The organism is Mycobacterium sp. NPDC051804 (assembly GCF_044452905.1).
Classification (GTDB): domain Bacteria; phylum Actinomycetota; class Actinomycetes; order Mycobacteriales; family Mycobacteriaceae; genus Mycobacterium.
In genome coordinates this window covers 115344-170464 of record NZ_JBITCD010000006.1, presented here as the reverse complement: position 1 = coordinate 170464, position 55121 = coordinate 115344, and the positions used below count along the sequence as shown (strand labels likewise).

The 55121-nt window shown below is 65.9% G+C and carries 62 protein-coding genes, 1 tRNA gene and 2 pseudogenes (2 of these 65 cut by a window edge); 31 read left to right on the top strand and 34 right to left on the bottom strand.

Annotation, left to right across the window (positions count from 1 at the left end; all coding sequences use genetic code 11):
- Positions 1–426, bottom strand: partial view of a hypothetical protein gene (locus ACIA48_RS23690; protein WP_396737284.1) — the 5' portion only. 423 nt of this gene lie to the left of the window's left edge; 426 of the gene's 849 nt are visible here — the first part of the coding sequence; the start codon lies at positions 424–426; its stop codon lies off the left edge, out of view.
- A gap of 112 nt (positions 427–538) precedes the next feature.
- On the opposite strand from ACIA48_RS23690, the gene ACIA48_RS23685 reads away from it, so the two are divergent.
- The 3 genes from ACIA48_RS23685 (at position 539) to pth (ending at position 2822) form a co-directional block, all read left to right on the top strand.
- Positions 539–1420 (top strand): oxidoreductase, encoded by an 882-nt coding sequence (locus ACIA48_RS23685; RefSeq protein WP_396737282.1) that lies wholly within the window; start codon positions 539–541, stop codon positions 1418–1420.
- Between the two features lie 133 nt (positions 1421–1553).
- Positions 1554–2237 carry a 50S ribosomal protein L25/general stress protein Ctc gene (locus ACIA48_RS23680; protein WP_396737280.1) on the top strand — a complete coding sequence of 228 codons (684 nt, stop codon included), beginning with the start codon at positions 1554–1556 and terminating at the stop codon, positions 2235–2237.
- A gap of 6 nt (positions 2238–2243) precedes the next feature.
- Positions 2244–2822, top strand: a complete 579-nt coding sequence (pth, locus tag ACIA48_RS23675) for an aminoacyl-tRNA hydrolase (RefSeq protein WP_396737277.1) — start codon at positions 2244–2246, stop codon at positions 2820–2822.
- A 4-nt stretch (positions 2823–2826) separates the two neighbouring features.
- Here pth and ACIA48_RS23670 read toward each other — a convergent pair whose 3' ends face one another.
- The 4 genes from ACIA48_RS23670 to ACIA48_RS23655 form a co-directional block, all read right to left on the bottom strand.
- Entirely contained in the window at positions 2827–3549 is a 723-nt protein-coding gene (locus tag ACIA48_RS23670; RefSeq protein ID WP_396737274.1) for a cutinase family protein, read from the bottom strand.
- 47 nt (positions 3550–3596) lie between these two features.
- A complete protein-coding gene (locus ACIA48_RS23665; protein WP_396737272.1) occupies positions 3597–4628 on the bottom strand; it encodes an epoxyqueuosine reductase in 1032 nt (343 codons plus the stop codon).
- Between the two features lie 64 nt (positions 4629–4692).
- Positions 4693–5856 carry a hypothetical protein gene (locus ACIA48_RS23660; RefSeq protein WP_396737269.1) on the bottom strand — a complete coding sequence of 388 codons (1164 nt, stop codon included), beginning with the start codon at positions 5854–5856 and terminating at the stop codon, positions 4693–4695.
- 12 nt (positions 5857–5868) lie between these two features.
- Positions 5869–6786, bottom strand: coding sequence for a metal-dependent hydrolase (locus ACIA48_RS23655; RefSeq protein WP_396737267.1), 918 nt, complete (start codon positions 6784–6786; stop codon positions 5869–5871).
- A 127-nt stretch (positions 6787–6913) separates the two neighbouring features.
- On the opposite strand from ACIA48_RS23655, the gene ACIA48_RS23650 reads away from it, so the two are divergent.
- Entirely contained in the window at positions 6914–7477 is a 564-nt protein-coding gene (locus tag ACIA48_RS23650) for a TetR/AcrR family transcriptional regulator (protein ID WP_396737264.1), read from the top strand.
- On the opposite strand, the gene ACIA48_RS23645 is transcribed toward ACIA48_RS23650, so the two are convergent.
- Entirely contained in the window at positions 7474–8307 is an 834-nt protein-coding gene (locus ACIA48_RS23645; protein ID WP_396737261.1) for an alpha/beta fold hydrolase, read from the bottom strand. The two genes, ACIA48_RS23650 and ACIA48_RS23645, sit on opposite strands and share 4 nt — an antisense overlap.
- Before the next feature lie 83 nt (positions 8308–8390).
- Here ACIA48_RS23645 and ACIA48_RS23640 point away from each other — a divergent pair, with 83 nt between their 5' ends.
- Complete coding sequence (locus ACIA48_RS23640; protein ID WP_396737258.1) at positions 8391–9440, top strand: phosphotransferase family protein; 1050 nt, start codon at positions 8391–8393, stop codon at positions 9438–9440.
- 23 nt (positions 9441–9463) lie between these two features.
- Here the strand turns inward: ACIA48_RS23640 and ACIA48_RS23635 are convergent, their stop codons facing one another.
- The 4 genes from ACIA48_RS23635 to ACIA48_RS23620 all read right to left on the bottom strand — a co-directional run bounded on the left by ACIA48_RS23635 (position 9464) and on the right by ACIA48_RS23620 (position 14325).
- A complete protein-coding gene (locus ACIA48_RS23635; RefSeq protein ID WP_396737255.1) occupies positions 9464–10312 on the bottom strand; it encodes an ABC transporter permease in 849 nt (282 codons plus the stop codon).
- Positions 10309–11328: an ATP-binding cassette domain-containing protein gene (locus tag ACIA48_RS23630; RefSeq protein ID WP_396737253.1), complete on the bottom strand. Its 1020-nt coding sequence runs from the start codon at positions 11326–11328 to the stop codon at positions 10309–10311. Before ACIA48_RS23630 ends, ACIA48_RS23635 begins: the two co-directional genes overlap by 4 nt.
- A gap of 113 nt (positions 11329–11441) precedes the next feature.
- A complete protein-coding gene (locus ACIA48_RS23625) occupies positions 11442–13076 on the bottom strand; it encodes a fatty acyl-AMP ligase (protein ID WP_396737250.1) in 1635 nt (544 codons plus the stop codon).
- A gap of 289 nt (positions 13077–13365) precedes the next feature.
- Positions 13366–14325: a 4-(cytidine 5'-diphospho)-2-C-methyl-D-erythritol kinase gene (locus tag ACIA48_RS23620; RefSeq protein WP_396737247.1), complete on the bottom strand. Its 960-nt coding sequence runs from the start codon at positions 14323–14325 to the stop codon at positions 13366–13368.
- Positions 14326–14409: 84 nt separating this feature from the next.
- On the opposite strand from ACIA48_RS23620, the gene ACIA48_RS23615 reads away from it, so the two are divergent.
- Positions 14410–15192: a serine/threonine-protein kinase gene (locus ACIA48_RS23615; RefSeq protein ID WP_396737243.1), complete on the top strand. Its 783-nt coding sequence runs from the start codon at positions 14410–14412 to the stop codon at positions 15190–15192.
- 9 nt (positions 15193–15201) lie between these two features.
- Here ACIA48_RS23615 and rsmA read toward each other — a convergent pair whose 3' ends face one another.
- The 3 genes from rsmA to ACIA48_RS23600 all read right to left on the bottom strand — a co-directional run bounded on the left by rsmA (position 15202) and on the right by ACIA48_RS23600 (position 18187).
- Positions 15202–16137 (bottom strand): 16S rRNA (adenine(1518)-N(6)/adenine(1519)-N(6))-dimethyltransferase RsmA, encoded by a 936-nt coding sequence (gene rsmA, locus ACIA48_RS23610; RefSeq protein ID WP_396738444.1) that lies wholly within the window; start codon positions 16135–16137, stop codon positions 15202–15204.
- On the bottom strand, positions 16134–17261 hold the full coding sequence (locus ACIA48_RS23605) for a transglycosylase family protein (RefSeq protein ID WP_396737241.1): 1128 nt from the start codon (positions 17259–17261) through the stop codon (positions 16134–16136). The genes rsmA and ACIA48_RS23605 overlap by 4 nt, the downstream gene beginning before the upstream one ends.
- Before the next feature lie 83 nt (positions 17262–17344).
- The gene (locus ACIA48_RS23600) at positions 17345–18187 is read right to left on the bottom strand and encodes a TatD family hydrolase (protein WP_396737238.1); all 843 of its coding nucleotides are present in this window, start codon (positions 18185–18187) and stop codon (positions 17345–17347) included.
- A 25-nt stretch (positions 18188–18212) separates the two neighbouring features.
- Here ACIA48_RS23600 and metG point away from each other — a divergent pair, with 25 nt between their 5' ends.
- The 6 genes from metG (at position 18213) to ACIA48_RS23570 (ending at position 25304) form a co-directional block, all read left to right on the top strand.
- Entirely contained in the window at positions 18213–19748 is a 1536-nt protein-coding gene (gene metG, locus ACIA48_RS23595; RefSeq protein ID WP_396737236.1) for a methionine--tRNA ligase, read from the top strand.
- A 49-nt stretch (positions 19749–19797) separates the two neighbouring features.
- Positions 19798–20979, top strand: a complete 1182-nt coding sequence (locus ACIA48_RS23590) for an NAD(P)/FAD-dependent oxidoreductase (protein WP_396737233.1) — start codon at positions 19798–19800, stop codon at positions 20977–20979.
- A complete protein-coding gene (gene sigJ / locus ACIA48_RS23585) occupies positions 20976–21875 on the top strand; it encodes an RNA polymerase sigma factor SigJ (protein ID WP_396737230.1) in 900 nt (299 codons plus the stop codon). Before ACIA48_RS23590 ends, sigJ begins: the two co-directional genes overlap by 4 nt.
- Positions 21876–21979: 104 nt before the next feature.
- Positions 21980–23158 carry an NAD(P)/FAD-dependent oxidoreductase gene (locus tag ACIA48_RS23580; RefSeq protein WP_396737227.1) on the top strand — a complete coding sequence of 393 codons (1179 nt, stop codon included), beginning with the start codon at positions 21980–21982 and terminating at the stop codon, positions 23156–23158.
- Positions 23155–24042 carry an RNA polymerase sigma-70 factor gene (locus tag ACIA48_RS23575; RefSeq protein ID WP_396737224.1) on the top strand — a complete coding sequence of 296 codons (888 nt, stop codon included), beginning with the start codon at positions 23155–23157 and terminating at the stop codon, positions 24040–24042. The genes ACIA48_RS23580 and ACIA48_RS23575 overlap by 4 nt, the downstream gene beginning before the upstream one ends.
- Before the next feature lie 20 nt (positions 24043–24062).
- Complete coding sequence (locus tag ACIA48_RS23570; RefSeq protein WP_396737221.1) at positions 24063–25304, top strand: aminodeoxychorismate synthase component I; 1242 nt, start codon at positions 24063–24065, stop codon at positions 25302–25304.
- Here ACIA48_RS23570 and ACIA48_RS23565 read toward each other — a convergent pair.
- Genes ACIA48_RS23565 through rsmI form a run of 4 tightly spaced genes read right to left on the bottom strand, consistent with a single transcriptional unit; the run spans position 25277 to position 27749 of the window.
- Entirely contained in the window at positions 25277–26254 is a 978-nt protein-coding gene (locus tag ACIA48_RS23565) for an amidohydrolase family protein (RefSeq protein ID WP_396737218.1), read from the bottom strand. The genes ACIA48_RS23570 and ACIA48_RS23565 overlap by 28 nt on opposite strands.
- A 49-nt stretch (positions 26255–26303) precedes the next feature.
- Positions 26304–26441, bottom strand: coding sequence for a hypothetical protein (locus ACIA48_RS23560; RefSeq protein WP_396737215.1), 138 nt, complete (start codon positions 26439–26441; stop codon positions 26304–26306).
- A complete protein-coding gene (locus tag ACIA48_RS23555; protein ID WP_396737213.1) occupies positions 26438–26899 on the bottom strand; it encodes a hypothetical protein in 462 nt (153 codons plus the stop codon). The genes ACIA48_RS23560 and ACIA48_RS23555 overlap by 4 nt, the downstream gene beginning before the upstream one ends.
- Positions 26900–26912: 13 nt before the next feature.
- The gene (gene rsmI / locus ACIA48_RS23550; RefSeq protein WP_396737211.1) at positions 26913–27749 is read right to left on the bottom strand and encodes a 16S rRNA (cytidine(1402)-2'-O)-methyltransferase; all 837 of its coding nucleotides are present in this window, start codon (positions 27747–27749) and stop codon (positions 26913–26915) included.
- A 24-nt stretch (positions 27750–27773) separates the two neighbouring features.
- Between rsmI and ACIA48_RS23545 the strand changes: the two genes are divergently transcribed.
- A complete protein-coding gene (locus tag ACIA48_RS23545) occupies positions 27774–29315 on the top strand; it encodes a dolichyl-phosphate-mannose--protein mannosyltransferase (RefSeq protein WP_396737209.1) in 1542 nt (513 codons plus the stop codon).
- 123 nt (positions 29316–29438) lie between these two features.
- Positions 29439–30305 (top strand): hypothetical protein, encoded by an 867-nt coding sequence (locus tag ACIA48_RS23540; protein ID WP_396737207.1) that lies wholly within the window; start codon positions 29439–29441, stop codon positions 30303–30305.
- 43 nt (positions 30306–30348) lie between these two features.
- Here ACIA48_RS23540 and arcA read toward each other — a convergent pair whose 3' ends face one another.
- The gene (gene arcA, locus ACIA48_RS23535) at positions 30349–31611 is read right to left on the bottom strand and encodes an arginine deiminase (protein WP_396737204.1); all 1263 of its coding nucleotides are present in this window, start codon (positions 31609–31611) and stop codon (positions 30349–30351) included.
- On the opposite strand from arcA, the gene soxR reads away from it, so the two are divergent.
- Together soxR and ACIA48_RS23525 are read left to right on the top strand one after the other, a co-directional pair.
- Positions 31610–32044, top strand: coding sequence for a redox-sensitive transcriptional activator SoxR (soxR, locus tag ACIA48_RS23530; protein ID WP_396737201.1), 435 nt, complete (start codon positions 31610–31612; stop codon positions 32042–32044). The genes arcA and soxR overlap by 2 nt on opposite strands.
- Before the next feature lie 34 nt (positions 32045–32078).
- Positions 32079–32675: an alpha-ketoglutarate-dependent dioxygenase AlkB family protein gene (locus tag ACIA48_RS23525; RefSeq protein WP_396737198.1), complete on the top strand. Its 597-nt coding sequence runs from the start codon at positions 32079–32081 to the stop codon at positions 32673–32675.
- Here ACIA48_RS23525 and ACIA48_RS23520 read toward each other — a convergent pair.
- Both ACIA48_RS23520 and ACIA48_RS23515 read right to left on the bottom strand, forming a co-directional pair.
- Positions 32672–33346 carry a DUF5642 family protein gene (locus ACIA48_RS23520; protein WP_396737195.1) on the bottom strand — a complete coding sequence of 225 codons (675 nt, stop codon included), beginning with the start codon at positions 33344–33346 and terminating at the stop codon, positions 32672–32674. The genes ACIA48_RS23525 and ACIA48_RS23520 overlap by 4 nt on opposite strands.
- Positions 33347–33374: 28 nt before the next feature.
- Positions 33375–34064, bottom strand: coding sequence for a DUF5642 family protein (locus ACIA48_RS23515; RefSeq protein ID WP_396737192.1), 690 nt, complete (start codon positions 34062–34064; stop codon positions 33375–33377).
- Between the two features lie 63 nt (positions 34065–34127).
- Here ACIA48_RS23515 and ACIA48_RS23510 point away from each other — a divergent pair, with 63 nt between their 5' ends.
- Complete coding sequence (locus ACIA48_RS23510; protein ID WP_396737189.1) at positions 34128–34439, top strand: hypothetical protein; 312 nt, start codon at positions 34128–34130, stop codon at positions 34437–34439.
- Between the two features lie 8 nt (positions 34440–34447).
- On the opposite strand, the gene ACIA48_RS23505 is transcribed toward ACIA48_RS23510, so the two are convergent.
- Positions 34448–36097, bottom strand: coding sequence for a PE-PPE domain-containing protein (locus ACIA48_RS23505; RefSeq protein WP_396737186.1), 1650 nt, complete (start codon positions 36095–36097; stop codon positions 34448–34450).
- A gap of 172 nt (positions 36098–36269) precedes the next feature.
- Here ACIA48_RS23505 and ACIA48_RS23500 point away from each other — a divergent pair, with 172 nt between their 5' ends.
- Both ACIA48_RS23500 and ACIA48_RS23495 read left to right on the top strand, forming a co-directional pair.
- A complete protein-coding gene (locus ACIA48_RS23500) occupies positions 36270–36977 on the top strand; it encodes an LpqN/LpqT family lipoprotein (RefSeq protein ID WP_396737183.1) in 708 nt (235 codons plus the stop codon).
- Positions 36978–36998: 21 nt separating this feature from the next.
- The gene (locus tag ACIA48_RS23495) at positions 36999–37328 is read left to right on the top strand and encodes a hypothetical protein (RefSeq protein ID WP_396737181.1); all 330 of its coding nucleotides are present in this window, start codon (positions 36999–37001) and stop codon (positions 37326–37328) included.
- 5 nt (positions 37329–37333) lie between these two features.
- On the opposite strand, the gene ACIA48_RS23490 is transcribed toward ACIA48_RS23495, so the two are convergent.
- Both ACIA48_RS23490 and ACIA48_RS23485 read right to left on the bottom strand, forming a co-directional pair.
- Positions 37334–38164 (bottom strand): shikimate 5-dehydrogenase, encoded by an 831-nt coding sequence (locus tag ACIA48_RS23490; RefSeq protein WP_396737178.1) that lies wholly within the window; start codon positions 38162–38164, stop codon positions 37334–37336.
- On the bottom strand, positions 38164–39162 hold the full coding sequence (locus tag ACIA48_RS23485; RefSeq protein WP_396737175.1) for a GNAT family N-acetyltransferase: 999 nt from the start codon (positions 39160–39162) through the stop codon (positions 38164–38166). Before ACIA48_RS23485 ends, ACIA48_RS23490 begins: the two co-directional genes overlap by 1 nt.
- A 73-nt stretch (positions 39163–39235) precedes the next feature.
- Between ACIA48_RS23485 and ACIA48_RS23480 the strand changes: the two genes are divergently transcribed.
- The 4 genes from ACIA48_RS23480 (at position 39236) to ACIA48_RS23465 (ending at position 42892) form a co-directional block, all read left to right on the top strand.
- Positions 39236–40036, top strand: a complete 801-nt coding sequence (locus ACIA48_RS23480; protein ID WP_396737172.1) for an SDR family oxidoreductase — start codon at positions 39236–39238, stop codon at positions 40034–40036.
- Position 40037: 1 nt separating this feature from the next.
- Positions 40038–41006 (top strand): DNA polymerase domain-containing protein, encoded by a 969-nt coding sequence (locus ACIA48_RS23475; protein ID WP_396737169.1) that lies wholly within the window; start codon positions 40038–40040, stop codon positions 41004–41006.
- On the top strand, positions 41003–42064 hold the full coding sequence (locus ACIA48_RS23470; protein WP_396737166.1) for a phosphotransferase: 1062 nt from the start codon (positions 41003–41005) through the stop codon (positions 42062–42064). The genes ACIA48_RS23475 and ACIA48_RS23470 overlap by 4 nt, the downstream gene beginning before the upstream one ends.
- A gap of 90 nt (positions 42065–42154) precedes the next feature.
- Positions 42155–42892 (top strand): alpha/beta fold hydrolase, encoded by a 738-nt coding sequence (locus ACIA48_RS23465; RefSeq protein ID WP_396737163.1) that lies wholly within the window; start codon positions 42155–42157, stop codon positions 42890–42892.
- Here the strand turns inward: ACIA48_RS23465 and ACIA48_RS23460 are convergent.
- Both ACIA48_RS23460 and ACIA48_RS23455 read right to left on the bottom strand, forming a co-directional pair.
- Positions 42889–43695: a crotonase/enoyl-CoA hydratase family protein gene (locus ACIA48_RS23460; protein ID WP_396737160.1), complete on the bottom strand. Its 807-nt coding sequence runs from the start codon at positions 43693–43695 to the stop codon at positions 42889–42891. The genes ACIA48_RS23465 and ACIA48_RS23460 overlap by 4 nt on opposite strands.
- A gap of 140 nt (positions 43696–43835) precedes the next feature.
- Positions 43836–44033, bottom strand: a pseudogene (locus tag ACIA48_RS23455) (IS110 family transposase); the annotation flags it as partial.
- 329 nt (positions 44034–44362) lie between these two features.
- On the opposite strand from ACIA48_RS23455, the pseudogene ACIA48_RS23450 reads away from it, so the two are divergent.
- Together ACIA48_RS23450 and ACIA48_RS23445 are read left to right on the top strand one after the other, a co-directional pair.
- Positions 44363–44884, top strand: a pseudogene (locus ACIA48_RS23450) (peroxiredoxin); the annotation flags it as partial.
- 72 nt (positions 44885–44956) lie between these two features.
- Complete coding sequence (locus tag ACIA48_RS23445; RefSeq protein WP_396738442.1) at positions 44957–45355, top strand: DUF742 domain-containing protein; 399 nt, start codon at positions 44957–44959, stop codon at positions 45353–45355.
- Here the strand turns inward: ACIA48_RS23445 and ACIA48_RS23440 are convergent.
- Positions 45352–45777 carry a YkvA family protein gene (locus tag ACIA48_RS23440; protein WP_396737157.1) on the bottom strand — a complete coding sequence of 142 codons (426 nt, stop codon included), beginning with the start codon at positions 45775–45777 and terminating at the stop codon, positions 45352–45354. The genes ACIA48_RS23445 and ACIA48_RS23440 overlap by 4 nt on opposite strands.
- Positions 45778–45842: 65 nt before the next feature.
- Entirely contained in the window at positions 45843–46226 is a 384-nt protein-coding gene (locus ACIA48_RS23435) for a hypothetical protein (protein ID WP_396737154.1), read from the bottom strand.
- 96 nt (positions 46227–46322) lie between these two features.
- Between ACIA48_RS23435 and ACIA48_RS23430 the strand changes: the two genes are divergently transcribed.
- Together ACIA48_RS23430 and ACIA48_RS23425 are read left to right on the top strand one after the other, a co-directional pair.
- Positions 46323–46721 (top strand): Zn-ribbon domain-containing OB-fold protein, encoded by a 399-nt coding sequence (locus ACIA48_RS23430; RefSeq protein ID WP_396738439.1) that lies wholly within the window; start codon positions 46323–46325, stop codon positions 46719–46721.
- 38 nt (positions 46722–46759) lie between these two features.
- Entirely contained in the window at positions 46760–47971 is a 1212-nt protein-coding gene (locus tag ACIA48_RS23425) for a thiolase family protein (RefSeq protein ID WP_396737151.1), read from the top strand.
- Between the two features lie 22 nt (positions 47972–47993).
- Here ACIA48_RS23425 and ACIA48_RS23420 read toward each other — a convergent pair.
- The 5 genes from ACIA48_RS23420 to ACIA48_RS23400 all read right to left on the bottom strand — a co-directional run bounded on the left by ACIA48_RS23420 (position 47994) and on the right by ACIA48_RS23400 (position 52281).
- Positions 47994–48066: transfer RNA gene (locus tag ACIA48_RS23420), tRNA-Ala, on the bottom strand.
- A 53-nt stretch (positions 48067–48119) separates the two neighbouring features.
- Positions 48120–49154 (bottom strand): gephyrin-like molybdotransferase receptor GlpR, encoded by a 1035-nt coding sequence (glpR, locus tag ACIA48_RS23415; protein ID WP_396737149.1) that lies wholly within the window; start codon positions 49152–49154, stop codon positions 48120–48122.
- A gap of 226 nt (positions 49155–49380) precedes the next feature.
- Positions 49381–50034 (bottom strand): GNAT family N-acetyltransferase, encoded by a 654-nt coding sequence (locus ACIA48_RS23410; protein ID WP_396737147.1) that lies wholly within the window; start codon positions 50032–50034, stop codon positions 49381–49383.
- A 20-nt stretch (positions 50035–50054) separates the two neighbouring features.
- Positions 50055–51332 carry a gephyrin-like molybdotransferase Glp gene (gene glp / locus ACIA48_RS23405; RefSeq protein WP_396737145.1) on the bottom strand — a complete coding sequence of 426 codons (1278 nt, stop codon included), beginning with the start codon at positions 51330–51332 and terminating at the stop codon, positions 50055–50057.
- Positions 51333–51369: 37 nt separating this feature from the next.
- A complete protein-coding gene (locus tag ACIA48_RS23400) occupies positions 51370–52281 on the bottom strand; it encodes a UTP--glucose-1-phosphate uridylyltransferase (RefSeq protein ID WP_396737142.1) in 912 nt (303 codons plus the stop codon).
- 65 nt (positions 52282–52346) lie between these two features.
- On the opposite strand from ACIA48_RS23400, the gene ACIA48_RS23395 reads away from it, so the two are divergent.
- The 3 genes from ACIA48_RS23395 to ACIA48_RS23385 all read left to right on the top strand — a co-directional run bounded on the left by ACIA48_RS23395 (position 52347) and on the right by ACIA48_RS23385 (position 54095).
- Positions 52347–52916 (top strand): 5-formyltetrahydrofolate cyclo-ligase, encoded by a 570-nt coding sequence (locus ACIA48_RS23395; RefSeq protein ID WP_396737139.1) that lies wholly within the window; start codon positions 52347–52349, stop codon positions 52914–52916.
- 86 nt (positions 52917–53002) lie between these two features.
- Positions 53003–53371, top strand: a complete 369-nt coding sequence (locus tag ACIA48_RS23390; RefSeq protein WP_396737136.1) for an FmdB family zinc ribbon protein — start codon at positions 53003–53005, stop codon at positions 53369–53371.
- Positions 53372–53432: 61 nt separating this feature from the next.
- Positions 53433–54095, top strand: a complete 663-nt coding sequence (locus ACIA48_RS23385) for an SAF domain-containing protein (RefSeq protein ID WP_396737133.1) — start codon at positions 53433–53435, stop codon at positions 54093–54095.
- Positions 54096–54100: 5 nt separating this feature from the next.
- Here the strand turns inward: ACIA48_RS23385 and ACIA48_RS23380 are convergent, their stop codons facing one another.
- Positions 54101–54322 carry a hypothetical protein gene (locus ACIA48_RS23380; RefSeq protein ID WP_396737130.1) on the bottom strand — a complete coding sequence of 74 codons (222 nt, stop codon included), beginning with the start codon at positions 54320–54322 and terminating at the stop codon, positions 54101–54103.
- 147 nt (positions 54323–54469) lie between these two features.
- Between ACIA48_RS23380 and mscL the strand changes: the two genes are divergently transcribed.
- The gene (gene mscL, locus ACIA48_RS23375; protein WP_396737127.1) at positions 54470–54892 is read left to right on the top strand and encodes a large-conductance mechanosensitive channel protein MscL; all 423 of its coding nucleotides are present in this window, start codon (positions 54470–54472) and stop codon (positions 54890–54892) included.
- A 59-nt stretch (positions 54893–54951) separates the two neighbouring features.
- Here the strand turns inward: mscL and ACIA48_RS23370 are convergent, their stop codons facing one another.
- Positions 54952–55121: the 3' end of an MspA family porin gene (locus ACIA48_RS23370; RefSeq protein WP_396737124.1), read on the bottom strand. It continues 478 nt past the right edge of the window; 170 of the gene's 648 nt are visible here — the last part of the coding sequence; its start codon lies off the right edge, out of view; it ends in the stop codon at positions 54952–54954.

Below are 55121 nucleotides of genomic sequence, written 5' to 3'. Positions count from 1 at the left end.
CCTTGCGCGCATCAGGGCGTCCATCCGCGCGATGGCTTGACCCCGCTCCAGGTAGCGGCCCAGATCGGTCGCCGTTCGAGCGGGCGTCGCGACTGGCATCCCCTGGAGGATCTGGGTCTCGTCATCACCGATTCGTTCGTTGCGCGCGACAATGCCTTTCGGCGGATGCGCGCTGTTGTACAGCAACTCGATCTCGGCATCAGCGTCGACCCATTCAGCACCGTGCAACGCCGATGCGGCCACTCCGGTGATGATCCCTCGCCGCTTCGACCACAGCCACGCTCCGGTAGCCCGATCGGCAAGTGACAGGTCGTGCCACCTGGGTGCGTAGACATTCGGATACAACGGCCGATACCACCGCGCGAGCTCGTGTCGAGTCACCGCGCCGCGCGCGACGGCTTCGGTGCCGATGAATACCTCCCCCATGGCGAGATCTTGCAGACTCGCACCGACACGTCCGCGAGATTGCATCCGCGCAGGGCTCTACTCGTACTTTCGCTGCTGGAATGCCATTTCGCGGCATATTAGGGTGGGCGCCATGAGTCAATGGACCGCCGCCGACTTGCCGTCCTTCGCCGGACGGACCGTAATCGTGACTGGAGCCAACAGTGGCCTGGGCCTGATCACCGCCCGTGAGCTGGCCCGCGTCGGCGCCAAGACGATTCTCGCCGTGCGCAACACGGCCAAGGGCGACGAGGCCGCCGCATCCATCACCGGCCCCGGTTTCGGCCCTGTCGAGGTACGCAAGCTCGATCTGCAGGACCTCGCCTCGGTGCGCGCCTTCGCTGAAGGCGTCGACAAGGTCGACGTGCTGGTGAACAACGCAGGCATCATGGCGGTCCCCTACGCGCTGACGGTCGACGGATTCGAGAGTCAGATCGGCACCAACCACCTCGGCCACTTCGCGCTGACGAATCTGCTGCTGCCCAAGATCACCGACCGCGTGGTGACGGTGTCCTCCGGGTTGCATCTGCTCGGCCAGATCAACCTCAAGGACCTGAACTGGAAGGCGCGGCCCTATTCGCCGTGGCGGGCATACGGGCAGTCGAAGCTGGCCAACCTCCTGTTCACCAGCGAGCTGCAGAAGCGACTCGACGCAGCAGGGTCACCGCTTAAGGCGCACGCCGCCCATCCGGGTTACTCCGCGACCAACCTGCAGGGCAACACCGGCCGCAAGCTGGGCGATGCGTTGATGACGTTCGCCAACAAACTCGCCACCGACGCCGACTTCGGCGCCCGCCAGACGCTCTACGCGGTCGCCAAGGACCTCCCCGGCGGCACGTTCGTCGGGCCGCAGTTCGCGATGTGGGGCCCGACCGGACCCACCCCGCTACGCGGTCCGCTGGCCCGCGACGCCGAGAAGGCTACCGGCCTGTGGCAGCTGTCCGAGCAGCTCACCGACACCAAATTCGGGCTCTGATTTGGGGTTGAGCTGCAGCTCCGGCTACTCTGGCTGCTAATCACGGCGAGGGTGGTCCTGCCACCGTTATCGACGCGAACCGATCTCAGAGGTTCCCTGGCCGTGCTCGACCACGACACAGGAGCAGAACCCAATGGCCAAGAACGCGCCGAACAATCTCGCAGCAGCGGTCCGCACGGAAACCGGTAAGGGTGCATCGCGCCGTGCGCGCCGCAACGGCAAGGTGCCCACCGTCCTCTACGGCCACGGCAGCGAACCGCAGCATCTAGAGCTCAACGCCCATGACTTCGCCGCGGTGCTGCGTCACTCCGGCACGAACGCGGTCCTCACCCTCGACATCGAGGGCAAAGAGCAGCTCGCGCTGACCAAGGCGCTGACCATGCACCCGATCCGCCGCACCATCGAGCACGCCGACCTGCTGGTCGTGCGCCGCGGCGAGAAGGTCACCGTCGAGGTCAACGTCATCGTCGAGGGTGAAGCGGCCCCCGGCACCCTGGTGACCCAGGACAGCAACACCATCACCATCGAGGCCGACGTGCAGTCGATCCCCGAAAGCCTCACGGTCTCGGTCGAGGGCGCCGAGGTAGGCACCCAGTTCACCGCGGGTGCGATCACGCTGCCCAGTGGCGTTTCGCTGATCTCCGACGCCGAGACGCTTGTCGTCAACGTCGTCGCCGCCCCGACCGAGGAAGAGCTCGAGGCCGAGGGCGCCGGCGAGGCCGGCGAGGGTGAGGCCGAGGGCGAAGCCGCTGAGGGCGAAGCACCCGAGGGCGAGGGCGAAGCCGGCGAAGAGGCACCCGCCGCGGAATCCGAGTAGCTCGCGATGGCCGAACCTCAACTCGTGGTCGGCCTCGGCAACCCCGGTCCGCAGTACGCCACCACGCGGCACAACCTCGGCTTCCTGGTCGCCGACATCCTGGCCGATCGCATCGGCTCCGGATTCAAGGTGCACAAGAAGTCGGGGGCCGACGTGGTCACCGGTCAGCTCGCCGGGCGGCCGGTGGTGCTCGCCAAACCGCGCTGCTACATGAACGAGTCCGGGCGCCAGGTCGCGCCGTTGGCCAAGTTCTATTCGGTGGCTCCCACGGACGTCATCGTCATCCACGACGAGCTCGACATCGACTTCGGCCGGATCCGGCTGAAGTCCGGCGGCGGGGTCGCGGGCCACAACGGCCTGCGATCGGTGGGATCTGCGCTGGGCTCCAACGACTTTCAGCGGGTCCGAATCGGCATTGGTCGTCCGCCCGGCCGCATGGAAGGCGCAGCTTTCGTGCTCGGCACCTTCACCTCAGCCGAGTGGAAAGAGGTGCCGACCATCTGCGAGCAGGCGGCCGACGCCACTGAACTACTGATAGCTCAGGGGTTGGAGCCGGCACAGAACACCGTGCACGCCTGGGGGTAGTGCGTCAGCCGTGCGTCTGGCTGGCCAGCGTGCTGATCGGCGCTTCGGTGGCGAGGCGGCTGGCCGCGAATTGCACTGCCTGCGTTGTCAATCCGGCCTCGACGTACAGACTGTGCGCTGGCCGGTCGTCGCCGCTGGAGCACACGGGATCGGCACCGTTGCACAGGTCGATGGTCTTGTAGCCGTAACCCGGGCTCAACGCGGTCAGCGGGCCGCCGAGCAGTTTGATTGAGGGGTTACCGAACACAGCCACCGCGGCGACGTGATCGGCGACGGCCGCGGGCATCGGGTTGTTGAAGCCGAGCTGAGGATGATCGGCGATGGCGATGGCATCGATGACGGCAGCACCCTGCGAGAAGCCACCGAGCACGATCTTGGTGTCAGGGCAGGTCGCGACCGTGTTCTGAACGAACGCACTGGCATCGTTGGCGCCCTCTGCGGCGCGCAGGAAGTCGTACGAGGCCGGGTAGTTGACCGCGTACACCGCCACGGACTTGCCAGGCACCAGTGGCCGCAGCGCGTCGACGAACGCATCGCCGACGCGCCCGGCGCCCGCCGGTTCACCCGTGCCGCGGGCGAACACGACCTGGACGTCCGCGCACTCGGCGGGCTGCGCGGAGGCGACACCCGTCGATTCCGACGGGAGTGCGACGAGCGTCACACCCGAAACCATCAGTGCTGCAACACACATCAGCAAACCGCGCAGGACCCCTCGGCTGATCTTCATACCCGGCCAAACGCCATCGAGCCGCGGAACTATTCCATCTAGCGAAATCAGCGTCCGCTGATGCCGCTGTCGACCACCTTGATCCGCTTGTGTGGGAACCGCCGCTCGGCATATTCCTTGGCCACCGAGTTCGGCAGGACGTAGAGCGTCTCCTTCTTTTCCTGTAGCGGTTTGAGGACCAGATCCATGAACCCCTTGCGGTCGTCGAGGTAGGGCTCGATGACGTCCTCACCGGCTGGACACACCGCCAGGCAATAGGCCGCCTTGTAATTGGCCTTGAAGGACAGGCTCTGCCACATCGAGGCATTCTCGGAATCGCTGACTCGCGAACGGAAGTCGGCGGCGTCGTCACTGTCGGCGATGGTCTGCGCCCAGTCAGTGAACCCCCCCATGAACTCGCGGTAGTTGTGAGTTGAGCACGCAAAGAAGTCGAACTCGCCGTCCTTCTTGATCGCACCGACCGGGCAGGCTGCGACGCAAAGCTTGCATTCCAGGCACGGCGAATAGTCAAGCGGCTCACCGTAGCTGCTGATCGGCGCGGCGACGAGCACCGTGCCGAGAAGGATGAAGTTGCCGAACTTCGGGTGAATGACATTGCGGTGGATCCCCATGACGCCGAGACCGGACGCGACAGCTACAGGTTTGTGCGCCACCACCCAGATCCGGCCGGGGAACCGATCCATCTCCATCGGGAACGACATCGACGGGTTGATCGCCCGGTATCCCGCGTCCTCCAGCGCGCGGGTGATCCGGTGCGCGGCTTCGTTCATGATCTCCCCGCTGCGGTGGAACTCCTGATTGGCGACGCTGCGCGCGGTGGATCTGACGTTGTCTCGGTTCATCTTCACGACGAGGGAGATATAGCTCAGGGTGCCGGGTAACGCGGCGTCGACGTGCTCGCGCTCAGAGGCCAGCTCCGGGTTGTCGACGCTGGCGAATGCGACGTCGTCGACGCCCGCTTCCAAGCACACCTTGCGCAACCACTCGGCGGCGATGACCCCGGGTCGCTGCGCGGCTCGCGACCGGACCTTGCGGACCGTCGGGTGGTCGGCGAGGCGGGGCGGGATTCTGTCGGCCATGCTAGGTATAGTACACAATACTCAGCTAGACGGACGTGGCGACTGGTCGCGCAGTTGTCGACGGTCACAGGAACGAGTTCTCCGCGGTGAGCCCGCGCTCGGGGAAGGCGCCCAGCGCGAAGGTCTCGGCGTTGCCCAGCCCGACCCCACCCCCGACGGGATCCTCCACGCGCACCAGCAGATCCCGCAGCTGATGCAGTTCGCGGGCCTTTTCGGGTTGGTCACAGTCGGCGACGTGGTTGCCCTCGACCTTGAGATCGCCGACCCACTGTCCGTACACCCAGTCGTTCCAGCCGTAATAGCCCGCGGTGCCGAGATGAAAGCCGCCCGGCCCGGCTGCGGTGATGGTCAACGGCCGCTTGGAGCCGTCGGCGTCGACGAGGGTGACGGTGCCGTGGGTGAATCGGCGGTTGTCGTCCTGGAAGTGCATGTCCTGTTCGACGGACACGAACCGGTGCGAGGTGCCGTCGTCGTTCTGTTGCTCTGCCTGGCTGCGGATCTCGAGAAACCCGTCGCCACGCTCTTCCTGATACATGACGAACAGCGAGTAGGTCGATCCATCCTGGCGAGTCATCGTCATCGGTAGCCAGGTCATGAACATCTGCTTGATCTTGCGGCCGCCGCGAGGCAGTCCCGGGATCGGCTTGCCGACTCCAGGCCGCAGACCCCACGAATGGTCACGGATCGAAATCCATTTGTCCGCTTCGATTTCGGTGCGCTCGCCGTCCAACTCCACCCACCCGGATGCGACGCCGATCTGGTGGTAGCGCAGCACGTTGTGGGTGACGCGGTAGCCATCAGGGCTCCGGTCGGGCCACGGATCCTCCAGAGCGGTGTCGAAACTCCCGCGCAACTCGACGTCGAAGGCGATGGGGGCGTGCTCAGTGTGATCAAGACTCACGCGGATGGCACGCAACGGCTCCACCACGCGGTAGGTGATTGGCCCGACCTGCGTGCCCGCCGGGTCCGACGACAACCGGCGGCCGGCGCGCACCGTCCACTGCTCGGTGCCGCGGCATACGCCTGCCGCCCCATCGAAGACGCCCCGGTTGGTGTACTTGCCGACACCGAGGACGACCTGCAGTGAGTTGTCGCGGGCGTGGGCGATGGTCCAGATCTTCTCGGTCCACGAGGGATCGGACTGGCTGACCGTCGCGAAGGTATCGACGATCTGATGGGTGAGGAGTTCATCTTCGGGCACCAGGGCGCCGTAATTTGTCGTCAGCACAATGACTGCCTTTCAGAGGTGCTCGGAGGAGCCGAAGAATTTCGTCATATCGGTACCACGGTCGTATTCGCGCATCCAGGTATCCGCCCAATCGGGTAGCGGCTGATCAGCAGGGTCGTGGTGGGGCATCTGCGAAAGCGCCAGCCGCCAAATCATTTTCACCAGTTGCATCGTCGGGACGGCACCGAACATCGTCAGCGGCCCGGCCTTCCGTCGACGGCCGGGCAGGCGGTTCTTGAAGTCGCGGGTGAAGAATCCGCTCGACATCAGGTCGGCCGCCGAGAGACCACGATCCTCGAGCGGAACGACCTGGTCGAACGTCGTGACGATCGCCTCGGTGACCGAGCCGACGTGACCGAAGGTGCCCTTGATGTGTTTGACGCGGTACCAGGGATCGGGATTGATGTGCCTGCACAGGATCAACCCGGAGCTGCGGTGCTCAATCTCCTCGACGAAGTGCCACATCATCAGGGACGCGACGCGCCGGTCTCCCCCGCGGAACAGCGAATCCCGGTTGTCCAGAATGACTTTGAACAGCGGTGTGAACGTCGCTTCGAGGTTGGCGATGTAGGCGGCGTGGAATTCGATGGGCTGCTCGTCGAGGAGCCGGTCGTAGGCGTCGCAGGCGTCCTCGTAGCAGCGCTCCAACTCGGGATAGCGCGCGACGAGCGCCAGCATGTGCTTGCGGTGCGCGGACGCGTGCTGCGCCTCCTGCCGCAGGAACGCGTCGGCCTCGGCGGCGACGGCAGGATCGTCGTCGAGAATGCTGGCGGCTTTGCGCACGACGCTGACGATGTATCTCTCGAATGGCACCGCGATGAACGTGAACGCATTGCAGAACATCCCGAACTCCGGGTTCGCGGGCTGCCAGTTGAACGGCACCGACGCATCGAACTCCCAGGGAATCTTTCGGACGACCAGGTCCGTCATCGGCCGCCACCTCCCCCTTGCGGGACTTAACATGGGCACCAACGGTGTCTCGGCTCACGGAGCCGCCACCGGGGCTCGGAATAGCGTTAGTGTGACATTTGGACTTATAGATGTAAAGGAGACGATCGTGGCCCCTCGCCCTACCGGCGACGCGGATCAGTCGACGCGGCGACGGATCCTGGACGCCACCTTCGTCGTGCTCGCCAGGGATGGCCGACGCAAGCTGCAACTCTCGGACGTCGCGGCCGAGGCCAGGGTGTCGCGCCCGACGCTGTACCGATATTTCGGCAGCAAGGAAGGACTGCTCGAGGCGTTCGGTCTCTACGAACAGGACAACTTCGACGCCGGGATCGCGACCGCCGTCACCGGGCTGGACGGGCCCGACCGCCTCGACGCCGCGCTGCGATTCATCGTGGAGTTTCAGAGCACATACTCGCTGGGCTCGCTCGCCGACATCGAGCCCGAGCATGTCCTGCATCAGATGAAGCGGGTGCTGCCGATCATTCACGAGCGAATCGCTCGCATCATCCCCGGTGACGACAACGAGGTCGCTGCGGCCGCCGTCGTGCGAATCGCGGTTTGTCACTATGTGATCGGGGGCGGCACTCCCGAGCAGTTTCTCGCCGAACTGCGCCATGCGGCGGGTATCGGCCCGTCGCGGCGCCGGTTGTCGCAGGTCGTCAACGGCTAGCGAGTCAACCAATCGATGATCTTCGCCGCGATCGTGTCGGGCTGCTCGAGGTGCAGGAAATGCCCTACCCCGTCGATGATTTCGAAATGTGAACCGTCCGCAGGTAGGTGCGCGAATACATCGGTGAGGAGTTCGGCACCGATCGCGCCATCGTTCGCACCGTGTAGGCACAGCGTCGGCGCCGGCGGGGGCTGCATCGACGCGAGGGCTTCGGCCTCGGAGTCCGGATCGGTGTACTGCGGATTGAACGACGCCCGGTAGGGTCCCAGGACGTCCGAAATATTCTCGGCGGTAACGCATTTGCGTAGTTCCTCGAGATCAATTGTGGGGTCGTAGCCCGGAGACCAATCCGCCCACAGCGACTCCCAGAAGCCCGGCTGCACCAGCGCGGCCTCGGCGAGGCCGACCTGCTGGATGAACCAGATGTAGAACGACCGCTTCAGCTGGGCGTAGCTGAAGATCCCGGTGGCCAGCGCCGCGGTCGGCGGCACAGCCAGCGCGACGAAACGACCGAAGGCCGAGCGATCGGTGGACACCACGCCGTAGCCGGCATTCGCACCCCAGTCGTGGCCGATGAGCACCGCGCGATCATCGCCGTCGTACTGCGCGCGAACGTCGAGCACGTGCCGCACGTAGGTGCCGACGCCGACGGGCTTGCCGACAGGTGCGTCATAGCCGGGCAGCCACGGTGCCACGACGCGGTAGCCGCGGGCCGCCATCTCGGGACCGAGATGTCGCCACGTGTGCGGGGTGTCGGGGAAGCCGTGCACAAGCACCGCGAGCGGCTTGGTGCCGTCGGCGATGTCTCCGAAGATCAGTGGCGAGGTCACCGTCCCAGCGTATTACATGTGACATCTCAAACGTAAAGTCTGACTTCTTTACATCCAAGGCCGGCTATGTAAATCTGTTCCCCATGGCTGGCATTACGCTCGTCCAACGAGACCTCGCCGCCACCCGTGCGCAACTGCAGAAGTGGTTCGAGCACAGATTCGCCGCCGAGACGGTCGTGTCGGAGCTCGGCACGGCCAACCGCGCGGCCGGATGGTCGAGCGAAAGCCTGGTGTTCTCCGCTCAGGTCGGCGGCGAGACGAACGAGTACGTCATCCGGATCCCACCCAGCGGTGGGGGCATTTTTCGCGAGTACGACCTGGGAGCCCAAACCCTGACCCAGGAGCTGCTGCACGAGTACGGCATCCCAACGCCGTCCCCGATCCTCTACGAGCCCGACCGCGCATGGCTCGGCTCGAAGTTCCTTGTGATGCCACGCATCGTCGGCCACACACCGTCGGACACGTCGTACGCCACGCGAGGCTGGATGCACGATGCGGGATCCGAGGTACAGCGGCGCGCACACGACTCATTCCTCGAGACCCTCGCCCGTCTGCAGCACGTCCCGGTCAGCGAGGCGACCTGGCTGCAACGACCCGCCGGTTTCGGCGTCTCCGCGGAGCTCGGGTGGTGGCTCGACTACGCGCGCTGGGGAACGGACAACCAGGTTCCCGACATCATGACCGAGGCCTTCAACTGGCTGCGGCGCCGTCAGCCCGACGAGACGTCGGCGCTCACGATCTGCTGGGGCGATACCCGGATGTCCAACGCGATCTTCGACGACACCGGCCAGATCGTCGGCGCGCTGGATTGGGAGCAGGCGTGCGTGTGTCCGGCCGAAGCCGACATCGCCTGGTGGCTGGCCACCCGCAAGCAGATGCTAGAGGTCAACGGGATCGACGCGGACCCCGAGCTGCCGGGCTTCGACAGCCGCGCTGCGGTGGTCGGCCGATTCGAAGAGATGATCGGGCGCCGACTCGAGAACCTGGACTGGTACGAGATTTTCGCGATGGTCCGGATGGGCTGCTGCATCCTGCGCACGCAGGTGCTCTTACGCACCAACGGACAGGCCGACCACTTCCTCACGCGCGCGCCGATCCTGCCAGCGTGGACGGTCGACACGATCCGCGCCTAGCCGCGGGACGAGGCAGTCCAGCCCTAGTCGCCGGTGCGGCGCGCGTACGCCCGCAAGGCGAATGGCGCGATCACCGCCGTGATCGCCAGCGACCACAGGATCGTCGCGAGGACCGGATGGTGCAGCGGCAATTGCGCCTCCGGCGGCGCCGGCGGACCGTTACCCCACAGCTCCCGTATCGCCTGGGTCAACGAGGACACGGGATTCCACTCAGCGATCACCCGGAGCCAGCGCGGCATGGGCTCGGTCGGCGCGAAGGTGTTGGCCAGGAACGTGATCGGAAACAGGACGGTGAACATCACGCCGCTGACCGCTTCCACCGATCGCATCAGGGAGCCGATCAGGATGCCGAACCAGATCATCCCGATCCCGAACACCAGGATCAGCACGAAGGCGAGGATCGCATCGGGCACGTTGCCACGGATCCGCCATCCGATGCACAACCCCGTCACCGCCATCACCATCACGCCGATCGACGAGTGCAGCAGGCTGGCGATACTGCGTCCGATCAACACGGCCGACCGTCGGATCGGCAGCGACCGGAACCGGTCGATGATGCCCTTCTCGACGTCGGCGGTGATGCCGGTGGACACCACGAATGCGGTGAACACGATGGTCTGCGCTTGGATGCCGGGCAGCAGGAACTCGCGGTAGGACGCGCTGCCTGCGGTGGCGATCGATGCGCCGAACACGAACGCGAACAGCAGCACGAACATGATGGGCTGCACTGTGACGTCGGTCAGCATCTCCGGCATCCGCTTGGTGTGAATCATGTTGCGCTTGACCATGATCCATGACTGCTCGGCAATGTTGGTCTGGCGGATCCGGGGCCGCTCCAGAGTGCCGTGCTGCTCGCGCTCGGTGGTGCTCATGCGCTGGCCTCCTCGGCGTCCTGGGTGTCCCGGCTTTCGGCACGATGGCCGGTCAGGGACAGGAACACGTCGTCGAGGCTGGGCCGGGACAGGCCGATGTCATCGACTTCGATCGCGCACTCCTGCAGCCAACCGGCGACGCGAGTCAGGTCGGCGATACCGTTGGCCGCCGCGGTGAGCTGCCGTGCGCCCACGTCGACGTGGACCTCGGCCCCGGTGCGGGCGATCAGCTCCCGGGCCGCGGGCAGATCGGTGCCGTGCGAGACGGTGACGACCAGGCTGGCGTTGCCGGCTTGCTGTTTGAGTTCGAGCGGCGTGCCCTGCGCAATGATCCGGCCGTGGTTGACGACGACGATGTTGTCGGCCAGTTGATCGGCCTCCTCGAGGTACTGGGTGGTGAGCAGCAGCGTGGTGCCGTCGGCGACGAGACCGCGCAGCATCTCCCACAGATCGCTACGGCTGCGCGGGTCAAGCCCGGTGGTGGGCTCGTCGAGGAACAGCACCGGCGGTGACGCGATGAGGCTGACCGCGAGGTCTAGACGCCGCCTCATGCCGCCGGAGTATCCGCGGACTGGCCGGTCGGCGGCGTCGGCGATCGAAAACTGTTCGAGCAGTTGGTTTCCCAGACGTTCGAGGCTGCGACGACTGATGCCATAGAGACCGCCGATCATCCGGATGTTCTCGCGGCCGGTCAGCAGCTCGTCGACGGTGGCGACCTGTCCGGTGAGGCCCATGTTGCGGCGCACCATGTCCGGTTGTTCGTGAACGTCGTACCCGGCCACTCGCGCGGTGCCGCTCGTGGGGACCGTCAGCGTCGTCATCATCCGGACCGTGGTGGTCTTGCCCGCACCGTTGGGACCGAGCAAACCCAGCACCGTGCCGTGCGGGACCACGAAGCTGACGGCGTCGACGGCTGGCCGTTCGGCGGGATTGTCACCGAATTTCTTGACGAGGTCGATCGCCTCGATTGCCGGGGAGGTCACGGGCCAACCGTAGCGACGGGGTCCGACGGACATCCAGCGGATTAGTGCTCGCGAACCTCAAGTTCTCCTGCGAGCGTGCGCAAAATCGCGTTCACCAACGGCGTGTCGACTGCAGACACGCACGCTCGCGAGCTTCTCGCGCGGAACTAGGTGACCAGCGAGACCGAGTTGGAGCGGCGCAGCTTGCCCGACGGAGTCTTCGGGATGCTGCCCGGCCCGAGCACGACGACGTTGCGCGGTCGCACGTCGACCTCGGCCACCACCTCGTGGGCGACCTGATGCTCGATGCGGCGAACCTCGACCGGGTCCTGCCAGGCGTTGGACTCCACGGCGACGGCGAACGTCTCCCGCGAATGGCCCGCGTCGAGTCGCACCGCGACCGCGCAGCCGGGCCGGACTCCCTCGACGCGGCCCGCGGCACGTTCGATGTCGGTCGGATAGATATTGCGGCCCGCCATGATGATGACGTCCTTGACGCGGCCACAGACGATGATGTTGCCCTCTTCGGTCACGTAGCCGAGGTCACCAGTGTCGTACCAGCCGTGCTCGTCCTGCGCCGGGATGAAGCCACCCATGGTGAGGTAGCCGGGGGTCAGGCTTTCGCCACGCAGCTCGATGACGCCGACGCCGCGCGCGGGCATGAGGTTGCCGTGCTCGTCGATGACGCGGGCCTCGAGGTCCGTCAGCAGCGGGCCGAGCGAGGCCAACCGCCGGGTGTTGCCCTTGGTGGCGGGCACGGCCCGGCGCAGCGCGGCGAGCAGGTCCGCATCGACCTCGTCGACGACCAGTCCGGCGCCGCACGGTGAGAACGACACCGCCAGGGTGGTCTCGGCCATGCCGTATGCGGGCAGGATCGCGTCAGGCCGCAGCCCGAACGGCTTGCCGGCATCCAGCAGGTCCTCGACGTCGGCGGGCTCGACGGGCTCGGCGCCCGAGAGCGCGAACCGCAGCGTCGACAGGTCGTACTCGCCCGGCTTGGCCTGGCGTCGCAACCGCTTGGCGAACAGCGCGTAGGCGAAGTTCGGCGCCGCGGTCATGGTGCCCTTGTACTTGTCGATCAGCTTGGCCCACAGCAGGGTGTCGCGCAGGAAGTCCATCGGCGTGACCTTGACCAGCTCCGCACCGAAGTACATCGGAATGGTGAGGAAGCCGACCATGCCCATGTCGTGGAAGCAGGGCAGCCAGCTGACCATGACGTCCTTGTCGACGTCGTACTCGGCGCCGATGAACATGGCCTCGGCATTGGAGTGGATGTTGCGGTGCGTGATCTGCACGGCCTTGGGCGAACCGGTCGAGCCGGACGTCAGCTGCATGAGCGCCAGGTCGTCCTCGCCGACCTCGATCGGGTCGGTCGGTTCCGACGCCAGCAGGTCGGCGACGGTCAGGACCTTGATGCCCTTTTCCTCCAGCACCGGGATCGCAACCAGGAACGGCTCGGAGACGACGACGGCCTTGGCCTCGATCATGCCGATGACATTCATCGTGTCCTCGGCCCAGATGACGAGGTCGGTCCGGGGCGTGGGCTGGTGCAGCATGGTCAGGGAGGCGCCGCGCATCCACAGGCCCTGCGCGACCGGCGCGATCTCCACGGGGAAGCCGGCCAGCACGCCGACCGAATCACCGAGTCCGATACCGGCCTCTGCCAGGCCACCGGCGACGGCGCGGGCACGCTCGTGAACCTCACCCCAGGTGTGTCGGACGGGCTCGTGCGGTTCACCGGTGACCATGCCCGTTTTCACAGTGCGGGCGTTTCGGTACATCTTCTCGGTGAAACGGCTCACGACAACCTCCTCGGTTTCCGAACAGGACATGCCCGGATGTAATGCTCCGCCTGATCAGAGGCGCTTTCCAGGAGGCGCGCACACAATTGGGGAGCAGTTGAGTCTCGAATTGGTGATGCCTCGGATTTGCGGTCACCTATGACAAGTCGCCCACCGAGGTTGCCGGCGGGCGCCAAAATCGCGTTCAAACCATGACCGCTAGTTTTCACCGTCGATCATCTTAAACATTTCTTAAGGACCTGCCAAAATCTCGCGATGATTGAGGCCTGAGTCACACCGCGCGCGAGAGCTACACGGTGGCCGACGGTGCAGGCACCACCCGCGCGCCCTGCACAGGTCCACTGGCGACGCGCACCGTGCGGCAGACGCCCTCCCCGGCCATCTGGGTGGCGACGTCGACCGCCGAGGACGCCGACGAGCAGAGGAAGGCGCACGTCGGTCCGGAGCCCGAGACGATGCCGGCCAGGGCCCCGGCGTCGGTGCCCGCGCGCAGGGTGCGCCGCAGTCCGGGGTCCAGCGAGAGCGCTGCCGCCTGCAGGTCATTGCCGAGTAGCGGGGCTAGCTGCGCCGGGTCACCGGAGGCCAGGGCCGCCAGCACCGGCTCGGGATCGTCGAGCCGCGGTGGCGCTTCGCGATCAGCGTCACGCAACCGGTCGATCTCGGCGAATACCGCCGGCGTCGACAGTCCGCCCTTGGAGAACGCCAGCACCCAGTGAAATGTGTTGCGGGCGAGCACCGTTGCCAATTCCTCGCCGCGGCCGGTGCCCAACGCGGTGCCGCCGTGCAACGCGAACGGGACGTCGCTGCCCAGTTGAGCGGCGAGCACGTGGAGATCGCGCCGTGGCACCCCGAGCTCCCACAGCGTGTTCATCGCGACGAGCACGGCTGCGGCATTCGCACTGCCGCCCGCCATGCCGCCGGCAACAGGGATCGACTTCTCGACGGTGATCGCGACGTCCGGTGCGCGCCCGACGTGTTCGGCAAGCAATTCGGCGGCGCGCCAGGCGAGGTTGCGTTCATCGGTCGGCAGGGTGTCCGCACCTTCGCCCGCCAACTCCAGCGACAGCACGTCGGCGTTGCGGACAGTGATCTCGTCGAGCAGCGAAACCGCGTGAAACACAGTGGTCAGCTCGTGATAGCCGTCGTCACGGCGATCGCCGACCTCGAGGTAGAGGTTGACCTTGCCCGGCACCCGCACCGTCACCGATCCCGTCGGAACCCATTCGGATGCGGTGTTGCCATTGGACACCTGTCGACACTATCGGAGGAGACCGTACCCGAGCAGCCGTCTGAGCAGGTCGATCTCGCCGTCGAAACCCCTAGTCTGAGGAACGTGCTGTCGGCCGGCGAGGAGTTTGAGGGTCACGTCGTCGACGAAACGCTGGGCCGCGGCGGATATGCGACGGTGTACCGGGCGCACACCCGGGGCAGAGACGTGGCACTGAAGATCCTCAACGACGAGCACCGCGACCTCCCTCACCTCGCTCGCCTGCGTCGCGAGTTCGAATTCGCCCGTCGCCTAACCCATCCCCACATCGTGACCGTGTACGAACGAGGCGCCGGATGGCTGTCGATGGAACTGGTCACCGGTGGTGGGATCGTCGCCGTGGACACCATGGCGAACCGCCTCGCCGCGCTGGAGCAGATAGCCGAAGCGCTGGACTACACCCATAACCGCGCGATCGTGCATTGTGACGTGAAGCCCGCGAACATCCTTGTCCGCCAGAATCTTTGCAGCGCCGTATTGATCGACTTCGGAGTCGCCCACGCGATCACCGACGATATCGGCCATCGGCCCTCGCAGATCGAGGCGTCGCTCCCCTACGCGGCGCCAGAGCTGATCACCGGCCACGCTCCGACCGGCGCCACCGACGAATACGCACTGGCATGCACCGTCGTCGAACTGGTCACCGGATCGCCGCCGTTCACACCGCCGTCAGGACTCGGCCTCATCGACGCACATCTGCACATGCCGCCGCCACGTCGATCACGTGAAATCCCCTGGCTGCCACGCGTATTCGACGCGATCGTGGCCAAAGCCCTGGCGAAGGCGCCGGAGGATCGCTACGCGTCCTGCCGTGAATTCGTCTCGCTGATAACCCGCGCGCTGCAGTAGCCGGCCGGATCAGACCGGGACGGAACCGTCGCGCGGATTGCGATGGTGCACGACGGGCTTCGGCTCGGCCTGTTCGGGCTCCTGGCTTTCCTCGGACCGTTGCAGCAGTCGGACGAAGTCCGCGACCGACAGCGTCTCACCGCGACGGGACGGGTCGATGCTGGCGGCGAGCAGCCGACTGGCCGACTCGTTGCCCGAGCCCGCCCACTCGGCGAAGGCGTTGCGCGACGTCTTCCGGCGCTGCGCAAAGGCGATGTCGATGAGGTTGAACACGCGCTCGCGGAAATCTTCGTCGGCAGGCCACGGCGCCTTCTCATACCGGTCGATGCGCACCAGACCGGAGTAGACGCGAGGGATCGGCCAGAACACAGTCGGCGAGACCATGCCGTAGCGCCGGACGTTGCCGAAGTAGCGGACCTTCACACTCGGCACGCCGTAGTCCTTGCCACCGGGTTCGGCGGCGAGACGTTCGGCGACCTCGGCCTGCACCATCACCATCACGGTGCGGATCGAGGGGAACTCGGCCAGCAGGTGCAGCAGCGCGGGCACCGCGACGTTGTATGGCAGGTTGGCGACCAAAGCCGTGGGCTCGTCCGCGATTTCGGCGCGACTCAAGTTCAGGATGTCGCGATTGAGCACCGACAGCCGGTTGATCTCACTGTGCGAATGCTCGGCGACGGTGATCGGCAGCTGCCGGGCCAGCACCGGGTCGATCTCCACCGCCGTCACCCGCGCGCCCCGATCGAGCAGGGCAAGCGTCAGTGAACCCAGGCCTGGACCGACCTCTAGGACGTGGTCGTGCCGGTTGACGCTGGACGCCGAAACAATCCGACGAACAGTGTTGGCGTCATGGACGAAGTTCTGGCCGAAGGATTTGCGTGGCCGGAAATCAATCTCTCTCGCCAGGTGTCGTATCTCGGTCCGCCCGAGTAATCGAATGGTCAGCGCGCACCAATCCTCCCGCTACACGTCGGCCACGCACCCCATCCCTGTCGTGCCCGAGTGACCTCAGCAATCGCGATTTGCTCTTCTCTCGTTGCCAAATCAGCCCTGCCAGCATACCTCAGACCACCGTTGCGCTCCCAGGTGTTCTGGTCGAATTGGACCCCACCGTAATATCCGTTGCCGGTGTTGATGGCCCAATTACCTCCGGCTTCGCAACGAGCGAGGGCATCCCAAGTGGCTCCGTTGCTCACTTCCGGGACCTCGGTACCAGGCTTGACGCCGACCCGAAGAACACCGTCACGGGCCGGAACGACCACGACATTGGCTACTGGCATCCTGCCCGTCTCGACGCCATTTATCTTTGCGATGGCAAACGTCACGTCCTGCGTTCCAGGCGTGCCGGGATCCTCCACGATCTCCCGGCTCATGTTCAGTTCGGGGTCTTCGATGCGGTGATTCGCCGGCAGCAGCGGGGCGCGTTCAGTGACCTTCTCGATCCGGATCCGCTTCACGTCGATCCGCATTCCGTCGACGATCGGCGAGGATGCGGCGGGCACGACTTCGTCACTTTGCTGCAGCGGCACACCCGCCGCCTCGAGCAGGGCGGCGACATTCGGCGCGGCCAAATGCACGGTCCGGACCACTCCGGCGTCGGCCAGCTGAACGGTCTTGGCACTGACCACGGGTAGCGACATGCCTGCTAGCGGCACTCGGCTGCCACGCGAGGCGGCCGCGGGCGCCTTGTCGGTCATCTGTAGCTGGCTCAGCGCCTCGTCGACGGTGGACGCGGTGGTCCACACCTCGCGGTTGTCCCGACCGTCCGTGGAAATCTGCAGCGGCCGGCTGCGGCGAAGGACGATCGTGTCGGACTGGTGCACCGACTGATCGGCTGCCGGGTAAAGGTCATCGCGTTCGCCAACGTCGAATCCGTTCTCCTCGACGACGTCGATAACGCGCGACTTCATGGTGGCCACGGAGATCGTCGAACCGTCGACGGCCAGAGTTACTGTTTTATGCGCAGCAACGGCGAAACCACCGGCGAACGTCAACGCAAGCAACGTCACTCCGACCACGAGGCGTAATAACGGCGACCGCTCCTGGTGGATCTTATTCAAGATGTTCAAAACGTGGTCTATCCCGACTATCGGACGGTGGGCCGACCTGCAAGAGCCCACCGAGTTTGATCACAAGACGGTAACGAAAACGCTCACCCGCAGCAACTCGCCAGCCCGTAGGCACGGGCAGCCGTCGAAGTGGTTTCCTGCGCAACGTCCTCAGCAGCTCTGTTGAGGAGTTCGGCCAGCGCACGAACAGTGTAAGGCAGGCAATAGGGCTCATTTGGCGCGCCGCGGTACGGATGGGGCGTCAGGAACGGTGCGTCGGTCTCGACGAGGAGTTGCTGAGCGGGGATCAGCGACGCCGCTTCCCGTAGCGCGGTGGCATTGCGGAAGCTGACCGTCCCGGACAGGCTGAGCAGCCATCCGTTGGCCACGCAGGTCCTGGCCATCGAGGCGTCCGAGGAGAAACAGTGGAAGATCACAGTCTCGGGGGCGCCCTCGGCAGCCAGGACGTCCAGCACGTCGGCGTCGGCGTCGCGGTTGTGGATCATCAATGGCTTGCCAAGGCGCTTGGCGAGGTCGATGTGCCACGCGAAAGCGTCGCGCTGGGTCGCCGGGTCGGCGCAGCCCTCGAGCTTGCCGGGCCAGTACATGTCCATGCCGGTCTCGCCGACGGCGACGACGCGCGGATGCCCGGCCAGCCGCTCGATGACGGTCTTGGTGTCGTCGGTGAGCGCATTGGCGCGCGTCGGGTGCAGCGCCACAGCGCCGTAGACGCGTGAATCGGCCTCGACGGCGTCGGTGACCCAGCGCGCGGAATCGAGATCGTCGGCGATCGTCACGACGGCCTGCACGCCGACGGCTTCGGCACGGTCCACGATCGTGCGGATGCTCTCGGCATCGGTGGCGCCGCACGCATCAAGGTGGGTGTGGGAGTCGATGAGTGGTACGAGCGGTTCCGGGGCCGGGGGCGGGGGACGGTCGCGGCTCACCGCAACACAATAAGCTGACCCACAAATGAGGGAGCCTTACTACATCACCACGGCCATCGCCTATCCCAACGGCGACCCGCACATCGGGCACGCTTACGAATACATCGCGACGGACTCGATAGCGCGGTTCAAGCGTCTGGACGGCTTCGACGTGCGTTACCTGACCGGCACCGACGTCCACGGCCAGAAAATGGCGGAGACGGCGGCCGCCCTTGGCATTCCGACCGCGGAGCTGGCGCGGCGCAACTCCGATGTGTTCCAGCGGATGCAGGAGAAGCTCAACATCTCGTTCGACCGGTTCATCCGGACGTCGGACGCCGATCACTATGCGGCATCGATCGAGATCTGGAAGCGGATGAACGCGGCCGGCGACATCTACCTCGACACCTACTCGGGGTGGTACTCGGTGCGCGACGAAGGCTTCGTCACCGAAGGCGAAACCAGCGTCAACGCCGACGGCGTGCGGATCGCCACCGAGACCGGCGCCCCGGTGACGTGGACCGAGGAGCAGACGTACTTCTTCCGGCTGTCGTCCTACGCCGAGCGACTGCTGGCGCACTACGACGCGCACCCGGAGTTCATCGAACCCGGTGTGCGCCGCAACGAGGTGGTCAGCTTCGTCTCCGGCGGGCTGCGCGACTTGTCGATATCCCGTACGACATTCGACTGGGGCGTGCCGGTGCCCGATCACCCCGATCACGTGATGTACGTCTGGGTCGACGCGCTGACGAACTATTTGACCGGCGTGGGGTTTCCCGACACCTCGTCGGAGATGTTCCAGCGGTTCTGGCCGGCCGATCTGCACATGATCGGCAAGGACATCATCCGGTTCCATACCGTCTATTGGCCGGCATTCCTCATGTCTGCGGGAATCGAGTTGCCGCGCAAAGTCTTTGTGCACGGCTTCGTCCTCAACCGCGGCGAGAAGATGAGCAAGTCGGTCGGCAACGTCGTCGATCCGAACGCCCTGGTGGACGCCTTCGGTGTCGACCAGGTGCGCTACTTCTTCCTGCGGGAGGTGCCATTCGGTCAGGACGGCAGCTATAGCGAGGAAGCGATCATCGGCCGGATCAACGCCGACCTCGCCAACGAATTGGGCAACCTTGCGCAGCGGTCCCTGTCGATGGTGGCCAAGAATCTCGACGGAATTGTCCCTGAGCCAGGCGAATTCACCGCTGACGATCACGAGTTGCTGACCCTCGCCGACGGATTGCGCGCGCGCGTGCGCACCCATTTCGACGCGACCGCAATGCATTTGGCGCTGGAGGCAATCTGGTCGGTCCTCGGCGCGGCAAACAGATACTTCTCCGCGCAGGAGCCGTGGGTGCTGCGCAAGTCCGACGAGGCACGGTTCCGGACCGTGCTGTACACGACGCTGGAGACGGTGCGGATCGCCGCGCTGCTGAGCCAGCCGGTGATGCCCGAGTCGATGGCCAAGCTTCTCGACCTGCTGGGCCAGGCCGACGACCAGCGGACGTTCGCGTCCGTCGGGACCCGGATCGCGCCTGGTACCGAGCTGCCCGCCCCCGTCGGAGTTTTCCCGCGCTACCAGGTGGAGTGACCCACGTCACTTTTTGTCACGATCGACGCGTGGATGGTGTCTCGAGGGCATGACTCAACACAACACCGCACCCAAGGTCGTCGTCATCGGCGGCGGCTACTCCGGAACACTGGCCGCCAACCATCTGCGGATGCGCGGCGGAATCGACATCACGTTGGTAAACCCCCGCCCCAAGTTCGTCGAGCGGATCCGGCTGCACCAGCACGTGGCAGGCAACTACGACGCGACCGTCGACTACGGCAGCCTGCTCGGAGAGGGCATCAACCTGGTCGTGGACACCGCAACCCGCATCGACACCGCCAATCGCATCGTCGAGCTGGCCTCTGGCCGCGCACTCGACTACGACTACGTCATCTACACCGTCGGCAGCACCGGCATCGTTCCGGCATCGGTCCCCGGTGCGGCCGAATTCGCTTATCCCATAGCCGAATTGGAGCAGGCTCAGCGTCTGCGCGCCGTCATCGACCATCTGCCCGCGGATGCACCCGTCACCGTCGTCGGCGCCGGGCTGACCGGAATCGAGGCGGCCACCGAGTTCGCCGAGCAGCGGCGCAACGTCACACTCGTCTGCGGCGGTCAGCTCGCCCCATATCTGTCCGAGCCGGGCCGCCGGTCGGTCGCCAAGGTGATGCGCAAGCTTGGCGTGAAGGTTCTCACGACCGACGTCGTCACCGAGGTCCGTCCCGGCGCCGTAGTGTTCGCCGACGGGGCCGTCCGTCCGAGCGCCGTCACCGTCTGGACCGCCGGCTTCGGCGTCCCGGACCTGGCCACGTCCAGTGGGCTGCAAACCGACGCGATCGGCCGGCTGCTCACCGACGAGACCCTGACGAGCCTGGACGACGACCACATCGTCGCCGCGGGCGACTGCGCCTCGCCCTCGGGCGAGCCGTTGCGGATGTGCTGCGCGTCGGCCTCACAGCTCGGCCCTCAGGCCGCCAATACCGTGCTCAGCCGCATCGCGGGCACGACCGCTGCGAACTTCGAGTACGGCATCCCCGGCGCCTGCATCAGCCTGGGCCGCAAGTACGGCATCCTGCAGATCGCCCGCACGGACGACTCACCGGTCAACGTCTTCTTCAGCGGCCGTCTCGTCGCCAAAATCAAAGAGGGCATCTGCAAGGGCACACTGTGGGGCATGCGCAGAGAAGCCAGCAGGCCCGGATCGGCCTTCTGGCTCAAGAGCGGTCCGCGGCCAACGGAGTCCGCTACCGAGGTGGTGGCGAGCGCGTGATCACCGGGCAGGAGCACGCCGAGCGGTTCACCCATCTGCGGCCGCTGCTGTTCACGATCGCGTACGAGATCCTCGGCTCGGCAACCGAATCCGATGATGTACTGCAGGACAGCTACCTGCGATGGGCGGATGTGGACCTCGCGACGGTGCGGGACACCAAGTCCTACCTTGCGCAGCTGGTGACCCGTCAGGCGCTCAACGCACTGCGTGACGGGGTACGGCGCCGCGAGGACTACATCGGTCCGTGGCTTCCCGAGCCGCTGTTGCTGGATGACCGCGATGCCTCGGCCGATGTCGTTCTCGCCGAATCGGTTTCGATGGCGATGCTGGTCCTCCTCGAAACGCTCACCCCCGATGAGCGGGCGGTGTTCGTGCTGCGCGAGACGTTCGGCTTCGACTACGACGAGATCGCCGGGGCCGTCGGCAAGTCCGTGGCGTCGGTGCGCCAGATGGCACACCGCGCCCGCGAGCACGTGCACGCACGACGTAACCGGTTCGGCCCCGTCGACGCAGAGCGGACCACACAGATCACCGAACAGTTCCTGTCCGCCGCGTCCACGGGCGACATGGATGGCCTGATGGCGCTGCTGGCGCCGAGGGTCACCTGGACGGCCGACCACGGCGGTAAGGCCGCCGCGATCCGGCGGCCCGTCGTCGGCGCGCGAAGGGTCGCGGCGCTCATGGCGCGTCTGTTCGAGGTCGCGAAGGAGATGCCGGACATCCGATTCGAGACGGCGGTCTACAACAGCGCTCCCGCAGTGGTCATCTACACCGGCGATCACCTCGAGGGCGTCTTCGTCTTCGAGGTGATCGACGAGAAGATCACCAACCTCTACGCGATGCGCAACCCGGACAAACTGGTTGGGATCACGACCCCCCGGACCATCAGCCGCTAGTGACGTCGGCCACATAGCGGCTCTTGTTGTCACACTCCCGGTTCCCGTGGTGTCTCGAGGACAGACCCGCTCAACGGAGAGCAGGATGACCCGAGGAGATGAAAATGACCGACCAGAAGACCCGCGTGATCGTGATCGGCGGCGGATATGCCGGCGTGCTCGCGGCCAACCACCTGCGGTTGAACGAGAACGTCGACATCACCCTGGTCAATCCCCGCAAGAAGTTCGTCGAGCGGATCCGGCTTCACCAGCTGGTGACCGGCACCGACGACGCGGTGGTCGACTACTCAGAGATCCTCGGCGATGGCATCGAGCTGACCATCGACTCGGTGACACGCATCGACGCACCGCAGCGGCGCATCGAACTCGCCGGCGGGGGCGAGCTGGATTACGACTACCTGATCTACGCCATCGGCAGCCACGGGGCCGCACCGGTGGTTCCCGGCGCCGCTGAATTCGCCTATCCGATCTCGGAACTGGAGCATGCCGAACAGCTGAAGAAGGCGTTTCACGCAGCAGGTACCGATGCGCCGATGACCGTCATCGGCGCCGGGCCGACGGGCCTGGAGGTGGCCGCCGAGTTCGCCGAGGAAGGCCGACGCGTCACCCTGGTCTGCGGTGGCGTTCTCGGGCCCTACCTGCACGCCCGTGGTCGCCGCGCGGCCGCCAAGCGGTTGAACCGGCTCGGCGTCACCATCATCGACGGTCCGGGCTCGACCGCGACCGAGGTGCGTCCCGAGTCGGTGATCCTGGCCGACGGACGCACGATCGCCAGCGCGGTCACGGTCTGGACTGCCGGTTTCGGTGTGCCCGACCTGGCTGCCAGCAGCGGGCTGAGCACCGACGCGGCCGGTCGCTTGCTCACCGACGAGACGCTCACCAGCGTGGACGACCCCCGCATCGTCGCCGCGGGCGATGCGTCCGCTCCATCGAACCTGCCGCTGCGGATGAGCTGCCAGGCAGCGATCCCGCTGGGCGCGCAGGCCGCCAACACGGTGCTCAGCCGCATCGCCGGCACCGAGCCCAAGCTGCTGAATCAGGCGTTCACCGGCCAGTGCATCAGCCTGGGCCGCAAGGGTGGCCTCGTCCAGCTGGCGCATCTCGATGACAGCGTGATGCCGCTGCATATCGGTGGCCGCACCGCAGCGACAATCAAGGAAGCGGTCTGCAAGGGCACCGTCAGCTTCCTGCAGCGGGAGGCACGCAAGCCGGGCAGCTACTTCTGGCTCAAGGGCGGCAAGCGCCGGCAGAAGGTGGCCGCAGCGGAGCCGGTGCGGCCGTGACCGACGAACACGCCGAACGATTCACCCAGCTACGGCCGCTGCTGTTCACGATCGCCTACGAGATCTTGGGCAGCGCAACCGAATCGGACGACGTGTTGCAGGAAAGCTACTTGCGCTGGGCCGAGGTAGACCTGTCGAAGGTGCAGGACACCAAGGCCTACCTCGCCCAGCTCGTCACCCGGCAGTCGCTCAACTCGCTGCGGGCACAGTCCCGCAGGCGCGAGGACTACGTCGGCCCGTGGCTGCCGGAGCCGCTGCTGCTCGACACGAAGGATGCGTCAGCCGATGTCGTGCTGGCCGAATCGGTTTCGATGGCGATGCTCGTCGTGCTGGAGACGCTGAGCCCGGACGAACGCGCCGTGTTCGTGCTGCGCGAGGTGTTCGGCTTCAGCCATGACGAGATCGCCTCGACCATCGGCAAATCCTCGGCTGCGGTGCGTCAGATGGCGCACCGGGCCCGCGAACACGTCCAGTCGCGACGAAAGCGGTTCGAGCCTGTCGACCCTCAGCTGTCGATGGAGATCACCGCAAAGTTCTTCGCCGCGGCCTCGACCGGCGACCTCGACGGGCTGCTGGAGATGCTCACCGAGGACGTCGAGTGGACCGCCGACAGCGACGGCAAGGTCAGCGCGGCCCGCAGGCCCGTCGTCGGCGCCGACAAGGTGGCCAGGGTGATCATCGGGTTGGTGCGCGTGGCCGGGGAGTCCGGCCGCGTGGAGCCCGCGATGTACAACAACGCCCCAGCGCTGAAGCTCTACCTCGGCGACAGCTTCGAGGGCATCATCACCGTCGAGATCACCGACGGCAAGATCAGCCACTTCTATGCGATGCGCAACCCGGAGAAGCTGACCGGTGTCGACATCCCGCGCGAGATAAGCCGGTAGGCCTCTGCCACGCTTGAGGTGTGCGGATCGAGCGGCTCGGCGGGCTGGGCAGTGCCCATGCGGTGCTGCGCGCCCTCGCCGCCTCCGCGGAACGCCATGGGCTTCCCGCGCCTGCCGCGCTGATCGGCGAGTGGTTCGGGTCCGGCGCGGTCATCGCTCCGTCGGTGGACGTGACGCCCGTCGACGTCGACGAAGTGTTCGACGTATCCCCCGGCGCATCCGGTGATGCCGTCGGCGGCGGATGGTTCGGCTACCTGTCCTATCCCGATGCGGGCGTCGATGGCCGCGGTCCACGCATCCCCGAGGCCGCGGGCGGCTGGTCGAACTGCGTGCTGCGCCAGGACGACGACGGACAGTGGTGGTACGAAAGCCTTTCCGGTGCACAGATTCCCGACTGGGTGTCGGAGGCACTCCACGCTGCTGCATCGCCTCGGCGGAGTGTGATCGCGTGGGGTGCGGCCGATCGAGAAGCACACCGTCGCGGCGTGCTGGCATGCCTCGAGGCAATCGCGGCGGGTGAGGTGTACCAGGCGTGTGTGTGCACGCAATTCGCCGGCCGGATCGACGGCCCCCCAATCGATTTCTTCGCCGACGCGGTGGCGCGTACCTCCCCCGCACGCGCGGCGTACCTGGCGGGCGACTGGGGTGCTGTCGCGTCGCTGTCGCCGGAGTTGTTTCTGCGTCGGCGCGGCGAAGCGGTGGCGTCGAGTCCGATCAAGGGCACGCTTCCGCGGGAAGCAAATCCCGCCGAGCTACGGGCATCGGTCAAGGATGTTGCGGAGAACATCATGATCGTCGACCTGGTCCGCAACGATCTCGGTCGGGTGGCGGTGACCGGCAGCGTGTCCGTCCCCGAACTGCTCGTCGTGCGTCCGGCGCCGGGGGTCTGGCATCTGGTGTCGACGGTGACGGCGCGCGTCGAGGTCGACGTGCCGATGGCGGAGGTGCTGGACGCGACGTTCCCGCCGGCGTCGGTCACGGGAACACCGAAGTTGAGAGCCCGCCAGCTGCTCAGAGGGTGGGAGCCCAAGCGGCGCGGTATCTACTGCGGCACAGTCGGCTTGGCGTCGCCGGTCGCCGGGTGCGAGCTGAACGTGGCGATCCGTACAGTCGAGTTCGACGCTGAGGGTAACGCGGTGCTCGGCGTCGGCGGTGGCATCACTGCGGATTCAGATCCCGACCGCGAATGGGACGAATGTCTGCACAAGGCAGCACCGTTCATCGACCTCGCTTCTCAGCGGCGGATCCCCGCGCACAGCTGATCCCAATTGTCCGAGGCGATCTTGTTCCGATCGTCGCCATCCAGTTCGTCGAGGAAGCGCAGCGCGGCCCCGTCGGCCGCGGGAACGAAGGGGTAGTCGGCGGCGAACATGATGCGGTCGGCGCCGACGACGTCCAGGGCCCAGCGTAGATAGCGGGGGCTGAAAATCCCACCGGGAGTGACGAACACGTTCGATCGCAGATACTCCGAAACGGGTCGCTCGAGGCGGCCGATCCCCGTCATCCTGTCGATACGTTCCAGGAAGAACAGCACCATTTCACCCCAGTGGCCCAGGATCACCTGCAGGTCCGGGAAGCGGTCGAAGACGCCTGCGAGGATGAGGCGAAGGAGTTGAACGCCCGTGTCGTAGTGCCAGCCGACTCCGTGGGTGGCGAAGGCAGCGCTGACCATGTCGTCGAACCCCGAGTAGTAGGCATCGCGGACTGCCGGCGGTGGCGATTGCGGGTGAAGATACAGGGGCGCGCGTAAGTCCTCGGCGGCTTCGAATACCGGCCAGAAGTCCCAGTTGTCGATAGGCATTTCGCGGACCCGGCTGAACACAAGAGCGCCGTTGAACCCCAAAGTCGTTACCGCCCGGCGGAGTTCGTCGGCGGCAGCGTCGGGATCGGGAGCGGCGAGGGTGGCGAAGCCCTGCAGGCGGTCCGGATGTGCGCGCACGGCGTCGGCCAGTTGATCGTTGCAATCAGATTGAAGGGCTCTCGTGACGGCGGGTGCGAGGTTCCAGAGCCCCGGCGACGTCAGCGAGGCCACCTGGACGTCGACGCCTGCGTCGTCCATCGCGGCAAGCCGCTGATCGCCGATCTCGAGTAGGCGTTGCCGAAGCCCAACCGTCCCCGTCACCACAGGATCTTGCCAGCGCGGATCAAGGTTCGCCCAAGCTTCGATGACTTCGGCCGTGGCGTAATGTTCTTCCAAGCCAACGACTCTCATAGTTCCTTGGTACGCCGATTCGGTAGGCCGTGCTCCGGTAGTGGCGCGATTAACAATCGGCGTACACCCGGCAGCGTTCGATCAGAATCTGCGCGAGCCGCTCAGGCTCACTGATCATCAAGTTATGGCAGGTGTCGAGTTCGATGAGCTTTTGGACGCCGCCGAGCACCAACGCCGGCGAGGTCACGAGGCCGGTTGACCAGGTACCAACGTCGTTATTGCGGCGACCCATTCGGCGATGCCCGAGAACACGTAGAAACCGACTTCACCGGCGGTGGTCTGGACGATCAGATGTGTCTGTCCGCCGACTACCGAACCCTTGAAGACCGCGGCTTCCCGCACACCGATGATCGAATCGACCGGGACTTCGATCAGGTGGCCGGTGAGCGTTCGGAATACCAACCGCCGACGGGTGAGCGCTATCAATCCGGTGTTCTTGACCACCGGAAATCCGGACGCCGTCGCTCCGCGATAGGACCCCTTCTCCGGCGCACGAAGAACGGATTCGCCCTCGATCTCTGCGGCCAGCTGCTCGGCTGTTGCGCCGCTGCGACGACGCAACCAAACGACGATGGGAATCCAGATCAACGCCAGCACAGCCAGGATCCCAATGACCAACGAGATCACGAACACCGTCGTACTCATTTCACCGGCTCCTTCAGTCGCGCGAGCGCAGAACCGCATCGTAGAGTTCGCGCCGCGATGGCGAGCCCGGATTCGTCGCGATCACCTGCGCACACGCATCCTTGACCCGCATGCCCTGTTCGACGAGTTCCTGAACCTGCGCCACCAGCGACTCCACGTCTGCCTTCGGTGTGGCGCCCGCCAGCACGACGGTGATCTCGCCGAGCACGCCCTCTTGTGCCCACTCGGAGAGCTCGGCCAGCGAGCCGCGGACGATCTCCTCGTGCGTCTTCGTCAACTCCCGGCACACGACGGCCTCGCGGTCGGGGCCCAGCGCCTCGACGGCGTCCTTCAGCGTCTCGGCCAGCCGTCGGGGCGACTCGAAGAACACGCACGTGCGCGCCTCGGCGGCCAGGGTGGCGAGCCACGTCATCCGCGCCGAGTGCCTGCGCGGCGCGAACCCCTCGAAGCAGAACCGCTCGGACGGCAGGCCTGAAACGGCCAGTGCCGTCGTCACGGCGGACGGGCCGGGCAGGCACGAGATCGTCAGCCCGCTGTCGACGCAGGCGGCCACCAACCGGTACCCCGGATCACTGATCAACGGCATGCCGGCGTCGCTGACCAGCAGCACTGTCGCGCCGGCCGCGATCTCGGCGACGAGCGCCGGAACCCGCGTCGCCTCGTTCTGGTCGTAGAGGCTGACAACCTTGCCCGCGGGCTTGACCTCGAGGGCCTGAGCCAGGGTTCGGATCCGCCGGGTGTCCTCGGCGGCTATCAGGTCGGCCCTGGCCAGGGCGCTGACCAGCCGCGCAGAGGCATCCGCGGGCTGGCCCAGCGGCGTGGCGCCGATAAGCAGTCGGCCGGTGCTCATGCGGGACAGCCTACGATCGCTTGCGTGACCGCCCCCGCAACCGAAGCTTCGCGCGCGGTCCCCGTCATCAGCCCCGCGCCGCTGGTCCCGGTCGCCGACTTCGGTCCGGTGGACCGTCTGCAGGGCTGGGCCATGACGGCCGTCGTCACCGCACTGGCCGCCGTGACACGGTTCCTGAACCTCGGATCGCCCACCGATGCGGGCACGCCGATCTTCGATGAGAAGCACTACGCGCCGCAGGGCTGGCAGGTGCTCCACAACAACGGCGTCGAGGACAACCCGGGCTACGGCTTGGTGGTTCATCCGCCGGTGGGCAAGCAGTTGATCGCGTTGGGCGAGGCGTTGTTCGGTTACAACGGCCTCGGTTGGCGCTTCGCGGGGGCTGTCTGCGGAGTCATCACGGTGTTGCTGGTCGTACGGATCGCGCGGCGGATCAGCCGCTCCACCGTCGTCGGCGGCATCGCGGGGCTGCTGCTGGTTGCCGACGGGGTCAGCTTCGTCGCCGCCCGCACCGCGCTGCTCGACGGATTCCTGGTCTTCTTCGTGGTGGCGGCGTTCGGCTGTTTGATGGTCGACCGCGACCAGGTGCGGGAGCGGATGCACGTCGCGCTGCTGGAGGGCCGTATCGGCGAAACGCAATGGGGGCCGCGCCTGGGGGTGCGATGGTGGCGGTTCGGCGCCGGAGTGCTACTCGGATTGGCTTGTGCGACAAAGTGGTCCGGGCTTTACTTCGTGGCCTTCTTCGGCGTCATGACGCTGGCGTTTGATATCGCCGCGCGTAGGCAGTACCGAGTCCCGCGGCCGTGGCTCGGCGCCTTTCGACGTGATCTGGGCCCGTCGCTGTACGCGCTCGTGCTCATTCCGTTCGGTGTGTACCTGGCGTCCTATACGCCATGGTTCGCGTCGGAGACCGGTGTGGATCGGCACGCGGTCGGCAGGGAAATCGGCGAGGGCAGCATCCTGCCGCTGCCCGACGCGGTGCGCTCGCTGTGGCATTACACGTATGGCGCCTACAAGTTCCATTCCGGCCTGACCAATGCGGACGGCAACCACCACCCGTGGGAGTCGAAGCCGTGGACGTGGCCGATGTCGCTGCGACCGGTGCTCTACGCGATCGACAACCAGAACGTGCCGGGCTGTGGGGATCAGTCCTGTGTGAAGGCCGTGATGCTGGTCGGGACTCCGGCGATGTGGTTCATCGCGGTGCCGGTGCTGGCGTGGGCGTTGTGGCGGACGTTCGTCAAACGCGACTGGCGCTACGCGGCCCTCTTGGTGGGCTACAGCGCTGGGTTCCTGCCGTGGTTCGCCGACATCGATCGGCAGATGTACTTCTTTTACGCAGCGACGATGGCGCCGTTCCTGGTGCTGATGATCGCCATGATCCTCGGCGACGTCCTGTACAAACCGAACCAGAACTCCGAGCGAAGAACGCTCGGGTTGATAGCGGTGAGTTGCTATGTCGCGCTTGTGCTCACGAACTTCGCGTGGATGTATCCGATCCTGACGGGCATTCCGATTTCGCAGGCCACCTGGAACATGCAGATCTGGCTGCCGTCCTGGAGCTAGTGCATACCTGGTTCTTGGCTGCTTTTGCGCGCCGAAATAGCATTCCAGGCGCCTGCACGACGTTATCCACAGCCCGGGTTGCTATCTGAGCCAAGGCCTCATCAAATAGAGCACGATCGATGCATGGGGAGGGTCTTTTTGGGGAGCGAAGCGATCGCAAGGGGCGAGATCACTCGAGGCCAGTTGCGATCGAGATACCGGGCGATCTTTCGAGATGTGTACGAACCACGTGATGCGGGACGATCGTTGCGCGCCAACACCGTGGGCGCGTGGCTATGGTCCGGGCGGCGAGCCGTGATCACCGGCCGTGCCGCCGCCGCCCTGCACGGCGCCAAGTGGGTCGACGACTGTGCACCGGTCGAACTGGTGTGGAGCAATAATCGTCCGCCCGCTGGCATCGTCACCCGTCGAGACCGAATCGCAGACGACGAGGTGGAACGGATTCACAGATTGCCGGTCGCCACAGTGCAGCGCACAGCACTTGACCTGGGCCGATACTTGCCTCGCGATCTCGCGGTCGCACACCTCGATGCGTTGGCACGCGCAACCGGCATCACTGCCGAGGATGTAATGCCGCTTGGCGCTCGCTACAAAGGCGCTCGAGGTGTGCGCGCCTTCAAGGAAGCAATTCAATTGATGGACCCCGGCGGCCATTCGCCGAAGGAGACGTGGACGCGTCTGCTACTAATCGACGACGGACTCCCTCGGCCGCAAACCCAGATCCCGGTGTACGACCGCGAATACGGGTGGGCCTACATCGACATGGGCTGGGAGGAACTTCTGATCGGGATCGAATACGACGGCGACCACCATCGCTCCGACCCGCGTCAGTACGCGAGAGACATCGCGAAGCACCGAATGCTGCAGCGTCGCAACTGGATCATCATCCGAGTGATCAACGCACATCGTCCCGACCAAATCATCGAGTGGGCCCGCGACGCAACGGCGCGACGCGAGCGTGAAGCCAGGGCTGCGGATACCGCCGCCTAGCGGCCCGGAACGCTATTTCGGCGAAGACGAATCGCCAAACCCGCTAGAGCGGGTCACGCGCCGCGGGGCACGACATGCAGCGCGGTCCGCCGCGGCCAGTGCCGAGCTCCGACGCCTCGATCGGCAACACCTCGATACCCGAATCCGCCAGCCGCGCATTGGTTTCGGCGTTGCGCTCGTACGCGACCACCATGCCCGGCGCCACCGCCAGCGTGTTGTTGCCGTCGTCCCATTGCTCCCGCTCCGCGGTGACGGGATCCAGACCGGTCGCGATCACGCGCAGCTTCTCGATACCCATCGCCTCGGCTGCGGCGATCAGGAACGGTCGCGCATCGTCGATCCGCACTCCGCCCGACCCGTCGCGATGAATCGTGAATGCCGACAACGACTCGACGACATTCGGGTACATCACCACCGCGTCGACGTCGACCATCGTGCACACCGTGTCGAGGTGCATCTGCGCCCGCTCCTGGGCGATCGGAACAGCCAGCACAGTGTGCGCAAGATCGTCGTCGAACAGGCTGCGCGCCAACGCCTCCGCACCCGCGGGCGTCGTCCGCTCCCCCACCCCCACCGCCACCACTCCGGGCGACAGCAGCAGCACATCACCCCCCTCGACCGGTGCCGACCGCGACTCGTACGCCCGCCGCACCCCCAGGAATCGCGGGTGATGCGCATAGATCACATCCGTCAGCGACGTCTCGCGAACCCGCGCAGGCAATGCCAGCGACGTGATCGCCGCTCGCGGGCCGATCCAGAACGACGAGTCCCGAGTGAACAGCAGATTGGGCAACGGATCGATGACGAAGTCTCCGCCGTGATGCATCCGGCGCACCAATGACAGTTCGCCCCCGCTGAACGGCAACTCGTTGAACGTCATCCCCGCCATCAGCACCGACGCGAGCGACGCGGCATCCAATGTGCGCAGGTACAGCGAAAGCTCCTGCGCCAATGGCAGTCCCAACCGTCGCGGATCGACCGCGGCCGCAATGCCGTGCATGCGCGCCGCACCGCTCTTGGCCAGCGCCTCGGTCAGCAGATCGGCCAGCAAGAGCACCTCGACACCGCGCGAGGCCAACAGCGCCGCGAACGCATCATGTTCGTGCTGTGCCTTGGCCACCCACGGCAGTCCATCGAAGAGCAGCTTGTCGTTGTTGCGCGGGGTCAGCCGCTGCAATTCGGCGCCGGGCCGGTGCAGGATGACGGCCCGCAGCCTGCCAACCTCGGAATCGCAGCCCAGCGTCGTCACATCTAGCACCGTAACGCGCACAGCCCGGACAGCTACCTCAACTAGGGTTGAGGTCATGGAGTTGGTTCACGAACTCACGCCCTCGGATATGGCCGTTCGAAGTGGTGTCGCCATCTCGGCGCTGCACTTCTACGAACGCGAAGGCCTCATCTCCAGCAAGCGCACCGGAGGCAATCAACGGCGATACGCCCGCGAAACCCTGCGGCGCGTCGCGTTCATCCGCATGAGTCAACGCCTCGGCATTCCGCTCGCCCGCATCCGCGACGCGCTGGCCACCCTGCCCACCGACCGCGTCCCGACGAGCAAGGACTGGGCCAAGCTGTCGGCAGGCTGGCGCCAGGACCTCGATGACCGCATCCTGCACCTGCAACGGCTCCGCGACAATCTGACCGGCTGCATCGGCTGCGGTTGCCTCAGCTTGAAGACCTGCGCTCTGTCCAACCCAGGCGACGTGCTCGCCGAGGAGGGACCAGGCGCCGTGCGCCTTTAGAACATTCGAACGCTTGTGCGATAGACTCGCGTGCATGGAGCTGGCTCTTCAGAGCTCGCTGTTCGAGCACGCCGAACGGCGCCATCTCGGCAATGGCGCCTGGATCGACTATCGGTCCGGCTGGCTGGACGACGCCGCCTCGCTCTTCGGAGAACTTCGGGATCAGATTCCGTGGCGCGCCGAGCGACGGCAGATGTACGACCGCGTTCTCGACGTCCCACGGCTGGTCAGCTTTCACCACCTGGTCGACGAACCGCCACCGCATCCGCGGCTGAAGCAGATTCGCCGACGCCTCAACGATCTGTATGCGGGCGAACTCGGCGAGCCGTTCACCACCGCGGGGATGTGCCTTTACCGCGACGGCGACGACAGCGTGGCCTGGCACGGCGACACGATCGGCCGCAGCAGCACCGAGGACACCATGGTGGCCATCGTCAGCCTCGGCGCCACAAGGGTTTTCGCGCTGCGGCCGCGCGGCGGCGGCAAATCCCTTCGGATCTCGCACCGGCATGGCGACCTCCTGGTGATGGGCGGCTCGTGCCAGCGCACCTGGGAGCACGCGATACCGAAGACGTCGCGGCCGACCGGCCCGCGGATCAGCATTCAGTTCCGCCCGCACGACGTCCGCTAACCCTTGACCGCCCCTACGGTCGAGACGAGGAGGTCGCGTGCACGTTGCGTGTCGACGGGTGCAACGGGTTTGTCCGGCAGCACCAACGGGTTCGCAGTGACGATCACGAGGAACGTCCCGAAGCTCGCGATGTAGTTGTAGATCTCCCCCGCGCCGGGCTTGCCGTTGACGATGGTCTGCAACACCCGGTGAGTGCCCATCGTGTCCGCGCCCTCGATCGGCGGCGCCTCCACGACCTCGACGAGTCCGCGTATGCCGCCGCCCGCGAAGCCGACCCTCTTGCAGTTCTCGGCGGGCCGATTGACCGGGACGGGTTCGGACGTCTCTACGGCGATGACGATGAACCGGTTGCCGTCGCCCTCGGCCGTCGTCGCCGCCATGTTTCCCTTCACGCCGGCGGGCAGCACCTGCGACGTGGCGAACGATCCGCAGTCGGTCGGATCGAACTTCATCCCGTCCGGCAACGTCTGGGGTCCGAGCAGTCGCGGGTCAATCCCCGTCGGCGCGATCTCGGTCACCTTGAACTGCGGACCGAAATTCGACCGCACGTCCTTGACGCGAGCGATGTCGGCGTTCGAAAGATCGACCGCATCCGAAGTTCCGCATGCGGCCAGTACCACCCCGGCGCAAACCAGAGCCAACTGGCTGCCGAGCTTTGCGCTCTTGAACATCGCGCACAACTTACCCGTAGCGGCTACGTCAACTCCGTAATGCCACCACCGTTTTCACGATCAGTTCATTCGCGAATTCCGCGCCGAGTTGCGGATTCGGCGATCCCGGATCGGTGACCACCGTGACGTACGCGACGTAACCGTCCAGGTAGGCGGTGACGGTGTCGGCGTGCGAGTGGGTTTCGGTGCCGCCCTCGACGACGGTCGTCGTCGCGGTCGCCATCGCGACCGTCTCCGCGTTCTCGATCGCCGGCGCGGCGGTCGTGGTAACTCTGCCGTTCGCCTTCCCGGCCGACAACGTCCACTCTCCGCATGACTCTCGGGCCGACGGGTCGAGGCCCGCCGTCGATGCCGCCACGACCGCGTAGATGATGCCGCCCGTACCAGATCCCGACCACCCCTTCGTCGACGCGGGGTCGACGGCGGGATCCGCCAGCGGACCGCATTGCGGCGGATCGGCCGACCACGGCGCGCCCAATCCCCACAGCCCCGTCGGAGTGACCGGGCCGGTGAGGTCGGCAGTCTCGTAACCGTCGGGCAGATCTGTCCGCACGCGGTCGATGCGAGCGGGGTTCACCTTCGTCGACACCGGCGCAGTCGCCGTCTTTTCCTGCGGCGGATTGCCCGCCGGACCGCAGGCCACGGCGAGGAGAGCGACCGTCGCGCACCAGACGCGCGATCGGTGCGAATACCTCAGAGAACCCTTACAGCTATCCATGCAACGAAATCTGTCCGTCCGCCGATGCATAAGTACCAGGCAAATTAAAGAACGGAGGCCCTCATGCGTACAAAATGGGGTCTAGTAGCAACGATAGCGTTGATAGGAGTCGTCATCGCCCCAGCGGGCGTGGCGACAGCGAAGCCCGGCAGCGGCGGCAACGCGTACCAGAGGATCGGTGAGTTGGAAGCCGCCGGCTACAACGTCGTCATAGATCGCGTGGGTAGCGCGCCGATCGGCGAGTGCTTCGTGACCAACGTGCGCAATCCGCAAGAGGTGACACAAACGATCCCCATCGGCGAGGGTAAGGACCGCGAGTACATCACCGTCGTCGTCAGCCGGTCGATCACCGTTTCGCTGAACTGCGACGTCTGAGTCGGCCGTCAAGCGGCGGGCGCCTCGCTACCAGGATCCCGTGCCGGTGCGGCCGGATCGGGATCCTGCTCGCCGGTGGTTGTTCCGCTCTCGCCGGGTTTCGTCGCGGCAGGAGGCTTAGCGTCGCGCTGTGAGTCAAACCTGATCGGACCCCTGATCTTCGGCAGGCGGATCGAGTCCAGAGTGCTACGGATCCGCTCACCGAATCTCGTCACCGGCTTCAGTCCGACGCGAGGTGTGGTCGACTCAAGCTTCTGGGTGACCCCTCCTTCGGGCACTTCCTCGATGACCTCTTCCTCGACGACACCTTCTTGCCGGACATCACCGCCCGCGTTCTCCTGCCCGATGTTCTCCCCAAGGTTCTCCTCGATGGTGCCGTCTTGGGGGATCGTGTCATCGGAAATCTCCCCGTCGTGGGCAGCGGAGTCTTGGCCCACCCGCGATGAGAACAGCATGCTCGCGTTGTTGTAGGCCGATGGCGGATCGGGCAGCTCGGGACCGCCCACACCGAACGGGCTGGTCACGGGATCGGTTCCGAGGGGCCGATTGTTTACGTCCCCGGATGCCTCGGCGATCGCGTCGTCGATACCCACCGGGATTGCCTTGATGATGTTCACGACGGCCTGCACCGGATCCCGGAATGGAAGCAGGCCTACTTTGGTGGCGACGCCCGGATCGACATCGCGCGCGTAGCCGGCCTCGATCGCCGCCTTAAGTGGAGCCTCGAGCAGGGTGAGGATCGGCGACGGCACGAACGACTCGAACGGCATCAGGATGGGCAAGCGCTTCGCGGGAACGATGTAGTAATCAGTGTCACCAGTCGAACCCTGGTACTTGGCATCTTGAAACTTGCCGTCCTGCAGGTCGCCGTGGAAGTAGTAGTAACCCAGCACAGCGTTCGCGATGGCCAACACATTCGTGAGGCTCGCCGGCGCGTCGCCGCCGAGGCCGTCGTATTGCGCTGCAACATCGACGGTCTCATAGCATTCACCAGCCGCATTGCAACTGTTCGTCGGAGTGGCTCCGTAGAACGTGATGCCGAGGATCGGAATCGTCAGACCCTCAGGTCCTCGAGCCAAGACACCCCCGTTAGGACGCATCGGGTTGGCCAACAGGAAGAACGACACATCCGTGTTCGCGGGGCGGGTCTCGATCAGATCCTTCTTGACCAGCGAGGCGACGACGGCGCTCTGCGAGTATCCGAAGACCACAAAGGCGTTGTCCGTCCCGGGCAACGGCGGTTCTCCGGCCGGCGGCCGACCGTTGAATTCGCAACCCGTTCCGCGTACGCAGCTGCTCAGATTCCCGCGTCCATCTCGGACAGACGAGTCGAAGGTCTGCGAGCCGTATACCGGGAAGAACTGTGCGGGATAGGTCACCGCGTAGACCGGGTCCCCGTCGACTCCGTCGGTCGGGTTTTCGCCGGGACGTGTCGGCGATGCCGCCGGATTGATGTAGAAGTTGACCACGTTGTTCAGATACCGGTTGACGTAGACGGGGTCGTCGCCGGTTGCAGTGAGCGGATGGTCGGTACCGCCCATGATGAGCGCGGTCGCCGTCAGCTGCACTACCGTAGCCGCAGTCCACGCGACCGCCAGGCCGACAACACTCAGCAACGCCAGGCCCACCACGCCTAGCGAACGAATCGTCCCCCGCATTTCCCCACCCCTCCTCGACAGGACACAGCCCCCGATGCAAAAACATACGTGAATCCGGCCTCAGGATTTAACAGCGGGCCAGCAAACTTCCCGGAAGTCTAGAGCAAAAATAGGGCATGGCGCTAGAGGGAGGCCGACCGTAGGCTACGGCGAAACTTCGAAGAGGAGACCAATGGACAAGTCAGTGAGGGCGGGCGTCGTCGCCATCGCGGCCGCCGCGGTCGGGCTGAGCCTGGCCGGGTGCGGATCGGACACCAAGACCGAAGAGTCCGCGACGGAAAGCACCTCCTCCAGCGCGGCGGCGGTCCCTACGTCCGCCGGGGAGGCCGCGCCCACGACTGACAACCAGGCCGCGGGTCCCAACTCCACGATCGCCGACTACATCCGCGACAACGGCATCACCGAGACTCCGGTCAAGCGCGGGGATCCCGGCTCGCCCACGATCGACCTGCCGGTCCCGGAGGGCTGGAAGGACGCCGGTCCCGACGCACCCGAGTGGGCTTACGGCGCAATCATTTCCACCGATCCCGCGTTCGAAGCAGATCCACCCTCGATCATCGCGCTGGTGTCAAAGCTGACCGGCAACGTCGATCCGGCGAAAATCCTCGAGTTCGCGCCCGGCGAGATCAAGAACCTGCCCGGCTTCGACGGCGCTGGAGAAGGAATGGCCGATGAGCTCAACGAGTTCGATGCCATGCAGATCGGTGGCACCTACAAGAAGGACGGCGTTGCACGTGCCATCGCACAGAAGACCGTCGTGATTCCTGGCCAGGGCGGGCTCTATGTCCTTCAACTCAACGCCGACGGTCTCGAAGATCAGATCGGTGCGCTGATGGATGCGACCGCAGCCATCGACGAGCAGACCACGATTACGCCCTAGCGGGCGCCTGGTGACCAAACGATGACCTCATCGCAACCACCCCTTGACGGCGGGCCGCAAACCGAGATCGACGTACCGACGTCGACCGCGCAGAAGTACCTCAGTGCGATGAGTCCACGCACGCTGTGGACGATGTCCGACGGTTATCCGGTGGTGCTCAAACAGTTCGTCCAGTTCTGCCTGATCATCATCTATCCGGCGTGGGTGTTCGCGGTGTTGTTCGGCGCTGCGATGCATCTGCTCTTCTACGTCACGATTTATCCGGTGCTGTGGGTGCTCTTCTGGCCGCTGCGGGCATACCAGAAAAAGCATCACCCCGAGGAATACGCCGAATCGCAGCGCAAGAAGTAGCCGCGCTAGGCGCGTGACACCGCGGACGCCGCCGCAACCTGGTCGGCGCTTGGCCGCACCCCCGTATATCGCTCGAACTGTTCGGCGGCCTGCAGCGCGATCACCTCGGCTCCGGTGATGACTGCGATACCGGCGTCGCGAGCCGCGGCGATCAACGGCGTTTCGGACGGCAACGCCACCACATCGAAGACGGTGTGCGCCGCGCGGATCGCATTCGCGTCGAAGGCGAGGTCGTTCTCCTCGGGGCCGCCTGCCATACCCACCGGCGTGATGTTGACGATCACGTCGGCGGTGTGGTCGCCCACTTCGGCTGCGTACTCGTAGTCGAGCTGCTCGGCGAGCGCCCGCCCGGTGTCAGGGTTGCGGGCGACCAATGTGCCCCGGCGAAAGCCGTTGTCCCGGAACGCCGCCGCGACGGCGCTCGCCATTCCGCCGCTGCCCCGCAACAGCACGGACTGTGACGGCTGCAGCCCGTGTTCGGCGATGAGCCGTTGGACGGCCAGGTAGTCGGTGTTCGACGCGGTCAGGTGTCCCCCGGGAACGGACGTGTCGTTGACGATCGTGTTGACGGCATTGATGGACGACGCGGATTGCTCGACGTGGTCGACGAGTTCGATGACGTCCTGTTTGAACGGCATCGACACCGAGCAGCCGCGGATGCCCAGCGCGCGCACACCGCCGATCGCCGCTGCGATGTCTGTCGTCGTGAATGCCTTGTAGATGAAGTCGAGACCCAGCAGGTCGTACAGGTAGTTGTGGAAGCGGGTGCCGATGTTGCTCGGCCGCGCGGCCAACGAGATACACAGCCGGGTGTCCTTATTGAGAGCGGGTTTCATCAACCGACCGCCTTGATCACCTGCGACGTCGCGCCCCGAATCTTCTTGACCAGCGACGCCGGCAGCCGTAGCGATCGCGGGTTCGGGACGTCCACGACGGTGGTGACGACACCGAGGTCGTCGCGATGCCAGTTGGCGCCGAATCGGTCGAGGATCGCCCGCATCGAGTGATTGTCGCTGAGCACCCGTGCGGTAAAGCGTTCGACGCCAACGTAATCCGCGGTGACGACGAGCGCACCCATCAGGAACGTTCCGATGCCGCGGCCCTGGTAGTCGTCGCCGACGATGAAGGCCACTTCCGCGACCGCCTGGTCGTCCTCCTCACGCACGAACCGCGCGTCGGCCACCACCGGCCCCTCGGCGCCCTCGGTCATCACCCAGACAAAGTGGTGTACGTAGTCGACCTCGAACAGATACGTCATCAAGGACTTCGTCGGCGTGCGCGGCGACTGGAACCGGCGGTACAGCGTCTCGCCCGAGAATTCGACCGGCCCGTTGGTAGTGCGTTCACTGTCACCCGGCAGCACCGGACGCAGGTAGAAGACGGACCCGTCGCGCAGTTTCACCGGAATCGGCGTGATGAATGCGGCGAGCCGCTGCCGCGCCGTGCGCACCAGCTTCTCCACCATGCCCGGGATCTCGAGCATGGTCGCGAACGCTTCCCGATCACCGACCCATCCCGTGAGCTGATCGAGCGCCACCACCGTGGCACTGCGCGGTGTGTCGCGCAGCAACGCAATCTCACCGACGATCAGGCCGGGCTGGAGTTCAGCGACGGTGTCGTGCCCGTCATCTCCCGCATGGGTGACTTCGGCACGGCCGGATCCGATCAGCAAAAACGACACGGCGAGCTCACCCTGTTGCATGAGCACCTGCCCCGGCGCCGCGTTCAGCGGCTGCAACTGCGCCGCAAGCGGTGCCAGGGCTTCGGTTGAACAGCCGGCGAAGACTCCTAGTTCGACGAGTTCGTCGGCTCGGACGACAGTCGGGCCGGCCACGTCTCGAGGCTACGGCGTGCTCGACTCAACGAGCAAGGAACGCAGCGCGCACCCGATAGGGCACTATTCGAGGATGAGCAGAGATCAGTTCAGCACTCATGCCCAGCTCTTCGACCTGAGCGGCAAGCGTGCCCTCGTCACCGGTGGCTCGCGGGGTATCGGCCTGATGATGGCCCGTGGGCTGGTGCAGGCCGGCGCCCGCGTCGTGATCAGCTCGCGCAAGGCCGACGCCTGCGAACAAGCCCGCGAGCAGTTGTCGAGTTTCGGCGACGTCCAAGCGATCCCCGCCGATCTGATCCGGCACGAAGAATGTCTGCGCCTGGCCGAAGAGGTGACCGCCGGCGGCGAGCCGTTGGACATCCTGGTCAACAACGCGGGCGCGACGTGGGGTGAACCGTTGGAGAGTTTTCCCGATTCGGCATGGGACAAGGTGCTGGATCTCAACGTCAAGTCGCCGTTCTGGATGGTGCAGGCGCTACTGCCCGCACTCCGGGAGGCCGGGTCCGCTGACGATCCCGCGCGGGTGATCAACGTCGGCAGCATCGACGGCATTCGCCCGAGCCGGCTGCCGGTGTATTCCTATGTCAGCAGTAAGGCCGCGCTGCACAATCTGACACGCATGCTCGCGTATGAACTCGGTCCGCAGCACATCACCGTCAACGCCGTCGCTCCCGGACCCTTTCAGTCCAAGATGATGGCCGCGACGCTGGAGTCCTTTGGCGACTCGATCGCGGCGTCGGCGCCGCTTCGCCGGATCGGCCGCGACGACGACATGGCGGGCATCGCAGTGTTTCTCGCCAGCCGCGCCGGTGCCTACCTCACCGGCGCGGTCATCCCCGTCGACGGCGGACTCGCGACGACCGCCGCCGGGTGACATGGCCGCCAAGGAGCAGCGCGACGGGGTCGACCTCTCCAATCTCGACGAGCCGCTGACCGCCGACGCCGGGGCCACCAAGCGCGACCTCGTCGACTATCTGGCAGCGGTCGCCGACCGGATGCTGCCGGCCCTCGTCGATCGCCCGCTGACCGTTCTGCGGGTCCTTCGCGGGCGCGAACCCTTCATGCAGAAGAACGTGCCCAAGTACACCCCCGACTGGGTACGGACGGTGCCGATGTGGGCGGAGGCCAGCCACCGCGAGGTGCACTACGCGCTGTGCAACGACTGGCGGACCCTGCTGTGGCTGGCCAACCAGCGGGCCGTGGAGTTTCACCCGACGCTCGGATTGGCCGACAACATCTATCGCCCAACACATCTCGTGCTCGATCTCGACCCGCCCGACGACGACTTCGCGAGGGTGGTGGCTGTCGCGCATCTGGTGCATCGGGCACTGGCCGACAGCGGGCTCGACGGCGCGGTCAAGACCAGCGGCGCCAAGGGGGTGCACGTCTTCGTCCCGATCGACGACTCGGCACCGGTCGACGACGTGGCGGCGGCGACCCGTGCGCTCGCCGCCCGCGCGGAGGCTCTCGACCCGGGCATTGCGACGACGGCGTTCATCGTCGAGGATCGCGGCGGCAAGGTGTTCGTCGACGCAACCCGCGCGGGCGGGGCCACCGTCGCGGCGGCGTACAGCCCGCGGTTACGCCCCGGAACACCGGTGTCGTTTCCGCTCGAGTGGTCCGAGCTCGACTCGGTGTCCCCCGGCGACTTCACCGTTCACTCGGCGGCCGACGCGCTCGTCGGTCGGCCGTCGTGGACGGAGTCGATGCCTGCGCCGCAGCGACTGCCCGCTGACCTGATCGAACAGGGCCGCGCGATCCCTGTCGCCAGGGTGGCGGCCATGCATGAAGGCAAGCGCCGGGCAAAGGCGCGGCGCAAGTCCGATGGCGAGGAAACCCGTTGACTACGAACAGGATTCCGCGCCGACCCGGCGATATCGATGTGGCGATGTTCCGCGCGCTGACGGCACGCCAAGACGTCACCGCCGTGCACCTGCGGGACGTCGACCATGGCACGGCCACCCGGGCCCGACTGGACATCACCGGCGCGCCGGAGTTGCCCGCTACGGCGTTCGTCAAACTCGCCCCCACCCGGCCCGCCGAACGCTTCTTCAACCGGTTCATGGCCCTGGCGCACAACGAAGCCGAGGTCTACCGACGGCTCCACCCCGAACTGGCTCAGGTGATGCCGGCGCTCTACGGCGCAGCCTCGGATGGGCGTGGCCGTGCGGTGGTGATCCTGGAGGATCTTTCGCTGCGCGAGGCGATTTTCCCGCCATTGGCGACCGGAGCCACTGCCCCACAGGCGCTCGCCGTCGCCGGTGCGCTCGCGACCGTGCACCAGAAGTTTTGGCAGTCACCACGTTTCGACACCGACCTCGCATTCCTCGGTCCAGCCCGCTCACGCAACACCCGCCTCGGCCCGCACTCGTGGCATCTGCTGCACACCATCCCGAAGGACTTCTACGACATCGCGCCGCGGAATTTCCGCGACGAGGCGAAGATGCTCATCAAGAACCGTTGGGCGATCGCAGCGCTGATGCGGACATACCCGACCTCGCTGCTACACGGTGACACCCACCTCGGCAACATCTGCTTCGTCCGCGACCGGCCGGTGCTGTTCGACTGGCAGGTCTCTGCGTGCGGTCCGGCGATCAAGGACCTGGCCTATTTCGCCGCAACGTCCATCGACTCCGACATCCGCCGCGCCGTCGACACCGACCTGGTACGTACCTACGTCGACACACTGAACGCCGACGGCACCACGCGGCTCAGTTTCGACAACGCGTGGGACGCGTACCGTCTCTTCGCGTTTACCGGCTACATCGCTGCGGGCGTCACGGCGGCATTCGGCCGGCGTCTTCAGGGCGAAGCGACGACGCGGGCCGGTCTCGATCGGGCTGTCCAGATGGTCGGCGACTTCGGATCACTCGACCTGTTACGCGCTCGCCTCGATGGCTGAACCTTTCCGTCTCGAGCAGACGCGAAACCCCCCATTTCGGGTACAAAAAGGGGGTTTTCACGTCTGCTCGCGGTCGAACCTAGGAGGGTCATGCCAAACAATCTGGTGTTCGTTCACGGTGGTGGCCAGGGTGCGTGGGTGTGGGACCAGACCATCGCCGCGCTGGTCGCACTATCGGAGGACGTGCGGTACCTCGCGCTCGACGTACCCGGTTGCGGCACAAAGCGAGACCGTGACACCGCGTCGCTGGACATGGGTGACATCGCACGTGAACTCGTCGCCGAGATCGCCGAATCAGGCATGCAAAGCATTGTCCTGGTAGGGCATTCGCAAGCCGGAATGCTGATGCCGCGGATGGTCGAATGTGCCTCCGCGACGTTTGAACGGCTCGTGTACGTCACCTGCTCGGCACCCCCGCCGGGAACGTCGATCATGCAACTCATCGGCGAAGGCGTGCAGGGTGAGCGCGACGATTGTGTCGGTTGGGCGCTGGACGAGAAGACGACCCCGATGATCGAGCTCTTCCGCGAGATGTTCTGTACTGGAATGTCCGCGGACGAGCAGGAAGCCTTCTTGTCCAAGCTCTTACACGACTCCTGGCCGCCGAAGACGTACACCCAAGCGGATTGGCGTTACGAGCACCTCATCGCCCAGCCGGCCAGCTACGTCGTCTGCGGCCGGGACAAATCGCTGCCGCCCGACTGGCAACAGCGGTTCGCCGCACAGCTCGGCGTCGAGCGGATCCTGCACATCGATGCCGGCCATCAGGTGATGAATACGCACCCCGAACTGCTCGCGGAGTTATTGCTGGCGGAATGCGGGCTCTAGGCGGGGTCGGCGAAAACCGGTCGCTCCCCCGACATTCCAGCCATCACCGCGGCGATCTGATTGGGCTTGCCGATCAGGTCGGCCTGCAGCTCGGATTCGCGCGCGAGCGCGGCCCCGGCGTCGTTGCTGACCCAGGTCTCGTTATAGAGGCGCTTCGCCGCGCGCACCGCATCGGGCGACTTCTGAGTGATTTCGTCGGCAAGCGCCAGTGCAGCGGCGAGCGGGTCGTCAGCTGTCCGGGTGACCAACCCGATGGCGGCACCGTCGACCCCGGACACGATGCGGCCACTGAAGGTGAGTTCCTTCGCCACGTCGATCGGCAGCAGCCTCGGCAGCGTCTGCGTGATGCCCATGTCGGGCACGAGGCCCCACTTGACCTCCATGATCGAAAGCTTCGCGTCCGGCGCGGCGATCCGGATATCGGCGCCGAGTGCAATCTGCAGACCGCCGCCGAAACAGTTGCCGTGGATCGCGGCGATGACCGGCGCAGGCACCAACGACCAGTCGCACGTCACGCGCTGGGCGAAGTTGGCCACCCGATCGGCATCGCGCGCCAGCAGACCGCCGGTGCCGTTGCCGCCGCCCGACATGAAGCTGGCGACGTCCAGGCCGGAGCAGAAGCTCTTACCCTCGCCATGCAGGACCACCGCACGGATCGACGGGTCGGCTGCCACCTGCTCGGCGGCCCGGATCAGGGCGTCGAACATGGCCTGGTCCAGCGCGTTGTGTTTCTCCGCGCGCACCATCGTCACCGTCGCCACACCATCGGCTGCCGTCTGTACCCGCACTCTGTCTTCGCTCACGAGTTTCTCCTATGTCAAGCCGCTGCCATTTGGCAAGGCTTTTGACGGTTGTTGTTGTCTGTGCGCAAGGGGCCGAAGACGACGCGGGCGAGCCGGCGTTTGAGGCAGCGCAGCGCTTCGGGGGTGGAGTCCCCTCCAGCGACGCGGTACCGGTGATGCCGGCAATCCTCGATCGCCCAGATGAGATCGGCCCCGAAACGCGCGCGGGCCCACATCACTGCCTCCGCATGCCCGCCGGTGACGGCCCTGACGGTCTTCTCGCCGAGCTTGCGTCCGACCTCGTCCACGGCGACGAAGGTGTGCGTGTGCTTGTGTACATCGGCTCCAACAACAACCATGGTGGTTGCCTCCATTCACTGTGAGGTGACGGTTGGGCCGGTCGGCGGACACATCTCAGTCGGGGGCGGTGCCACGCTCCTATCAAGTCACGCCGGCCGGTCCTTCAGACCTGATGCCGGCAAAACGCGTGAACGCCAACCCGAAAGCGGCACCCAATCTAAGAGCCAAACACCAGGCGTAAAGGATCCAACCACCGCACTACGCGGCACCTCACCCTGACACTGAGTCGCAATCTACCGACCCGAGCTCCGCCGCCGCGGATGCCCGGCGACGACCGAAATATCCAAGACATGCATTCCGCGCAGCGTCCCCGCGCTAGTCTTTGCCGATGATTGCAGGCGAAAAGGCGCCTGACTTCACGCTGCTGGATCACACCGGCCGGCCCCGCACATTGTCAGGGCTCCTTTCCGACGGGCCGGTTGTGCTGTTCTTCTATCCCCTGGCGTCCTCGCCGATGTGTACCGCGCAGGCCTGTCATTTCCGGGACCTGAGCAACGAGTTCGCTGCGGTGGGCGCGCATCGGGTGGGCATCAGCACCGACACCGTCGACAGGCAGGCCCACTTCGCCCAGCAACGCTCGTTCGACTATCCGCTGCTGTCCGACGAGGACGGCGTGGTATCCGAACTGTTCGGGGTGCGGCGCGGCAGGCTCGCCAAACTGAACACATCGTTCGCGACGCGCGAGACCAACTGGCGTGGCCGGCACACTCGGCGACGCGGTCTACTGGCCAGGCTGCTTCCGGTCAGACGGACCACGTTCGTCATCGGCACCGATCGCACCGTGCTCAAGGTCGTCTCGACCGAGGTGCGCGCATCGGTGCACGCCGATCAGACCCTGTGGTTCTTACAGAACCTCAACCTGCCGCACGACAAGCCGCATGCTCGAGGAAAGCACGCCGCCGCGCATCAACAGTCCGCGGGCATGGACAAGCCGCTGGGCGACTTGTTCACCGAACCGGAGACCGCGCGGGAGCCGAGTCTGGTCCGGCCCTATGCGCTGACGGCAGGTCGCGCCGACGCCGATGTTGAACTGCCGCTCGAGGCTCCCGTCCAAGCGGTCGCCACCGCGGGCAAATCGCCGCAGTGGCCGAAAAACGATGTGCGGGGCCAGATTCTGACGTGCTGCGTGCGCAGCCGCTCGGTCGCAGAGATCGCCGCTGCGCTGTCCTTGCCGCTCGGTGCGACGCGGTATCTGGTCGGCGACCTGGTGACACAGGGCTACTTGCGGGTGAACGCCATTCCCGGCGACTCGATGAGTATCGAGGAACGGCGTGAACTGTTGACGAGGACTCTGCGCGGCCTGCGCGCGCTCGCCAACTAGGGCGTCATGGATCCGTCCAGCCCGGTGAGGCGACACAGTGCGTCGAAGCCGTCGTCGCTGCCGGGCCAATGCGCCCGAACCGCTTCGATTCCGGCTCGACGCACCACGCTGCGCAGGACCGCGGTGACGATGATGGCGTCGTCCGCATAACCAAGCACGGGGACGAAGTCGGGAATCAGGTCGAACGGCATGGCCAAGTAGGCCAACAAGAATCCGAGCCGGATCCGGACGCCGCGAGGCAGCGTCTTGTCCGCCGCGAGCCGGCGAATGAGGCGCAGTACGTCGGGCAGGATCCGCATCACCTCGCGCAGCAGGCCTGATCGCGGCCGCACGATGACGAGTGCGATCACCAACGCAATCCACGACAGCACGAGTGCCGCGGCAAGGCCGATGACGACGTTCCACCAGAAGGATCCCGTCACACTCCCCTCCGCAGATCGTTCATCACGAAGGAACCTACTAGCGGGTGGTCGACCTCAGCAGCCCGCTAGGCATGTGTGAGACCGGGCAGGCAGTTGATGAACAAAATGCACGGCGGCGGTGGGGGCGCCGGCGGTCCGGGAGGTTGACCCTGAATGATCACAGGTTCGGTCAGCGGCGCGTTGGGATCGAAATAGAAGGTGTGGCAGACGTTCATATCCCAGTTCGGAATTGGCTCCATGCCTGAACCGGGGCACCAGATCTGGCCACAGACGCCGTTCGCGTCGCACGTGCCTGGCGGGCCTTCGGGCGGCGCGCACGGCGGAGTATCCGCATTCGCCGGCGAACAGAACGGCACGGCGTTGGCGACAGGCACCAGGACTGTCGCGACGTTCAAACCTACGGAGGCGAACGCGGCGGCCGCACACGCGGCGACGAGGGTTTTGCGCATGCGGCCAGTAGACCTCGCCACGTCGCCTACCGATCCCAACAAATTGCGTTCGGCGCATGAGTACTAACGTCGATGGCACCGACGATGGAGGTGCGCGTGGCCGGACAGATTCCCTTAGTCGATTACCTGGTGCTGGACGGCGACGAGCCGCACTTGATAGCGCAGCAGTGCGCGAACTGCGGCGCCCGCTTCTTCGACCGGCGCAACGCGTGCGCCAGCTGCTTCGCCACTGACTTCACGACGGTGCCGATCCCGACCGAGGGCACGGTGCGCGCATTCACGATCGTCGCCTTCGCGGCACCGGGGATCCCGGTTCCGTTCGTCGCTGCGGTCGTCGATTGCGGAGGGACACAGGTCCGCGCCAACCTCATCAACGTCGAGCCCGACGCCGAGCACGTTCGCGACGGTATGAAGGTGCGCCTCGCAATCCAACCGATCGGCACCGACTCCGAGGGCACCGAGGCGATCGGCTTCGGCTTCGAGCCCGTCGGCTGACCTCAAACCCCCATCCATCTGGCGAAGGAGCTTCAACGATGAGCGCAAGCGACGAGGTGTGGATCGTCGGCATTCAGATGACCAAGTTCGGCAAGCACCCCGACCTGGACACCGTCGACCTGGCGGCTGAGGCGGCGACGGGAGCACTCTCGGATGCCGGGGTCACGATGGCCGACATCGGCGTGATCGCGGCGGGCAACCTGATGAACGCCAGTGCCGGTATCGGACAACAACTTCAGAAGCAGATCGGTCAGACCGGCGTCCCTGTCTACAACGTGGCCAACGCGTGCGCGACGGGTGCGACGGCGTTGCGGACCGCGATCATGGCCGTGAAGGCCGGCGAGGTCGACTACGGTCTCGCGGTCGGCGTCGAGAAGCTTTCGGGCGCAGGCCTGCTCGGTGGGGGTGGGTCGAAGAAGAAGGACGCCGACACCTGGACGCCGAAGGGTCGCTATGGCGCGGTCGCACCCGTCGACGGCCGGATCGGCACCGAGACGATGCCGGGCGTCTTCGCGCAGATCGGCATGGAGTACGGGCACAAGTACGGCGGTACCAGCTTCGAGCTGTTCGCCAAGATCAGCGAGAAGAACCACGCCCATTCGACACTGAATCCTCTTGCGTCCTACCAGAAGCGGTTCACTCTCGAGCAGATCATGAACGACGTCATGATCGCGTACCCCAACACCCGCCCGATGTGCTCTGCCAACTGTGACGGCGCCGCCGCCGCGGTCGTCTGCAACGGCGAGACGCTGGCGTCCCTGTCACTGGAACAGCGGCGCCGCGCGGTGAAGGTGTCGGCCTCGGTGCTGACCACCGACCCCTACGAAGAGGGTTGCCAGGTACTGCCGAACGTCAACACGCTGACGCGTAAGGCCGCAACGATCGCCTACGAGCAGGCCGGTATCGGGCCCAAGGACCTCGATCTGGTCGAGCTACACGACTGCTTCGCGACGGCAGAACTGGTGCACTACGACAACCTGATGCTGTGCGAAGAGGGCGGGGCCGCAGACTTCTTCAACTCCGGCGCCACCTGGCGCGACGGCTCGACGCCGGTGAACGTATCGGGCGGGCTCGAGTCGAAGGGCCACCCCATCGCGGCAACGGGCATCGCCAACGTCTGGGAGATCTGCCACCACCTGCGCGGTGAGGCCGGCGACCGCCAGATCGTAAACGCGAAGGTCGGCCTTGCCCACGTCATCGGGTTGGGATCTGCCTGCGGCGTCCACATTCTGGAGAAGTCCGCGGCTTAACGCCGCGGCTGATAAATCGTTGTGGAGCTAAGGGGATTCGAACCCCTGACCTTCTCGATGCGAACGAGACGCGCTACCAACTGCGCCATAGCCCCTGATACCGGTAGCACACGCTACCAGTCGCAGCCCGCGGGTCGAAACCGCGAGGCTACTGGCCCGCGGCCCGTGGAAGGTCGTAGTGACGGGCGAACGGCGCGTGGTCAAGATGCTCGAAGATCGGGTCCTCGTCGTCGATCTCCAGCACCGCAGCGCCGGGACGCCGCAGCCGCGACGGCACGACGTCGAACTCCCGGTCGTCGGTGTTCTCCACCCCGAGCCGCGACCGCGCCATCCGCTGCGCCCGACGGCGCCGTAGGCGCTCCTCGATACGCGTCTGACGCCGCAGATAGCCCAAGTAGAACAGCGTCACTGCGCTGACGACGGCGCTGACCCACCACATCATCGGCTCTAGGGTGTACGCCGTGATGACGGCCGCGATCACCAGCACGCCCATGACCGTCAGCATCCGCTTGCGGAACTTGTACTTGCGCGCGCTCACTGCAGCGCCGGTCTTCGATTCGTATCGGCGTTTGCGCGCGGCACTCAGCGAGTCGGCCATCTCGAGCTCGTTGTCCGACGGCGCCTCTATCCCGGAGGAATCAGCGACGTACTCGTACTCATCCTCGGTGCCGTCGGGTTCGCGCTCGGCCGGTGACTCTTCAGCCTCCTCCGCGACGGGCTCGGCAACAGGCTCGGCGACGGGCTCCTCTTCGACTGCTTCGCCGAAATCCAGTGTCAATTCGTCACTTTCGGCACGCGCGGAGGTGCCGACTGGCAGCGCGGCAGCATCTTCGTCAACCACGTCGACGTCGAGGTAGCCCGGATCCTCGTCCTGCGCGACCTCTACGGCGGCAACGCGCACGACGGTCCGGCGCGTCGGGGCCTCTTCTTCGACATCATCATCGAGGTCATCGTCGAGGTCTTCGCCAGACGGCTGCCAGTCCGGATCGCTGGCATGGCCGGCCGCGGGCCGCCCCTTGCGCTTCAGGAGCCGGGCTCGGCTGTCGTTGAGAACTCGCGTCGCCAACGCGACGTCGCTGGTGCGGCGCACTGCGTCTCGCTTGCTGATCAGCATCGGGACGAGCACGAACAGCCAGAGGACGACGAGAGAGATCCACAGAAGGGATTGGGGGATGCTTGGCATGTCGCCGGCTCCTTTCCCCGTTAAGGCTAGGTCTGCTGACCTGCGCATCCGTGGATGGCGCGCCGAGACAATTACACACCTGTAATTCGCTGGTGACAAGCACCACAAGTCACACGTGTCACTTTTGCAACAATTTGACATGCATTTGGACTCGCAAGATGTACATCAGCGTCGCTATCTGCCCGCGGACACAGCCCTGGCGTAGCGCTCGCGAGGCGCACAGGGGTTACGTCCAGCTCGCGTGGCCCTGGCGCACCAGCGCGGACGTCGCCGAACCGTTGAGTTCCTCGATCGTGATCGCCACCAACAGGTGGTCCCGCCACGCGCCGTCCACTTCGAGATAGCGCCGCAGCAGACCCTCCTCCCGAAAGCCACACTTTGCCAGCACGGCGCGGCTCGCGGTGTTCTCGGGTCGCACCGTCGCCTCCACACGATGCAACCGCACCGCGTTGAAGCAGTGGTCCAGCCCTAACGCCAGCGCCGCTGTCGCGACCCCGCCCCCGGTCGCTGTACTGGCCACCCAATACCCGATCCATGCCGACCGCAGCGCGCCGTGCGTCACGTTTCCGATCGTCAGCTGGCCGGCGAACTCCCCGTCCAGCTCGATCACATACGCCAACATCCGACCCTTACGCGACTCGGACCGCAGTCCAGAGCACACCGACGGCCATGATGTAAGGGCATGGCGCACTTCCCAATCCACGCCAGTGGTCGGCTCCCACGGCTCCAGGTGAGCCCTGTCAGCCAACCGAATACGGCTCCACTGCGCCCCGTCGCGCAGCCGTACCGCCCGCAACCTCACCACGCCGGCGGGCACCCGCAGCGGGCCGGCAGGCTCCGGCCACCCCGGATGCATGGAGCTGTTACGCCACAGGTTCATGACGGTGTGTCCGGTGTCGATCAGCCGCGCTGAGCCAGGAATGCGACGTCGACGATCTCGCCTGTGCGGATCTGTTCGGCCTCGCTGGGGACGACGACCAGACAGTTTGCCTCGGCCAATGTCGCGAGCAGATGCGACGGTGCGCCCGGGACGCCGCCGAGCGCCTGCACCAGATACTCACCGGTGTCCTGATCACGCATCAACTGTCCACGCAGATAACCCTTGCGACCCACCACCGAGGTGATCGGCGACAGCGTGCGCGCCTGCACGATGCGCCGATGCGCCTGCCGCTTCCCCAGCGACAGCCGGATCAACGGACGCACCATCACCTCGAAAACCACGAGCGCGCTGACGGGGTTGGCCGGCAGCAGAAACACCGGCACGCCGTCGCGCCCGAGTTGACCGAATCCTTGGACCGATCCGGGATGCATCGCGATGCGCGCCACTTCCATCTCACCGAGCTCGGCGAGAACCGTCCGCACACCTTCGGCCGCGGCTCCACCGACCGCGCCCGCGATGACCACCACTTCGGCACGGTTGATCTGCCCCTCGACGACGTCGCGCAGCGCCTTCGGATCCGTATCGACGATGCCGACGCGGTTCACCTCCGCGCCCGCGTCACGGCCGGCGGCGGCCAGTGCGTAAGAGTTGACGTCATAGACCTGCCCGTTGCCCGGCGTGCGGGAGATGTCGACGAGTTCGCCGCCAACACACAGCACCGACAACCGCGGCTTCGGATGCACGAGCACGCGATCGCGGCCGACGGCGGCCAACAGTCCGACCTGTGCGGGACCGATGATCGCGCCAGCCCGCACCGCCACGTCACCGGGCTGAACGTCGTCGCCCGTTCTGCGGACGTAGGCGCCGGAACGCACACCGCGCAGCACCGTCACCCGCGAGTCGCCGCCGTCGGTCCACCGCAGCGGGAGTACCGCATCGGCGAGTGTCGGCATCGGTGCACCGGTCTGGACCCTCGCGGCCTGGCGGGGCTGCAGCCGGCTGGGGGTGCGGGCGCCCGCCTCGATCGAACCGATGACCGGCAGGCTCACCTCGCCATCGGAGCCCGTCCCGGCAGTGTCGTCACCGTCGTCCTCGTCGCCGGTTCCGACGCCGAGCACGTCGACGCTACGAACCGCGTAGCCGTCGATGGCGGCCTGATCGAATCCCGGCAGCGGACGCTCGGTGACGACCTCTTCGGCACACATCAGACCCTGCGCCTCGGCGATCGCCACTCTGACCGGTCTGGGGGCCACCGCGGCGGCGGCTACACGAGCCTGCTGCTCCTCAACCGACCGCACAACACGCCTTTCTAAGTGTCAGGGCGATCGCCGCGGGTCAGCAATCGATCAGCCCCAAGCGCTCCACCAACCACCGCCGTAGCTCAGGCCCGTAGTCGTCGCGCTCCAACGCAAAGTCAACCGCAGCCTTGAGGTAGCCGCCGGGATTTCCGAGGTCGTGTCGAGAACCGCGATGCACGACGACGTGCACCGGATGCCCTTCGTTGATCAACAGCGCGATCGCGTCGGTCAACTGGATCTCACCGCCGGCCCCGCGCGGAACCCGCTTGAGCGCACCGAAAATCGCGCGGTCGAGCACGTAGCGGCCCGCGGCGGCATATGGCGACGGCGCATCTTTGGCCTTCGGCTTCTCGAACATGCCCTTGACGCGCATCACGTTCGGGTTGTTGGTGTCCTTGACGGGTTCGACGTCGAAAACGCCGTAAGCGCTGATCTCGTCGCCGGGCACCTCGATCGCGCACAGCACCGAACCACCGCGCTTCGCACGGACTTTCGACATCGTCTCCAGCACACCGGTGGGCAATACGAGATCGTCAGGCAGCAGGACGGCGACAGCATCGTCGTCGTCGTTCAGCACACTTTCCACACAGCCGACGGCGTGTCCCAGCCCCAGCGGTTCTGCCTGGATTACCGACTCGACCTTGATCAGGTCGGTCGCGCGACGCACCTTCTCCAGCATCACGTGCTTGCCACGCTCTTCCAGCGTGCCCTCGAGAACGAGGTCCTCAACGAAGTGGGCGACGACGCCGTCCTTGCCCTCGGAGGTGATGATGACCAGCCGTTCGGCGCCTGCCTCCGCTGCCTCCGCAGCCACCAACTCGATGCCCGGCGTGTCGACGACGGGCAACAGTTCCTTGGGCACCGTCTTCGTGGCGGGCAGAAAGCGCGTTCCCAAGCCTGCAGCAGGGACAACTGCCGTGCGCGGAACCGGAACCTCGGCCTGTGTCATCGTTCACACACTAATGTCCTTGGGTCGGTTGAACCTCCTGAGACCCGGTGTTTGGAGGCGGTGCGGTGCAGCGATCGAAAGCCGAGGTGCGCGCGGCGATACTGCGGGCTCGACGCAGGGTGTCGAAGCAGGTGCACTCCGTAGAAGCGCAGGCCCTCGCCGACCACCTTTCGGCGTTCATCGCCGATACCGCCACCGTGTGTGCGTATGTACCGGTCGGGTCGGAGCCGGGATCAATCGAGCTGCTCGATTCACTGCACAGCCGTGGTGTGCACGTGCTGCTGCCCGTCGCCCGCGCTGACATCGCGGGTCTGCAGTGGGGCGACTACCGCCCCGGTGCGCTCGTCGAGGCGCCATTCGGATTGCGCGAACCCGCGCCACCCTGGTCGGGCGGCGACGCGATCTCCGATGCCTCGGTGATCCTGGTGCCCGCGCTCGCGGTCGATCGCAGCGGCGTACGCCTGGGCCGCGGCGCGGGCTTCTATGACCGTGCCCTTCCGCTGGCCGATCCGGCCGCGCGCCTGATCGCCGTTGTGCGCGACGACGAACTCGTCGACGTGCTGCCCGTCGAGCCACACGACGTGCGCATGACCCACGCGCTGACCCCTGAGAGGGGACTCGTCACGCTCGGCTAGCGGACGGGAATGCCGACGGGCACGTAGCGGTTCTAGCACTTGAGCCGGTAGAGTGCTAAGAAGTTTGACGACCTTCGGAGGTTTCCGTGCCCACGTATTCCTATGCGTGCACCGAATGCGACAACCGCTTCGATGAGGTGCAGGCGTTCAGCGACGATGCGCTGACCACCTGCTCCAAGTGCAGCGGCCGTCTGCGCAAGCTGTTCGGCAACGTAGGAGTCGTGTTCAAGGGCAGTGGCTTCTACCGCAACGACAGCCGCGAGGCGTCCAAGAGCTCCTCGTCGTCGTCTTCGTCGGCGGCGTCCTCGAACGGCTCATCCGGCAGCTCGGATTCGTCCTCGTCGTCCTCCTCGTCCGACAAGTCGTCGGACAAGTCCACCTCCAAATCGTCCAGCGACTCGAGCTCGAGCTCCAGCTCGTCGAGTTCGGCGCCCGCCGCCGCGGCGTCGAGCTAGTTATCCACAGGCGCGACGTCAGCCCGCGCCATCACCCTCGTCGGCTGCCTAGTTTGGCGGTATGGGGGAATCGCTCAATCCGACGGCGCTGAGCCGCCTCACCGATCGCCTACGCCCCGACTGGTCACGCACCGTCGCAGCGCGACGGGTCGCCGCCGGCGCTCTTGTCGTACTGGCCGCCGTCGCGGCCCTTCGGCCCGATCCGGCGCATGAACGCACCGACATCATCGTCGCCGCCCGCGATCTGGCACCCGGGGTCGAACTCAGCGCAGATGATGTCCGTCTCGAAACCCGCTTGGCGACAACGGTTCCCGACGGTTCGCAGACAGATCTGGCCGTCGTCGTCGGCGCGACGCTGGCGGGTCCGGCGCGCCGCGGCGAGGCGCTGACCGACGTCCGGTTGTTGGGTCCGAGGTTGGCCGAATCGGCGGCAGGCCCCGATGCACGAATCGTGCCGCTCCACCTCGACGACACTGCGCTGCTCGACCTGATCCGTCCCGGCGACGTGGTGGACGTGCTCGGCGCCGGGGCCGACGCCGGCGTGGGCGCCCACGCGGAGCCGGCGGTCGTGGCGACCGATGCGGTAGTGGTCCTGGTCTCCCCTAAATCGACGGGAGCAGGCGACGGAGGAGACCGGGTGGTGTTGGTCGCCCTACCGGCTCACGACGCCAACAAGGCGGCGGGCGCGGCGCTGGTGCAGACCGTGACGGTCACCTTTCACTGAGCACGTCAGGGCTGCGGCCCCGGCGCGGCGCTCGGAGGCGCCGGCGAATCATGCTCGATCGCGTCCAGGACCATGTCGGCCAGCTCCTCGGTGGTCGAGGATCCGGGTTGGGCCGGTCCCGGCGGCGGGGGCGGAACGGGTTGCGCGTTGGCCGGACTCCCCGAAGTCGAAGTGACCACCGAAATGCCTAGCAGCACTCCCGCTACCACCGCGAACAGCCACCGCATTGCAAGCCCTCCCCATATTTGTCTGGCACACAGCCGAACTGACCGCCTGCACGAAAGCTAGCACCGGTCTTCGGGTGCTGCAGGGCCATCGGTACTAACGTCGAGTGTCTGTCGGATTGCCGGACTTATAGGAAGGAATTTGCGCGCATGTTAAAGGGCTTCAAGGAGTTTCTCGCCCGGGGCAACATCGTCGATCTATCGGTGGCGGTGGTCATCGGCACCGCGTTCACGGCGCTGGTCACCAAGTTCACCGACAGCATCATCCAGCCGCTCATCAACCGGATAGGCGCGGGCGGCGATTCCGACTACGGCATTCTGAAGATCGGCATCGGCGGTGGCGAGACCATCGACCTGAACGTCCTGCTATCGGCGGCGATCAACTTCATCCTCGTCGCGGCCGTCGTCTACTTCCTGGTCGTGCTCCCCTACAACCGGCTGCGCAAGAAGGGCGAAGTCGAGCAGGCCCAGGACACCGAGCTGTCCCTGCTCACCGAGATCCGCAACATTTTGGCCGACACCCCGGGGCGCGACACCGACACCGCGGAGACCACGAGTAACGAGAAGACCTGAGCGACATACAAAACGGCCCCCGGATGATTCCGGGGGCCGTTCCGTTGCTTAGGAGAGTGTTAGTTCATGTTCCAGGGCTCGCCGTAGGTGGTGACGCTGTCACCAGCCGACGAGATGAGCCGAGCGAACGGACGCAGCAGCACACCACCGGCAGCGCCGGTCACCGTGCCGTGAGCGTTCGACACCGCCACGCCACCGGACTCACCGGCGACGTCCACCGAGAAGGTGG

Excerpts from the sequence above, each read along its gene's own strand:
- ACIA48_RS23520 (WP_396737195.1), bottom strand. The coding sequence starts at position 33,346 with ATGTTCAAGAGCGCAAAGCTCGGCAGCCAGTTGGCTCTGGTTTGCGCC.
- ACIA48_RS23565 (WP_396737218.1), bottom strand. The coding sequence starts at position 26,254 with ATGAGAGTCGTTGGCTTGGAAGAACATTACGCCACGGCCGAAGTCATC.
- ACIA48_RS23685 (WP_396737282.1), top strand. The coding sequence starts at position 539 with ATGAGTCAATGGACCGCCGCCGACTTGCCGTCCTTCGCCGGACGGACC.
- ACIA48_RS23500 (WP_396737183.1), top strand. The coding sequence starts at position 36,270 with ATGGACAAGTCAGTGAGGGCGGGCGTCGTCGCCATCGCGGCCGCCGCG.
- ACIA48_RS23665 (WP_396737272.1), bottom strand. The coding sequence starts at position 4,628 with ATGGCCGACAGAATCCCGCCCCGCCTCGCCGACCACCCGACGGTCCGC.
- ACIA48_RS23490 (WP_396737178.1), bottom strand. The coding sequence starts at position 38,164 with ATGAAACCCGCTCTCAATAAGGACACCCGGCTGTGTATCTCGTTGGCC.
- ACIA48_RS23655 (WP_396737267.1), bottom strand. The coding sequence starts at position 6,786 with ATGACGGACCTGGTCGTCCGAAAGATTCCCTGGGAGTTCGATGCGTCG.
- rsmI (WP_396737211.1), bottom strand. The coding sequence starts at position 27,749 with ATGAGCACCGGCCGACTGCTTATCGGCGCCACGCCGCTGGGCCAGCCC.
- ACIA48_RS23465 (WP_396737163.1), top strand. The coding sequence starts at position 42,155 with ATGCCAAACAATCTGGTGTTCGTTCACGGTGGTGGCCAGGGTGCGTGG.
- ACIA48_RS23540 (WP_396737207.1), top strand. The coding sequence starts at position 29,439 with ATGGGGAGGGTCTTTTTGGGGAGCGAAGCGATCGCAAGGGGCGAGATC.
- ACIA48_RS23630 (WP_396737253.1), bottom strand. The coding sequence starts at position 11,328 with ATGTCCGTCGGACCCCGTCGCTACGGTTGGCCCGTGACCTCCCCGGCA.
- arcA (WP_396737204.1), bottom strand. The coding sequence starts at position 31,611 with ATGACCTCAACCCTAGTTGAGGTAGCTGTCCGGGCTGTGCGCGTTACG.
- metG (WP_396737236.1), top strand. The coding sequence starts at position 18,213 with ATGAGGGAGCCTTACTACATCACCACGGCCATCGCCTATCCCAACGGC.
- ACIA48_RS23640 (WP_396737258.1), top strand. The coding sequence starts at position 8,391 with ATGGCTGGCATTACGCTCGTCCAACGAGACCTCGCCGCCACCCGTGCG.
- ACIA48_RS23555 (WP_396737213.1), bottom strand. The coding sequence starts at position 26,899 with ATGAGTACGACGGTGTTCGTGATCTCGTTGGTCATTGGGATCCTGGCT.
- ACIA48_RS23480 (WP_396737172.1), top strand. The coding sequence starts at position 39,236 with ATGAGCAGAGATCAGTTCAGCACTCATGCCCAGCTCTTCGACCTGAGC.
- ACIA48_RS23590 (WP_396737233.1), top strand. The coding sequence starts at position 19,798 with ATGACTCAACACAACACCGCACCCAAGGTCGTCGTCATCGGCGGCGGC.
- ACIA48_RS23475 (WP_396737169.1), top strand. The coding sequence starts at position 40,038 with ATGGCCGCCAAGGAGCAGCGCGACGGGGTCGACCTCTCCAATCTCGAC.
- soxR (WP_396737201.1), top strand. The coding sequence starts at position 31,610 with ATGGAGTTGGTTCACGAACTCACGCCCTCGGATATGGCCGTTCGAAGT.
- ACIA48_RS23495 (WP_396737181.1), top strand. The coding sequence starts at position 36,999 with ATGACCTCATCGCAACCACCCCTTGACGGCGGGCCGCAAACCGAGATC.
- ACIA48_RS23410 (WP_396737147.1), bottom strand. The coding sequence starts at position 50,034 with ATGAACCTGTGGCGTAACAGCTCCATGCATCCGGGGTGGCCGGAGCCT.
- ACIA48_RS23525 (WP_396737198.1), top strand. The coding sequence starts at position 32,079 with ATGGAGCTGGCTCTTCAGAGCTCGCTGTTCGAGCACGCCGAACGGCGC.
- ACIA48_RS23515 (WP_396737192.1), bottom strand. The coding sequence starts at position 34,064 with ATGGATAGCTGTAAGGGTTCTCTGAGGTATTCGCACCGATCGCGCGTC.
- ACIA48_RS23505 (WP_396737186.1), bottom strand. The coding sequence starts at position 36,097 with ATGCGGGGGACGATTCGTTCGCTAGGCGTGGTGGGCCTGGCGTTGCTG.
- pth (WP_396737277.1), top strand. The coding sequence starts at position 2,244 with ATGGCCGAACCTCAACTCGTGGTCGGCCTCGGCAACCCCGGTCCGCAG.
- ACIA48_RS23635 (WP_396737255.1), bottom strand. The coding sequence starts at position 10,312 with ATGAGCACCACCGAGCGCGAGCAGCACGGCACTCTGGAGCGGCCCCGG.
- ACIA48_RS23580 (WP_396737227.1), top strand. The coding sequence starts at position 21,980 with ATGACCGACCAGAAGACCCGCGTGATCGTGATCGGCGGCGGATATGCC.
- ACIA48_RS23400 (WP_396737142.1), bottom strand. The coding sequence starts at position 52,281 with ATGACACAGGCCGAGGTTCCGGTTCCGCGCACGGCAGTTGTCCCTGCT.
- ACIA48_RS23680 (WP_396737280.1), top strand. The coding sequence starts at position 1,554 with ATGGCCAAGAACGCGCCGAACAATCTCGCAGCAGCGGTCCGCACGGAA.
- ACIA48_RS23425 (WP_396737151.1), top strand. The coding sequence starts at position 46,760 with ATGAGCGCAAGCGACGAGGTGTGGATCGTCGGCATTCAGATGACCAAG.
- mscL (WP_396737127.1), top strand. The coding sequence starts at position 54,470 with ATGTTAAAGGGCTTCAAGGAGTTTCTCGCCCGGGGCAACATCGTCGAT.
- ACIA48_RS23380 (WP_396737130.1), bottom strand. The coding sequence starts at position 54,322 with ATGCGGTGGCTGTTCGCGGTGGTAGCGGGAGTGCTGCTAGGCATTTCG.
- ACIA48_RS23435 (WP_396737154.1), bottom strand. The coding sequence starts at position 46,226 with ATGCGCAAAACCCTCGTCGCCGCGTGTGCGGCCGCCGCGTTCGCCTCC.
- glpR (WP_396737149.1), bottom strand. The coding sequence starts at position 49,154 with ATGCCAAGCATCCCCCAATCCCTTCTGTGGATCTCTCTCGTCGTCCTC.
- ACIA48_RS23445 (WP_396738442.1), top strand. The coding sequence starts at position 44,957 with ATGGACAAGCCGCTGGGCGACTTGTTCACCGAACCGGAGACCGCGCGG.
- ACIA48_RS23510 (WP_396737189.1), top strand. The coding sequence starts at position 34,128 with ATGCGTACAAAATGGGGTCTAGTAGCAACGATAGCGTTGATAGGAGTC.
- ACIA48_RS23670 (WP_396737274.1), bottom strand. The coding sequence starts at position 3,549 with ATGAAGATCAGCCGAGGGGTCCTGCGCGGTTTGCTGATGTGTGTTGCA.
- ACIA48_RS23385 (WP_396737133.1), top strand. The coding sequence starts at position 53,433 with ATGGGGGAATCGCTCAATCCGACGGCGCTGAGCCGCCTCACCGATCGC.